Raw genomic sequence first — 48,842 nt, forward strand, 5'->3', positions numbered from 1 at the left:
CCTCGAATCTTTGCAAATCCGATGGAATCACACCCCACTGAGATCACTCACCCATTTTTCAGTCAGGCTCTGAGGAGCCGCGAAGCGGCGTCTCGAAGGATGCACGGCCACCAGCCGGGGGCCGTCGACCCTTCGAGACGCGCGCGATGCGCGCTCCTCAGGGTGACGGTGATGGAGTGACGGTGGGAGACTGAATCTAAACCTTCTCCAGCTTCTGCAGGCACCGCGTCACGCGCACCGCGGCCGGCATCTCGGTGTCCGGAAAGCTGGTCTTCCAGTCGGTGACGCCGACTTCGCCGACATAGATGTCGCCGCGGGAATCCAGCGCGATGCCGTGCGGCGCCAGGAATTTGCCGGTCTCGACGCCGGGGCCTTGCTCGCCGCCGAGGCGCGCGATGCGCTTGCCGGTGTGATCCACGATCGACAGTCTCGGGCCGAGATTGGGCACCTTGCGATTCACCGCCATGCCAGGGCCGAGTTCGCCGATCACGAAGTTCGGCTGCTTGCCACCGCCGCAGCAGCACAGCGCGCAGGGCCGGTGCAGGTTGTTCCACTGCGTCTCGTATTTACCGTTGCCGTCGAACACCTGGACGCGGTGGTTCTCGCGGTCGGCGACATAGACCCAGCCATCGGCGTCGGTCGCGATGTTGTGCACGATGTTGAACTGGCCGGGGTCGGTGCCGGGCTCGCCCCAGGTTTTGATCAGCTTGCCATCCGGCGTGTATTTGTGGACGCAGGCATTGCCGTAGCCATCGGAGACATAGATCTCGCCCTTCGGCGACAGCGCGGTATGGGTGCAGCGGTGGAACGGCTCGCCGCTCATGAACGGCGCCGGCTTGTTCGGGATGCCGATCGTCAGCAGCACCTTGCCGTCGGTCGAGCATTTGCGCACGGTGTGGTCGCCGTCATCGGTGCAATAGAGATTGTCGTCGGCGTCGATATGCAGGCCGTGGGCACGCGAGAACACGCCTTCGCCCCAGCTCTTGATGAAATTCCCTGCGCGGTCGAGCACCACCATCGGATGGTCGCCGCGGTTGAAGACATAGACGCGGTCCTTGCTGTCGACTGCGACGGACGCGACATCGGTCAGGCTCCGGCCGTCGGGCAGTTTTGCGAAGTTCTCCACCACGCGATAGCGGTGTTCGCCGGTGCCGAGGGTGATTGGCATAAGATGTCTCCCCAAGATCGTCATTCCGGGGCGATGCGCAGCATCGAACCCGGAACCTCGAGGTTCCGGGTTCGCTTCGCGCCCCGGAACGACGGCAGGTTTCTACGAAAGCTTCGCCACCGGCCCGACGTCGCGCGGCAACAGGCCTTCCTCGATCGCCTTGATCTGCAATGCGAGATAGCGCGAGTTGATGCGGCATTGCGCGAGGCTGCCGGCGATGAACCACAGGCCGGGCTGCGGCGTGCGGGTGTACATGTTGCGCAGTTCCTGGCCGTCGCCAAAGCCCCAGATCGGGCCGACGCGCGCGGCCATCGCCTCGCCGAACAGTTTCTTGACCAGCTCTTCCTGCGGCCGGTAGCCGGTCGCGAGCACGATCAGGTCGGCGGCAACGATCTCGCCGTTCTTCAGCCGCGCGCCCTCGCTCACGAAGGTGTCGATGTCGGCGAATTGCCGCAGCGCGACCGCACCGCTCGCGACCAGATCGGAGCAGCCGACGTTGAAGTAGTAGCCGCCGCCGCGGGTCAGGTATTTGAACTGCCAGCCGGTGCCGCCATCGCCGAAATCGAGCTTGAAGCCCTTGCGCGCGAGGCCGTCGAGCAGCGGCTTGTCGAGCTCTTTCGACTGCTCGGTCATCAGCACATGGCTGCGTTTGGCGAGCACAAGCGGCATCGAGGTCGCGATCAAATCGTTGTCCTCGAGCGTACCTTCATTGTAGGCGGCATAGGCCAGCTGCGCCGACGGCTCGATATTGGTGATCAGCGTCGAGGAGCGCTGTACCAGCGTGACCTCGGCGCCCGAGGAATGCAGGTCCTGCGCGATGTCGTGGCCGCTGTTGCCGGTGCCGATCACGAGCGCGCGCTTGCCGGTCCAGTTCTCGCCGTCCTCGTAGCGGCTGGAATGCATCACCTTGCCGCCAAAATCTTTCAAGCCGGGGATGTCGGGCAGATTGGGAATGCCGCTGACGCCGGTCGCCATCACGACATGGCGCGGCTGCATTGTCCGTGTCGTGCCGTCGGCGCGGCGCAGCTCGACGGTCCAACGCCCATCCGCATCGTCATAGCTGCCGCCGACAAATTCGGTGCCGGTCCAGAAGTTCAGCTCCATGGCGTCGACATAGGATTCGAACCAGTTGGCGAGCTTGTCCTTCGGGATGTAGGTCGGCCAGTTCGGCGGGAATGGCATGTAGGGCAAATGATTGACCTGTACCTGGTTGTGCAGGGTCAGCGCGTGATAGCGCTTGCGCCAATTGTCGCCGACGCGCGCCTCGCGGTCGACGATCAGCGCGTCGATCTTGAGCTGCTGCAGCCGCGCGGCGATCGCAAGCCCGGCCTGTCCGCCGCCGACCACCAGCACATCAGGGTTGCGGTCGGCATATTCGGCGGATGCCTTGCGCAGGTCGAGCCAGTTGGGGCCGCGGAAGTCGCGCGAATAGGACTGCCCGCGCGGCCTGGTGTGGCCCTGCTGCTCCTCAAAACCCTTCAGCTCCTCGAGCGCCGTCAGCAAGGTCCAGGCCTTCAGGCGATCGTCGTCGGCGGCATCGGGGATCAGCCGCACGATGCCGTGGCCGCGGCCAACCGCCGTCTCGAATTTGAAGATCGCCTCGATCGCATGGGTACCAGCGCGCGTCACCCGTCGGGGCGGGGCGCGATCGGCATCGATGCGGAAGTCATGCGGCGCGCTGTGACGCGCATGCGCCGGCAGCTCCTCGATGATTGCGAAGGCCCGGTTGACGGTCTGGATGTTCCAGCTCAGCGCCAGCACGTCGCGCCAGTAGCTGTCGGGATGGAACAGTGGCTTCAGCAGCACATCGTCCGGGCTCGCCAGCGCATCTTCGAACTGCACAAGCCAATTGTCGGCGGCGACCGAAATATCGTCCGTCTTGTCGAGCATTGAGCGTTTCTCGCCATCGGCCGCCTTGCTGATATTTTCTTGGCGGCGTTCCCTTTCCGCGAAGCCTATACCCATTCGAAGGCGTGCAGAAAGGGCGCGACGAGATAGAGCCTATTCGGCCAGCGACAGGATCAGGCCTTGATCCGGTGGAACTCGGCCTTGCAGGGTATCGAGATAGGCCTCGCGCACCGCGGCCGGGCCGCGCCGCTCGACCACGTCAAGCCAATTCGGCAGATGCGGCACGAGCTCCGCCCATGCGGCGCCAAAACGCTGGTCGATGCCGCCGGGACCCCATTCCTTGGCGCGCTTGCGGATCTGGTCCGGGGCGAAGAACCAGACCGGCTTGGCGCCTGGCAGCGTCGGCTCCTCCGGCTCGCTCGCACGGTGCGTCAGCCCGACCCGGCCGGAATAGACCATCTGCGCGCCGAAGTGCCGGTGCAGACTTTCGCGCAGCGCACTGTTGCCGGCCATGTCGACATAGGCTGTCGGCTCGGCCGCCGGGATCGCGGCGACCTGGTCATAGGTGACGACCTCGTCATAGCAACCGAGCGAGCTGACGAAATCGACATTGTCCTTGGAGGTCAGCCCGATCACGGGGATACCCCGCTTGTGCACGAGATGGGCGAGGCCGAACGCGGTCTTGCTCGAGGCCGACGACAGGATGACGCGGCGTGCGCCGTAGAACGCATTCTCGGCGAGGGCGTCGTCGACCAGGAACGACAGCATGAACAAGGGCAGCAGCAGTGCGCGGAAATCGCCCTGCTGACCGGCATAGGTCGGATCGCCGGAGACGCGGGCATAGGCGTTGTAGACTGGCGAGACCTCCTGCCGGTGTGCCGCGCCATCGCGCAGGCCGCGCTTGTTGACGTCGGCCGCCTCGATCACCAGATGGGCCGCCATCGGGAGATAGCCGAACAGCGTTTCGCCGATAGCCCTCGGGCGCCGGGAACAGATGCCAGTATTTCAGCTGCTCGCCGATCACGGCGTAGGTGATGTTGTTGGCGGTGAAGGCGAAGCGGGTCACCTTCACCAGCAGCGCATCGGCCGGCAGCGCCGCGGCATCGGGCAACTGCGTCTCGATCACCTTGCACTGTTGCAGGTCGTTGCGGATGACGATGAAGTCGGTCGAGTTCATGGCGATGATCCCAGCTTCCGATGCGCCGGCATCGTTGCGTCGATTGCCGGCCTTTTGCAACAGCAACTAAGTTTCAAACGCCGTTCGCTTCGCCGTCACATCGTTCAGCGAAGCTGTCCTTCGCGGTAGAGGTCGCGCAGCTTGCGCTTGAAGATCTTGCCGGTGGCTTCCCGCGGCAGCGCGTCCATGAAGCGGATATCCTTGGGCACCTTAAAGTTGGCGAGCTTGCCGCGGAGAAAATCCTGGATCGCGCTGATCGACAGGGTCGCGCCGGCTTCCGGCTCGACGCAGGCGAACAGCCGCTCGCCGTATTCGTCGTCGGGAACGCCGAACACCGCGCAGTCGCGGACGCCTGCCATGCCGATAAGGGCATTCTCGATCTCGGCGGGATAGATGTTGACGCCGCCCGAGATCACCATGTCGCGCTTGCGGTCGCACAGGAACAGATAGCCGTCCGCGTCGAGATAGCCGACATCGCCGACGCTGATCAGGCCGTCGTGATCGGCCTCGGCGCGCGCCTTGGCATTGCCGTGATAGTCGAAGTCCGAGATCAACGTCTGACGCATGAAGATCTCGCCGGGCTCGCCGAGGTCGCATTGCGTCCCGTCGGGCCGGAAGATCTTGACGATGCCGCCCTCGATCGCGCGGCCGACGGTGCCGGGCTTGGCCAGCGCTTCGGCTGACGAATGCCAGACCGGGATGCCGGTCTCGGTCGAGCCGAGATATTCGTTGATGACCGGTCCCCACCACTCGATCATCGCGCGCTTGACGTCGACAGGGCAGGGCGCCGCGCCATGGACGATGAAGCGCAGCGACGACAGGTCGTAGCGGCGCCGCGTCTCCTCGGGCAGGCGCAGCAGCCGCACGAACATGGTCGGCACCATATGCATGTGGGTGACATGGTGGCGCTCGATCAGTTGCAGCAGATCCTCCGGATCGAAGCGCGGCTCGAGCACGATCACGCAGCCGTTGCGGAACGCGAGCATCCCGTAGGAGTGCGGCGCCGAATGATACATCGGGCCGTTCATCAGGATCACCTGATCCTCGTTCGGCTTGACGCCGTAGGTGATGGCGCCGACCCGCGCGGCTGCCGCCTGCTGCTCGGGCCGCATCGGCTTGCGCTTAACGCCCTTCGGCAGTCCAGTGGTGCCCGAGGTGTAGAACATCGGCGCCGCGCCGATCGGTGCGTCGGTCAGTGGTTGATGCGTCTCCCGCCAGACGTCCCAGTCGGTCATGCCGTCGGGCACACGGGTGATCGCCGGCGCCACGCCGTAGGCCGCGGCAATCTCCGGCGGCGTCGTCACCACGAGCAGCTTGATTGCCGGCGGTAGCCCGTCGCGGATCTGCGGCAGCAGATCGGCGTGGCAGACCAGCGTGTCGGCGCCGCTGTCGGACAGGATGTAGGCGACCTCGTCGGCCTTCAGATGCCAGTTGATCGGCACCACCGGGCTGCCGAGCGCGGCCGAGGCCGCGACCACCTCGAACAGCGCGAAATCGTTGCGCAGCATCATGCCGACCGGCTTGCCGCCCTCCACACCAAGCGTCCGGAAGCCACTGGCCGCCCGCGCGATGCGGGCGTGAATGTCGCCGTAGCTGATCTGTCTGTCGCCGCTGATGATCATGTCGCGCCTCGTCTCCTAGCGATCGTCCAGGATCTCGCCGAAGCTGATCCAGCTCTTGCCGTTGAACCGGCGCAGCCGCAACTGCTGGAACGGCAGATAGTCGTCCGGCCCGGTCGACACCGTCATGCCCGGCAACAATAGCGGCAGCGGAACGTCGCGCAATGACGCCGCCTGGCGCATGATGTTTTCGCGGCTGAAATCGTTCTTGCAGGCCTTCAGCACGGCCATCAGCAATGTCGCATAATGATAGCCCGCCGAGTAGTTCGAGTTGCTGAGGTCCGCATTGGGCAGGTACTGCTTCATGAAGGCAAGATAGTCCTTCACGGCGGGATCATCGGCCCATTGCGCATCCATCGTGTCCTTCTGGTTGCTGGACGAGATCAGGCCGACCGCGTTCTCGAGCCCGGCGGGCTCCAGGAACGAGATCGACGACGCGGAGGTCGGCACGAAGAAAAGGTCCGGCTTCCAGCCGATCTCGGCCACGCCCTTGATCATCTGCGGCGTGAACTTGCCGAGCACGACACCGAACAGCACATCGGCACCGGACGCCTTCAGGGTCGCGAGCTGCGAGCTGATGGTGGGCGCTGAGGTCTCGTAGCTCGCTTCCGCGACGATCATGCTCGCGGCCTTGCCGCCGAGCGCACGCTTGAAGCCGGCGACATAGTCGCGGCCGAAATCGTCGTTCTGCGCAAGGATCGCGATCTTTGCGTCGGGCTTGGCCTGCAGCACATATTTGGCATAGACCACGCCCTCAGATTCGTAGGACGCCATGCCTGGCATGGTCCACGGATAGGTCTTCGGGTCGGCCCATTTGGTCGCGCCGCTCAGCACGAACAATTGCGGGATCTTCTTGCTGTTGAGATAGCGGTGCACGGCGTTGTTGGTGGCGGTTCCGAGCGAGCCGAACATCATCAGCACCTCCTCCTGCTCCACCAGCTTGCGGGTCTGCTCGACGGTCTTCGGCGGCGAATAGGCGTCGTCCAACGTGATGAATTTCACCTGCCGGCCGTTGATGCCGCCCTCCGCGTTGACCTTCGCGAAAAACGCTTCCTGGGCGCGGCCGATGGTGCCGAAGCCGGAGACCGGTCCGCTATAGGGCAGCGTCTGGCCGATTCGGATCGCTTCGTTGCCGTTGTCGGCGGCGGCCGTGCCGGCGATCGCGCAGACCGCAAGCGCGGCTGCCAGCGCGTGTTGCGCTCGTTTCATGGTTCACTCCCGGACTTTGTGAAACAGCGTCAGGCGCTGGTGCGCAGAAAGTCGCTGCGCGCCGCGGCGAACTCGGACTTGAGCCGCGCCACCAGTTCGGCGACCGGCGGGGCGTCGGTGATCTGGCCGATGCCCTGGCCCGAGCCCCAGATGTCGCGCCAAGCCTTGGCCTTCATGTTGCCGCCGGAGCCGAAGTTCATGCTGGATTTGTCGGCGACCGGCAGGTTGCCCGGATCGAGGCCTGCCGCCGCGATCGACGGTCCGAGATAGTTGCCGTGCACGCCGGTGAACAGGTTCGAATAGACGATGTCGTGCGCGGCGTATTCAGTCAGCGCCCGCTTGTACCTGATATCGGCGTTGGCTTCCTCGGTCGCGATGAAGCGGGTGCCGATATAGGCGAGGTCGGCGCCGAGCGCGAGCGCGGATGCGCTGCTCCAGCCGTCGGAGATCGCGCCCGACAGCAGGATCGTGCCGTTGAACCATTGCTTGACCTCGCGCACCAGCGCGAACGGCGACAGCGTGCCGGCATGGCCGCCGGCGCCGGCGCAGACCAGGATCAGGCCGTCGACGCCCTGCTCGGCGGCCTTGCGCGCGTGCTTCACGTTGATGACGTCGTGGAACACCACGCCGCCATAGGAGTGCGCGGCCTCGACGATCTCGGACGGCGGGCGCAGCGAGGTGATGATCACGGGTACCTTGTGCTTCACGCAGGTTTCCATGTCGCGCATCAGCCGGTCGTTGGAGGCGTGGCAGATCTGGTTGACGGCGTAGGGTGCGACCTTCTTTTCCGGATGCAGCGCCTGGTACTCGCCGAGCTCGTTCTCGATCTGGGTCAGCCATTCGTCGAGCTTTTCGGCCGGGCGGGCGTTCAGCGCCGGGAACGAGCCGACGATGCCGGCCTTGCACTGCGCGATCACGAGCTCGGGCCCCGAGACGATGAACAGCGGGGAGCCGACGACTGGCAGTTCAAGCCTGTTGGCGAGCGAAACGGGCAGCGTCATTTTCGGATCCTCCATGCGCGTCGCCCGGCCGGCAGCCGGGGCGGATCGCGATTTATTGTGATGGCTGGAGCGGTGGCGCTCTTGGCGCGGCAATATAAGGCTGGACGGCTCGGTCATGACGTTCAATATTGAACATCGGATCGACCAGAAATGAACGATGTCGCAAGAAGGGGAGCGGCATGGACTGGGAGCTTTGCAAGACATTCGTCGCGGTGGCGGAGACACGCAGCCTTGCCGGGGCGGCACGGCGGCTGCGCATCAGCCATCCCACCGTCGGCCGCAACGTCGCGGCGCTCGAGCAGCAACTCGGCACCCGCCTGTTCGCGCGTTCCAATGACGGCCTGTCGCTGACGTCGCATGGCCGCAAATTCCGCGAGCACGCCGAAGCGATGGCCGCGGCGGCCTTGCGCGCGGAGGCGGCCGCGTCCGCCACCGGTGGGCAGGCGCGCGGTGTCGTGAAGCTGTCGATCGGCGCGACGCTGGCCGCGCATTGGCTGATGCCGCGCCTCGGCCCGTTCCTGCGCGATCACGCCAACATCCAGCTCGAGATCATCACCCATCCGTTCCCGGCCAGCGTGCGCCGCCGCGAGGCCGACGTTGTGCTACGGCCGGTCGATGCGGGCGAGGAGAACCTGATCGGGCGCAAGATCGGGCGGCTCGGCACCGGCTTCTACGCTTCCCGCGACTATGCGGCAGGCCGCAAGCTGCCGGAGCGGCGGGACGAGTGGCGGGGCCACCATGTGATCGGCTTTGCCGACCAGGCCTCGAACGCGCATCTGGCGCGCTGGAGCGACGTCATCACCCGACAGGGCACGCTGGTGATGCGCTGTTCCTCGCAGGGCGACATGCTGGCAGCGGCGCGGGCTGGGCTCGGGATTTGCGCGCTGTCCTGCCTGGTCGGGGCCGACTACCCCGATCTGGTGCGGGTCGCGCCGCAAAAGCTCTCGAGCCTCTCCGATCTCTGGCTGCTCGCCCATCCCGATCTGGTCGAGCTTCCCGCGGTGCGCGCCGTCATCGGCTTCGTCACCGACTGCGCGCGCGAGGACCGCGTCAGGCTGCGCGGCTAGAGCGCGTTGTCAGGCACGCGCCCGCAACAGCGTCACTGCGAGCAGAAGGAAGGCCGCGCAGGTCCACAGCGACTGCCAGTTCTCCGCCCCTTCGTTGAATCCTGTGTAGATCGCCGTTGCAATGAAAATGCCGGCAAAGATCGACTCCGCCAGTGGTCGGATTCCCTTCGTGGGAGGATTGAGCAGCGTCACGGCAGCAAAGGGCACCGCCGCCATGGTGAGAGGCGCGAAGGGAAAGTCAATGAAGCGCGGGTCGAACACGAGACCGATTGCGGTCGCCGTGCCGATCACGACGGTGATCATCAAGGCCAGTCCGTGCAGGGTCGCCAGCACCGATTCAGTGTGATGGCCCTTCGGACCCAACACTTCGAAAAAGCTGGGCGGTGCGCGGCCCGACATCAGGGCGTTGGCGCTCAACACGGGCGAAGCCGTGGCCGCCACCAGCAGCGAGCCCCAGACAAGCCAGCCTCCCGTTCCGTAGCTTTCATAGACCAATCTCTGCTCGGCGACGCCAAACAGGATGCCAGCCGTGGTCGCCGATAGCGCGACTGCAAGCCACGACGCGAATGCGGGCTTTCTCGGCTTGCGGCGTAAGGTCAGCCATGCCGCGCCGAAGACGAGGATCGCCAGGCCCATTCCGCTGACCATTTGCAGCTTCCAGAGCGGAAAATTGCTGACCGGTTGGCCCGGCGGATATTTCGGCATGCGCTGCTCGGAATCGAACAGGCCCCAGGAGCCGCCGACCGTGCCCTCGATCTCCCGCTTCCAGCCTTCATCATAGGCCTCGAACAGGTTGACGCGGAAATGCTGGCGCCGGGCAAGGTCGAGGACCTCCGAAACCACTCGCGCCTGATTGATGCGGGACGGCAGCGCGGACTCGCGCATGCGCCCCTCGCTGGGCCAGCCGATTTCTCCGATAAAGATTTCCTTGCCTGGAAAAGCCGCGGCGATCTGCCGGCGCATCTCGTCGGCGTGAGCGGCGGCATCTTCCGCCCGGATTGGAACATTTTCCCAATAGGGCAGGATGTGAACCGTGACGAAGTCGACGGCGTCGGAAAGCTCGCGATTGCTCAGCCAGAATTCCCAGACGTCGGCATAGGTGACGGGCACGGAGACCTGCGCCTTGATCGAGCGGATCGTGGCGGCAAGGTCGGAAGCCGACATTTCCTTGCGTAGCAAGACTTCGTTGCCGACCACGAGCGCGATGATGGTTTCCGGATATTCCTGGGCGAGGCGGATCGCGGTGGCGACCTGCGTTGCATTCTTCTTGCGGTCTCGATCGAGGAAGATGCCCTGGATGACCTTCAGCCCCGCCTTGGCCGCGAGTGCGGGAATCTGATCGAGACCAAGATCGGTCGCATAGGTGCGGATGCAGTCGGATATCTTCGCGAGTTGCGCGAGGTCTTCCGCGATCTGTTCCGGCGAGACCTGCGTCGCCGGCGAAAGCGATGTCTGATTGTTACGGAACGGCGCGTACGAGATGCATTGCACCTTGTCGTTCGGATCGATCGGCGCGCGCGGCAGGTCGACCGGGATGCCGAGCCACCACCACGCCGCGGCGATCGCGCCCAGGGATAACGAGAGAAGCGTCAGCGGGATACGGAAAGAAATCAGGTCCGTCTCCTTGCAATAAGGACGTGCTGCGCGTGCAAAATGGGCGAGGCCGGCAAATTGAAAAACTATATGTCTGCTGATTCTATATCACGCGATCACGCAGTTGGTGTGTTTTTCTCCACGACTACTTTGCACCGGCGATCACGCCCTCGCGATTTCTGAGCACGCGATAATATGCCCACCACAGATGCGCTGCGGCGCCGCGCAGCGGACGCCACGGCTCCGCAAGCGGCGCCATCTGCTTCGGCGTCGGCCGATCCTTCAAGCCGAGCCCGACCTTGACCGCTTCCTGCACGGCGAGGTCGCCCGCGGGCCAGGCATCGCCATGGCCGAGGCAGAACAGCAGATAGACATCGGCGGTCCACGGGCCGATCCCGGGCAGCGCCGTCAGCGTGTTGTGCGCCGCATCGGCCTCCTCATTGGCAAGGACGTCGAGATTCAGCCGCTCCTCGGCGAGCTCGCGCGCGATGTGCTTCAGCGTCTTGATCTTGGCCGCCGACAGCCCGAGCCGGCCGAGCCGGTCGGCCCGCGCCTTGCGGATCGCGTCATGGTGGAACGGGTCGAACGCCGTGCTGACGCGCCCCCAGATCGCCGCCGCACTCGCGGTCGAGAGCTGCTGGCCGCAGATGATCGCGGCAAGCCCGGCAAATCCGGGCTCGCGCTGCCGGATCGCCGGCATGCCGGTCAGCTCCAGGATCGGGCGCAGGCGGCGGTCCTGGTCGACCAGTTTGAGGATCGCGTCGTCGAGGTCGGCCTGGGTTTCGAGGTGAATCAGCATTTGCGGGGTCTGCACCGGCTTGTCAGGCGCAGGCTTGACCCGCGCATCGATCTCCTATCGTAACAGAGTCTTGTCCGGGCGCATGAACCAGAGACGCCGGGCAAGCCCGGCAATGATGCGTGACCGATGACCATGCCACCCGTTTTCCGCTTCGCGCCGAGTCCGAACGGCTACCTGCATCTCGGCCACGCCTATTCGGCGCTGCTCAACCACGACCTCGCGCGGCAGTCGGGCGGACGCTTGCTGCTGCGGATCGAGGACATCGACGCGACGCGCTGCCGGCCGGAATTCGAGCAGGCGATTTATGAGGATCTGGCCTGGCTCGGCATCGCCTGGGAGACCCCGGTGCGGCGGCAGTCCGAGCATTTCGGCGCCTATGGCGCGGCGCTCGACCGCCTGTCGGCCCAGCGGCTGGTCTACCCGAGCTTCGAAAGCCGGGCCGAGATCGCGCGGCTGGTCGCGGAGCGCGAGGCCGGCGGCGCGTGGCCGCGCGATCCGGACGGCGTGCCGCTTTATCCGGGGCTGGCCAAATCGCTGTCGGCCGCGGCGCGCGACCGGCTGATCGGGCAGGGTGTGCCGTTCGCGTTGCGGCTCGACATGGCCTCAGCCCGCGCGCGCGCCGGCGACCTGCGTTGGCTGGAAGCGGGCGAGGGGCCGGCTGGCGAGAGCGGAGACGTCGTGGCCCGGCCTGAGGCCTGGGGCGACGTGATCCTGGCGCGCAAGGAGACCCCAACCAGCTACCATCTCTCGGTCGTGATCGATGACGCCCTGCAGGGCGTTACCGATGTCGTCAGGGGCGTTGACCTGTTCTGGTCGACCAGCGTGCATCGGCTGTTGCAGGAACTGCTCGGCCTGCCCGCGCCAAACTACCGGCACCACCGGCTGATCCGAGACGCGGCCGGCCAAAAGCTGTCGAAATCGACCCAGGCGACCGGACTGCGCGAATTGCGAAGTCGGATCGTAGCCATGTCGTTCTGTGAGCCAAGGAGTTGAGTGTTATAGTTGTCTTCCTAAGACCGCTTGGCCTCCGACTTAAACGTCGCCGTGACTCCGGCCCGCCTGGCATGCCATGTTGTTGACCGGGGCGGGGATCACGGAGACCATGGCGTCAAAATCGCGCGCACGGCGCAGCAAGCGGCCATCCAAAAGGACGCCGCCGAAGGCGCGCGCCGCCAAACCGCGTGCTGCCAAGACACGAACTGCCAAAACACGAACTGCCAAGACACGAACGGCCAAGGCCCGCGCCGCCAAGGTGGCCGCCAGGCCGCGCCGCAAGCGGGCCGTGCCCAAGCCGGCCCCGAAGGCCGGTCCCGGCATGGTCGATGCCGCGCTTGCCGCCTTTGCCCATGAGGTGCGGACGCCGCTCACCGGAATCCTTGCGATCAGCAATCTGCTCGCGACATCCGATCTCGGCGAGCGCGAGCGGCGCTGGGTCGACACCATCAAGGCCGGCGCCGAACATCTGGCGAGCCTTGCGACCCTGTTCGTCGACGCCGCCCGGAGCGAGGGGCCGGGGCTCGAGATCCGGCAGGATTTCTTCGACTTGCGCACGCTGGCGCGTCACGCAGCGGATTCGTTGGCCGGCCGCGCGGCGGCCAAGGGGCTGCAGGCTTCCGTCGAGGTCTCCGACCAGTTGCCTGCCTTCGCGGTCGGCGATCCCGTCCGCCTGCGCGCGGCGCTGGAAAATCTGATCGACAACGCGGTGAAGTTCACCGAGCAGGGCAGCATTGAGCTGCGTATCGTGCCGGTGGGCGCGGTGAAGGGAAGGTCCGGCGACAAGATCGGCGTCGCGTTCGCGATCTCCGACAGCGGGATTGGCCTGACGCTATCGGAGGTCAAGCGCCTGTTCCGGCCGTTCTCGCAGGCCAACGTCTCGATCGCCGCGCGGTTCGGCGGTGCCGGGCTCGGCCTGTCGTCCGTCAGGCAGCTCGCGCGCGCCATGGGCGGCGACATCGTCGCGGACCGGCGCGCCGGCGGGGGCACCACCTTCACGCTCAAGGTGGAACTGGCGCCCGCCGAAGGGCCAGCCGGCACCGCCTCCGGCGAGAGCGCGGCGGCGCTGCTATCGCAAGGGCTGCGGCTGCTCAGTGTCGAGGACAATCCGTTCGGCCGCGTCGTGCTCAACACGATCCTGACCGAGCTCGGCCACCACGCCGAATTCGTCGGTCAGGGCGAGGCCGCGCCCGACCGGCTCGTGCAGGGCGCCTTCGACGCCGTGCTGATGGACATGGTGCTGCCCGGCATCGGCGGCATCGAGGCGATCAAGCGCATCCGCGCGCTGCCGCCACCGCACGGTCGCATCATGATTGTCGGGATTTCCGGCCGGGCCGAGGACGAAGCCGCGGCGCGCGCTGCAGGTGCAGACGGCTTCCTGGTCAAGCCTGTGTCCCCGCGGGCGCTCGCGACTGCGCTGCATGAAGCGACACGCCGTGCGGCAACCGCGACTTGATGATCGCCGCATTCAACTCGCCGCCGAACACGAAAATCGCGGCGATGAAATACAGGAACACCAGTGCGATCACCACCGAGGCCAGCCCCGCATACATCGTGACGTAGTTGTTGGCGAAGCGTGCCAGGTACATGCCGAAGCCGATGCCCGAGAGCAGCGAGGCCACCATGGTGAAGATGATGCCGGGCAGGATCTGCGTGAAGCTGCGACGGCCCGCCGGCAGCCAGGCGTGCAGGATGAAGAGCGCGACGACCAGCGCCAGGATCGTGACGCCGTAGCGGGCGGTGTTGAGCAGGCTCTCGTTTGATTCGACGAAGAACGGGATATAGCGCCGCGCCGCCTCGATGATCAGCGGTCCGAGCACGATCAGGAAAGCCATCGCGAGCGAGGTGAACGCCGCGACCAGCGTGTAGCCGATCGACTCCAGCCGCAGCCAGTACCAGCGCCGCGGCTCGATCACGGCATAGGCGCGGTTCAGCGCCACCCGCAGCGCCTCGACGCCGTTGGAGGCGAAGTAGACCGCGAGCACCGCGCCGATGGTCAGGATATCGCCGCGGGTGTTGGTCAGCACGTCGTGGATCTGGCCGGACAGCGCCTCGGCGACCTGCTGCGGCCAGACCTGCAGCATCAGCCCGACCGCCTGGTCGGCGAGTTGCTTGGAGCCGAAGAAGCCGGCCACCGAGGTCAGCACGATCAGGAACGGAAACAGCGCCATCAGCGTCGACAGCGCGATGTGGCTCGCGATCGCCCAGCCGTCGTCGGCGAGGAACGTGTAAAAGGCATCCATCACGACGTGGGTGACGTAACGAAGCTGCTTCACATTCCACCCGGCATTGTCGAAAACCGCTCGGCCCGAGAACCGACCCAGCATCTGATATTACGCGCTGAAAAGCCAGTTGGTTGCATGGCCGGGCTGTGTGGAAGTCCGCGTCCTGCAGTGTTATGTACCGCAAATGACATCTCTCCTCAGCACGATCATTCTTCCCATCGCCGTCGGCGCCGTCGCGCTGGTGCTCCTGCTCGGCCTCATCAATATGATGAAGGGCGGCTCGCCGAACACGTCGCAGAAGCTGATGCGGCTGCGCGTGCTGCTGCAGTTCGTCGCCATCGTCATCGCAATGCTCGCGGTCTGGGCGATGGGGCGTTAGGTGAGGTAGATTTGTCGGGCTATTCTCCACCTCTCCCGATCGGAGTGGTGGACTCGAACATCGAACACCGGAGCCTGCCATGGTTGTTCTCAATCGGATCTACACGCGCACCGGCGATGACGGCACCACCGCGCTCGGCTCCGGCGAGCGGCGGCCGAAATACGATCTGCGCATTGCCGCCTATGGCACGGTCGACGAGACCAATGCCGCGATCGGCGTGGTGCGGCTGCATCTTGCCGGCAGCCCCGCGGTCGATGCGATGCTCGGCCGGATCCAGAACGATCTGTTCGATCTCGGCGCCGACCTCGCGGTGCCCGAACGCGAGGGCAAGGCCGAACGTCTGCGGATGCTGGCAAGCCAGGTCGAGCGGCTCGAGCGCGATATCGACAGCCTGAACGACCAGCTCGCGCCGCTGACCTCGTTCGTGCTGCCCGGCGGCACGCCTGCCTCTGCCTATCTGCATCTCGCCCGGACGATATGTCGCCGCGCGGAACGGATGATGGTGGAACTCGCCGCCCAACCCGACGAGCCGGTCAATCAGGCTGGCATCCAGTATATGAACCGGCTGTCGGATTTCCTGTTCGTTGCCAGCCGCTTCCAGAACAATAAGGGAGCGGGAGACGTGTTGTGGGTGCCGGGCCAGAACCGCTAAACTGGTTCAAAACCGGGGGACGGTTTTTTGGCTTTGGCGCGTTGACCGGGAGAAACGGGACCTTTAGGTTCCGCGCCAGCCAACCGAAACCCATAAAATCAAAGCGAAAGAGGATCGATGAAGGTTCTTGTGCCGGTAAAGCGGGTCGTCGACTACAACGTCAAGGTCCGCGTCAAGAGTGACGGGACGGGCGTGGAGCTCGCCAACGTCAAGATGTCGATGAACCCGTTCGACGAAATCGCCGTCGAGGAAGCGCTGCGGCTGAAAGAAGCCGGCAAGGCGACCGAAGTGGTGGTGGTGTCGATCGGACCCGCGCAGGCCTCCGAGACCATTCGCACCGGACTTGCGATGGGTGCCGACCGCGGCATCCTGGTCAAGGCCGAAGGCAATGTCGAACCGCTCGCGGTTGCCAAGATCCTGAAGGCGGTGGTCGAGGCGGAGCAGCCCGGCCTCGTCATTCTCGGCAAGCAGGCGATCGACGACGACTCGAACCAGACCGGCCAGATGCTGGCCGCGCTGCTCGGCTGGTCGCAGGCGACCTTCGCCTCCAAGCTCGAGGTCGAAGGATCCGACTTCAAGGTCACCCGCGAAGTCGACGGCGGCCTGCAGACCATCAAGCTCAAGGGCCCGGCGATCGTCACCACCGACCTGCGCCTGAACGAGCCGCGCTATGCGTCGCTGCCCAACATCATGAAGGCGAAGAAGAAGCCGATCGACGACAAGAGCGTCGCTGACTACGGCGTCGATGTGACGCCGCGTCTGGAAGTGCTGAAGACCGCGGAACCGGCAGGCCGCAAGGCGGGCGTCAAGGTCAAGGACGTCGCCGAACTCGTGAACAAGCTCAAGACCGAAGCCGGGGTTCTCTGATGACGACGCTGTTGATTGCTGAACACGACCACGAGACGCTGAAGGACGCGACCAACAAGGCGCTGACCGCGGCGAGCCAGCTCGGCGGCGATGTCCATGTGCTGGTTGCCGGTGGCGGCCAGGGCACCAAGGCGGCGGCGGAAGCAGCCGCCAAGCTTGCCGGCGTCACCAAGGTGCTGGTGGCCGAAGGCCCGGCCTATGAACACGACCTTGCCGAGCCGCTGGCCGCGCTGATCGTCGCGCTGGCTCCTGGCTATGACGCGTTCGTCGCGCCCGCGACCTCGCGCTTCAAGAATGTGATGCCGCGCGTCGCGGCCTTGCTCGACGTCATGCAGGTCTCCGAGATCATCAAGGTCGTCGCCCCCGACACCTTCGAGCGGCCGATCTATGCCGGCAACGCGATCCAGACCGTGAAGTCGAAGGACGCCAAGAAGGTGATTACGGTGCGCACCTCGACCTTCGCCGCCGCCGGCGAAGGCGGCAGCGCTGCGATCGATAACGCCGCTGCGGCCGCCGATCCCGGCCTGTCGACGTTCGTCGGCGAGGAAGTCGCCAAGAGCGACCGTCCCGAGCTGACCTCGGCCAAGATCATCGTCTCGGGCGGCCGCGCCATGCAGAGCCGCGAGAACTTCGCCAAGTACATCGAGCCGCTCGCCGACAAGCTCGGCGCCGGCGTCGGCGCCTCGCGCGCCGCGGTCGATGCCGGCTATGCGCCGAACGACTGGCAGGTCGGCCAGACCGGCAAGGTGGTGGCTCCGGAACTTTATGTCGCGGTCGGCATCTCCGGCGCGATCCAGCATCTGGCCGGCATGAAGGACTCCAAGGTGATCGTCGCCATCAACAAGGATGAGGACGCGCCGATCTTCCAGGTCGCCGATTACGGCCTGGTCGCCGACCTCTACCAGGCGGTTCCGGAGCTCACCGAAGCGCTCGGCAAGCTCGGAAAGTAAGCGACAAGACACCGGCCGGGTGGGTAAGCTCCGGCCGGTGTTATTATTTTCGAGGCAATGATCCGGAAACGTTTTTCCGAAAGGATCGTGCTCGACGGGGGAAAATGGGACCCGGGTATGATGACCTGTCATCACATCATGGTCCCGGAAAACGTTTTCCGGCGGATTGGGCAACCCGGAAGGCTTTACTTCGGGTATCGTTGGAATTGGGCAGGCGCGATGTGCGCGCCGTTCCGGTGGATGACAAGATGACGGTGGCAATCAAAAAGGTCGGCGTGATCGGTTCGGGCCAGATGGGCAATGGCATTGCCCATGTGGCGGCGCTGGCCGGCTTCGACGTGGTGCTCAATGACGTGTCCGGCGACCGGCTGAAGTCGGCGCTGGCGACCATCAACGGCAATCTGACCCGGCAGGTCGCGAAGAAGGCGATCAGCGAGAGCGACCGCAAGCAGGCGCTCGACCGCATCGCCTCCGCCGAGTCGCTCGACGCGCTCGCCGATTGCGATCTCGTGATCGAGACCGCGATCGAGAAGGAAGAGACCAAGCGCAAGATCTTCCACGAGGTCTGTGCGGTACTGAAGCCGGAGGCGATCGTCGCGACCAACTCGTCGTCGATCTCGATCACAAGGCTCGCCGCCTCGACCGACCGCCCGGAGAAGTTCATCGGCATTCATTTCATGAATCCGGTGCCGGCGATGGAACTGGTCGAGTTGATCCGCGGCATCGCCACCGACGACATGACCTTCGACACCGCCAAGGCGTTCGTCGCCAAGCTCGGCAAACAGGTCGCGGTGTCGGAAGATTTCCCCGCCTTCATCGTCAACCGCATCCTGTTGCCGATGATCAACGAGGCGATCTACACGCTGTATGAAGGCGTCGGTAACGTCGAGGCGATCGATGCCGCGATGAAGCTCGGCGCGCACCATCCGATGGGCCCGCTCGAGCTCGCCGATTTCATCGGCCTCGACACCTGTCTGTCGATCATGCAGGTGCTGCACGAGGGGCTGGCCGACTCCAAGTACCGGCCGTGTCCGCTGCTGGTGAAGTATGTCGAGGCCGGTTGGCTCGGACGCAAGAGCCAGCGCGGCTTCTACGACTATCGCGGCGACAAGCCGATCCCGACGCGGTAATCGTCGCGTCTTCAGATCAGTGCCCGCAGCAGCGCAAGCGTCGCGGGCACCAGACCGACAATCATCGTCACACCCGTTCCAAGTCCGAGCAGATGTGCTGTCAGCGCGAGGCGCGGGGTCCGTCCGTGAGGCGTCATTGCAGTGCCGCGCAGGCGCGCTTCAGCCGCCTTGCGGCCTCCTCGATGGTCGATGACGGATTGGCGAAGCTGAGGCGGATATAGGGCGACAGCCCGAGATCCTCGCCGGGAAACACTGCCACGTCGGCCGCCTCGAGCAGATAGGCCGAGAAATCGCGGTCGGTCCGGATCACTCTGCCGTCGGGCGCGCGCTTGCCGATTATGCCGGCGCAGGCGACCAGCAGATAGAACGTGCCTTCCGGCGGTGTGCAGGACAGCCCGGCGCATTCGTTCACGAGTTCGGCAAAGCGGTCACGCTTGGCGCGCAGGATGGCGGCACGCGCAAGCAGCACATCCTGCGCGCCGTCGAGCGCGGCAATTGCCGCGGCCTGGCTGATCGACGACGCGCCGGACGTGGTCTGCGACTGGATCGTGATCATCGCGCGGATCAGCGCCGCGGGTCCGGCGGCATAGCCGATGCGCCATCCCATCATGGCGTAGCTCTTGGCGAGGCCACTGACGGTCAGCGTCCGCGGCTTCAGGCGCGGCTCGATTTCCGCAAGCGTCGGCGCCGGAGATCCGTTGAACACGATGTGCTCGTAGAGCCCGTCGGCCAGCACCCAGATGTCCGGATGCCGTAGCAGGACCGTGGCGATCTCGGACAGATCATCACGCGAATACAGCGCGCCGGATGGGTTGACCGGATTGTTGACGATGATCCAGCGGGTTCGCGCCGAGATCGCCGCCTGCAGATCCTCCGCGCGCAGCTTGAAGCCGTCGTTCTGCGCACACGGCACCACCACCGGCGCCGCGCCGGCCAGCCGCACCTGATCGAGATAGGGCGCCCAATACGGCGCGGGGATGATCACCTCGTCGTCGGTCGCCAGGGTCGCCAGCAGCGCGTTGAACAGCGCCTGCGTCGAGCCGTTGGTGATGACGATCTCGTCCGGGCCGTAGTCGAGATGATGGTCGCGCATCAGCGCGGCCTGCACCGCCCGCTTCAGTTCCGGCGTGCCGTCGACATCGGTGTAACGGGTTTCGCCGCGCAATGCGGCTGCATGCGCCGCCGTGATCACATGCTCCGGTGTCGGGAAGTCCAGATTGCCCGACGACAGCTCGATGATGTCGCGCCCGGCGGCGCGCAGTTCGCGGGCGCGGCGGCGCAGCACCGATGCGGGCGATGCCGTGATGCCGCTCATGCGCGGTGAGAGAAGCGGTGCAGCGGTCATCGGACGTATTGCGCCTCACCGTTGCCGAACGACCAGTTCTCGGGGAGCACCTCGACAAGGTTGATGAAGATGTCCTCGGCGCGCAGGCCGGGGCTTTCGGTCAGCCGTTCCGCGATCCGTCGATAGAGCTTCTGCTTCTGCGCCACCGGGCGGGTATTGCTGACAGTAATCTGGATGATGATCAGATCATCGCTGCGCCTGATGCCGAGATAGTCGGCACCATAGAGGAAATCATCGTCATCGTGCTCGGAGATTGTCATGAAGCGATCGCCTTCCGGCACGTCGAAGGTCTCGCGCATGGCGCGATAAAGGCTTTCGAGAACGGCCTTGCGGTAGACAGCGGGCTTGCCCCGTCGCAATGAAACGCGGGTCAGCGGCATGATGGTGGCTCTCCTGGTGGCGTGACGTGCCGCCGATCTTAGAGGCTCTTGTTCATTGAAAAACGGTATGATAAAGCATTTCAATGATTTCATATTTAAATGAATGACCATGAAGGCGCTCGACCTCGAGGCGGTCCAGGCGTTCGTCTTGGTGGCCGATCTCAGCAGCTTCACGCGCGCGGCGCAGGCGATGGAGACCACGCAGTCCGCGGTCAGCCTGAAGATCAGGCGTCTGGAAGACGGCCTCGGCCGGCGGCTGCTGGAGCGAACGCCGCGGCTGGTTCGGCTGTCAGCTGAAGGTGCCGCCTTCCTCGGCGCCGCGCGCAATCTGGTGGCCGCGCATCAATCGGCGATCAGCTCGTTTGCCGTCGAGCATCGGCGGCTGGTCGTCGGCATCAGCCACCACATCGTCGGCTCGGAACTCGCCTCGCTGCTGAAGCGGATGAACAGCACCGATCCCGGGCTGGTGATCCAGCTGCACGTCGACACGTCGCGTTCGGTGCTTAGCGCATTCGACGACGGCAGGCTCGATGCTGCGATCGTGCTCCGCCACGACGCCAAGCGCCGCGATGGCGACGTGCTGTTCGAAGAGCCGTTCGGCTGGATGGCCGCACCCGATTTTCACCATCGACCGGGCGAGCCGTTGCGCCTCGCGACGCAAGCCGAGCCGTGCAGCGTGCGTGCCATGGCGGTCGAAGCGCTCGACGCCGCCGGCATCGCCTGGACCGAGGCATTCGTCGGCGGCGGGTTGTCGACGATCGGAGCTGCGATCTCCGCAGGCCTTGCGGTCGCGGCGCTGGCGCGCCGGGTGGCGCCGGCGGACACCGTCGATCTCGGGCCGCGGCTTGGCCTGCCGCCATTGCCGTCCCGCGACGTCATGCTTCACTCAAAACTGTCCGATGCGCGGACACGGCAGGCGCTGCGCACCCTCGGCGCCGCCTTCGCGGCGAACGCGGCCTGAGACGCGGATCATCGCGCTAGCGGGAATTTCGAGGACGATGCGTCAGCCTGACGCGGCCATCGATTACCCAAGCATTAACTTTCGCGCGTTACCTCAAACCCCAGTTTTGGGAGTGCCGCGTATGGACATGATGAGCATGGTCACCAGCATCCTGTCGATGCAGCAGGGTAGTCTGCAGGGTGAGATCGCAACCCGCGTGACCAAGCAGAACCTCGACGCCGAGAAGTTCGCGGTTCAGACCCTGCTCGGCACGCCTTCCACCGCGAACTTGTCGCCCGGCATGGGCGACAACCTCGACACCGTCGCCTGATCAGAACCCGGCTGCGGCTGGCTGCAGCGCGGCCTTCACCAGCTTGATCGCGTCGTCGCTCGCCCATTCGGCGGGACCGGCGATATTGGCGATTTCGCAGCCCTTGCCGTCGACCAGCACCGAGGTCGGCATGCCCAGCGCCTTGCCTATGTTCTTAAGATCCTGAAAAACCTTGGCTTTCTGATCCGAAAAATAGCCGAGACTCGTCAGATTGGCCTCTTTCAGGAAGTTTTTCGGCTTGTCCGGGTCGCGGGTGTCGATGTTGATCGCGACCACCTCGAAATCCTTGCCGCCGAGCTTGGTCTGCAGGCTGTCGAGCGCCGGCATTTCCTTGCGGCAGGGCACGCACCAGGTCGCCCACAAATTGACCAGCACGGTCTTGCCGCGCCAGTCCGAGAGCTTCTTCGGCTGGCCGTTGGCGTCCTCGAAGGTCAGGTCGGGCAGCATCAAGGGAGTGGTTGCCATGGTCAGCGCCGCGACCTCGCCATGGGCGAGCGGGGAGATCTTCTTCGCCAGGGCCACTGCGGTGTTGCAGGCGATATCGCCGCCCGCGGGATGCTTGAGGCTGGAGACCCCCGCATAGCCGATCACAGCCCCGGCCAGCACTGCGCCGATCACCAGCGGGATGCGCCACTTGGCGGTCGGCCTGGCGGTCGGGTTGGGTTGGGTCGTCTCGGGCATATCGTTTGTCATCCTGGGTCGATGTGGCTAAGCAGTGCCGGGAATACGACCGGAACTGCGGTGCTGTTTCGCCGCCTCCGGCCATGAAACCGCAAGGCTGAAATGCGAATTCGTGAGCGAGATGTCATGAGCAACAAGATGTGGGGCGGCCGCTTCTCGGAACGTCCCGACGCGATCATGGAGGAAATCAACGTCTCCATCGACGTCGATCGTCACCTTTATGCCCAGGACATTGCCGCGTCCAAGGCCCACGCCGCGATGCTCGCCGCGCAGGGCATCATCACGTCCGCTGATGCGAAAAATATCGGCAAAGGTCTAGACACGATTTTGTCAGAGATCGGCAAGGGCGATTTCGATTTCAAGCGCGCGCTCGAGGACATTCATATGAATGTCGAGTCGCGGTTGTCCGAATTGATCGGGCCCGCGGCGGGCCGGCTGCACACCGCGCGCTCCCGCAACGACCAGGTCGCGACCGATTTCCGGCTTTATGTCCGCGACACCATCGATGAGACCAATGCGGCGCTGGCCGCGTTCCAGCAGGCGCTGGTCGCCCGCGCGCTGGAGCATGCCGGCACGGTGATGCCGGGCTTCACCCATCTGCAGACCGCGCAGCCCGTGACCTTCGGTCATCATCTCCTAGCCTATGTCGAGATGGCCAGCCGCGACCGCGGCCGCTTCGCCGACGCGCGCAAGCGGTTGAACGAATCGCCGCTGGGCGCGGCCGCGCTCGCCGGGACCTCGTTTCCGATCGACCGCGCCACGACCGCAAAGGCGCTCGGCTTCGACCGTCCGATGGCCAATTCGCTCGACGCGGTATCCGACCGCGATTTCGTGCTGGAGACGCTGTCGGCGGCCGCGATCTGCGCAGTGCATATGTCGCGCTTCGCCGAGGAGATCGTGATCTGGACCTCGCCCTTGGTCGGCCTCGTCAAGCTCAGCGACAAGTTCACCACCGGCTCGTCGATCATGCCGCAGAAGCGCAATCCGGACGCGGCCGAGCTGGTGCGTGCCAAGACCGGCCGCGTGATCGGCGCGCTCACCGCGCTGCTGATCGTGATGAAGGGCCTGCCGCTCGCCTATCAAAAGGACATGCAGGAGGACAAGCAGGGCGCGATGGAGGCTTTCGAGGCGCTGTCACTGGCAATTCGCGCCATGACAGGCATGGTCGAGGACCTGGTGCCGGACGAGGCCAGGATGAAGGCCGCCGCCGGCGAGGGCTATGCCACCGCGACCGACCTCGCCGACTGGCTGGTCCGCACCCTGAAAATGCCGTTCCGTGACGCCCACCACGTTACCGGGCGCATCGTCGGCCTGGCATCGAAGCAGGGTGTGGCGCTGCACGAGCTGCCGCTCAAGGCCATGCAGGAGGTTGAGCCGAAGATCACGGCCGACGCGCTGAGGGTGCTCAGCGTCGAATCCTCTGTGCAGAGCCGGACCTCGTTTGGCGGCACGGCGCCGAAGAATGTGATGGCGCAGGCCAAGGCCTGGGCCAAGCGGCTGGAAAAAGAGCGAAAATTGGGCTGAACCGGAAAATTTGGCCGTGATTTCATGGCGCTCCGCCTCTCGCCAGAGCACGCCAATGTTTGTATGGTGCCGCCCGAATTGGGGAATTCGTCGTGATTAGCAAGAACCGCCTGACCCCCTCGGGATGGGCCATCATTGTGCTGGGCGTATCCGCGCTGGCGCTCGGCGGTTGCGGCCGCAAGGGACCGCTCGACCTGCCGCCGACCGCGAACGTCGCGCCGGGCGCGGCACCGAGCGACACCGAGAGCGAGCGGGCGGCGCAGCCCAGCGTGTTCAATCCGACCTATGGCTCGGAGGCCGCGCCGGCCGCGCCGCGAGGCAATAAACGGCCCTTCCTCCTCGATCCGCTGCTCGGCAATTAGTATTTAAAAGCGTGTCATGAACCATTTCGACTATCGCAACGGCGTGCTGCATGCCGAGGCGGTCAATCTCATTGAGCTGGCGGAGGCCGTCGGCACGCCGTTCTATTGCTATTCGACCGCGACGCTGGAGCGTCACTACCGCGTCTTCACCGAAGCCTTCGCCGGCGAGAAGGCGCTGGTCTGCTACGCCATGAAGGCGAACTCCAATCAGTCGGTGCTGCGCACGCTGGCCAAGCTCGGCGCCGGCGCTGACGTGGTATCCGGCGGCGAGTTGAAGCGGGCTCTGGCGGCCGGCATTCCGCCCTCGAAGATCGTGTTCTCCGGGGTCGGCAAGACCGAAGGCGAGCTGCGCGCCGCGCTCGCAACTGACATCCTCTGCATCAATATCGAGTCCGAGCCGGAGCTCGAGATGCTGTCGCGTCTCGCGGTCGAGATGAAGAAGACGGCCCGCATCTCGGTGCGGGTCAATCCCGATGTCGATGCCGGCACCCATGCCAAGATCTCGACCGGCAAGTCCGAGAACAAGTTCGGCATTCCGATCGCCCGCGCCCGCGAGGTCTATGCCCGCGCGGCAAAGCTGCCGGGCATCAAGGTCACCGGTACCGATGTGCATATCGGCAGCCAGATCACCGATCTCGGCCCGCTGGAGGTCGCTTTCCGGCTGCTCGCCGAATTCGTGCAGACGCTGCGCGCCGACGGCCACGACATCTCGCATATCGATTTCGGCGGCGGCCTCGGCATCCCCTACTACATGGATCGCGCCGCGCCGCCGGCGCCGGACGCCTATGCGGCGATGGTCAAGCGCGTCACGCACAATCTCGGCTGCACGCTGATGTTCGAGCCGGGACGCATGATCGTCGGCAATGCCGGCATCCTCGTCACCCGCGTGATCCATGTGAAGCCGGGCGATGCCAAGAACTTCGTCATCATCGACGCGGCGATGAACGACCTGATCCGGCCGACGCTGTACGAAGCGCATCACGACATTCTGCCGGTGCGCCAGCCCGCGCCCGGCACCCCGACCATGGTCGCGGATGTAGTCGGCCCGGTCTGCGAGACCGGCGACTATCTCGCGCTCGACCGCTCGCTGCCGCAGCCGAAGGCCGGCGATCTGCTGGCGATCATGACCGCCGGCGCCTACGGCGCGGTGCAGTCCGGCACCTACAACACGCGGCCTCTGGTGCCCGAAGTGCTGGTCAAAGACGACCAGTACGCCGTGGTCCGCCCGCGCATCGACGTCGACGCCCTGATCGCGATGGACAAGCCGGCGCCGTGGCTGTGATGGCCGGTGTCGCGCTTCACTAACGGTGTCGTCCCTGCCTAGTGCGCAATTGCGCACGGGAGCAGGGACCCATAACCACCGCTCCTGATTGTTGTCCTGAGCCGGGGCCGCAGCTCAGCTAAACCACGAAGTCCTGTGGTGATGGGTCCCGGGTCGCGCGGAGCCTGTCATCGGGCGGCGCTTCGCGCCGACCCGTTGGCTTGTCCGGGACGACAGCGTTTATTTCGGCGAGAGCGTTACTTCGCGGCGTGCGCGCCGCCTTTACCGCCGCCGACGATCACGCCCGCGGCCTTCTCGATCGGCTTGATCGCCGCGGTGAAGTCCGACTCCGGTCCCTCGTCGCGGATGATGACTTCCCAGAGCCGGCCGACCGCCTCGGCGACTTCCATCGACAGCCCGAGCGCGCGCATTTCCTCGACCGCAAGCCGCACGTCCTTCACCATCAAGCCGGTGGCGAAGCCGAAGTCGAAGCTGCGCGGCAAGACCGAGCGCGGAAACTTGTCGCGGCTCGCGGTGTTCAGCCCGGAGCCGGCATTGATGACGTCGATCATCACGGCCGGATCGAGCCCGGACTTGACACCCATCACAACAGCCTCCGAGGTCGCCACCATCGCGGTCGCCGACAGGAAGTTGTTGGCGAGCTTCATGGTCTGGCCGGAGCCCGGCTTGGTGCCGATGAAGAACACCTTGCCGATGACGTCGAGCGCGCCCTTCACCAGTTCGAAATCGGCGCGCGGGCCCGACACCATCACTGCCAGCGTGCCCTTCTCGGCGCCGGCGACGCCGCCGGAGACCGGGCTGTCGATCTGCACGATGTTCTTCTTGGCCAACAGCTCGTGGATCTTCACCGCCATCCGCGAGCCGACGGTGGAGAGGTCGATGAAGCGTTTGACGCGCGTGCCCTCGATCACGCCGCCCGCGCCGGTCGCCACCTCGAGTGAGGCCTGCAGCGAGGGCAGGCTCGCCATCACGGTCTCGACGCGGTCGGCGATGTCCTTGGGCGAGGTTGCGGCCACCGCGCCGAGTGCGACCAGCCTGTCGAGCGCGTCCTTGCTGGTGTCGAACACGGTGAGCTTGTGGCCGGCCTCGATCAGCCGGCGCGCCATCGGGAAGCCCATCTTCCCGAGGCCGATGAATCCGATTTCCATGAGTGGTTTCCTCTATGTCGTCGTTATGTGCGATGCGCGCCTCCCACACGATGTCGTCTCTGCGAAAGCAGGGACCCATAACCCCAGGACTAAGTTGTTTGGTGCAGTCGGGGCCACAGCCGTCGTAACCACGACGAGCTGTGGTTATGGGTCCCGGCTCGCGCTTCGCTTGGCCGGGACGACAACGAGTGGAGCTCGCTCACGCCTTGTTGTCGAGTTCGGCGAACACCTCGCGCGCGATGCGGAAGCTGTCGACGCCGGCGGGGATGCCGGCATAGATCGAGACCTGCATGAAGATCTCGCGGATTTCGTCGCGGGATACGCCGTTGGTCAGCGCGCCCTTGATGTGGGCCTTCAATTCGTGCGGCCGGTTCAGGATCGAGATCATGGCGAGGTTGAGCATGCTGCGGGTCTTGCGCGGCAGTTCCTCGCGGCCCCAGACCGCGCCCCAACAATATTCGGTGACGAGTTCCTGGAATGGCTTGTTGAAGCTGTCCGAATTCTTCAGCGCATTGTTGACATAGGCTTCGCCCAGCACCGCCTTGCGGATTTCGAGCCCCTTGTCGTGCGTTTTTTGGTCCATATCGCGTTCCTCATGCGTTAATGCGATGGTTCGGCCGGGACGTTACGGGGTCGAACCGCCGCAGTCACGCCTTCGTGTTATGCGTATTTCCCGGTGTGGGTTACTGCCTGGAACGGGTGCCTCAAAGCCGCCGCCGTGCTAGGCTGACCTGCCGGCTACCCCGGAGATTTTATTGAGCGGAGCCAACATCGACCCCTCTGACCCGTCGCGCGCCGTCCGCGACAGCGATGCGATCGCGCGGCTGAAACTGACAGAGGCTCTGCAGCGGGCAAGGTTCGCGATTGGGTGGGAACGGGCCTGGCCGCATCTGGCCCGGTTCCTGACGGTCGCAGGATTGTTCCTGGTCGCGTCCTGGGCCGGGTTGTGGCTGGTGCTGCCGTTTGTCGCACGCGTGGCCGGTGCCGGCCTGTTCGCGATTGCCGCGCTCGCGGCGCTGTCGCCGCTGGTGCGCTTCCGCTGGCCGAGCCGCGAGGAGGGCCTGAGCCGGCTCGACCGCGGCGCCGGCATTCGCCATCGTCCGGCGACCACGCTCTCCGACACGCTCACCAACAAGGACCCGTTTGCGCTGGCGCTGTGGCAGGCGCAGCGCGAGCGCACGCTGGCCTCGATCAAGCGCATCCGCGCCGGGCTGCCGCGGCCGCGCGTGTCGCTGCACGACCCCTGGGCGCTGCGCGCGCTGGTCATCGTGATGCTGGTCGCGAGCTATGTCGCCGCCGGCGACGAGCGCGGCCTGCGGGTCGCCTCCGCATTCGACTGGAACGGCATCATGGCGCCGGCCAATGTCCGGGTCGATGCCTGGGTGACGCCGCCCAACTACACCGGCAAGCCGCCGATCATTCTGTCCAACGCCAACAAGGACGCCAACGCGGCGGACACCACCCCGCTCGCGGTTCCGGCCGGCAGCACGCTCCTGGTGCGCTCCAGCGGCGGCAGCATCGACGTCGTCGTCGGTGGCGGTGTTACCGAGGTCGCGCCGGACGGGCAGGCGCCCAAGGGCACCAACGAGCGGCATTTCAAGATCACCGGCGACGGCACCGCGCATGTCCGTGCGCCGGCCGGCCAGCCGCAGTGGAAATTCACCGCGACGCCGGACCGCCCGCCGTCGATTGCGCTCGCCAAGGATCCGGAGCGGCAGGCGCGCGGCGCGCTGCAGATGTCCTACCGGCTCGAGGACGATTACGGCGTCAGCGAAGCGCGCGCGCAATTCGCGGTGCGGCCGACCGATGCGCCGAAGGAGGCTGACGGCAAGAAGGAGGCCGACGGCAAGGCGGCGCAACCACGGCCGTTGTTCGAGCCGCCGCAATTCGCGCTGGTGCTGCCGAATGCGCGCACCCGCAACGGCGTCGGCCAGACCGTGAAGGACCTCAGTGAGGATCCCTATGCCGGCGCCGACGTGACCTTGACGCTGACGGCCAAGGACGAGGCCGGCAATGAGGGCAAGAGCGAGCCGTTCAACATGCGGCTGCCGGAGCGCCTGTTCACCAAGCCGCTGGCGCGCGCGCTGATCGAGCAGCGCCGTATCCTGGCGCTCGACGCCAACCAGAACGGCCAGGTGTTCGCCGCGCTCGAGGCGCTGATGATCGCGCCCGAAATGTTCATGCCGGAGACCGGCTATTACCTTGGCCTGCACACCGTGAGCCGGCAGCTCGAGGCGGCGCGCACCGACGACCAATTGCGCGAGGTGGTCGCCAGCCTGTGGTCGCTCGCCGTCACCATCGAGGACGGCAATATCTCGGACGTCGACAAGGCGCTGCGCGCGGCGCAGGACGCGCTCAAGCAGGCGCTCGAGCGCGGCGCGACCGACGAGGAGATCAAGAAGCTCACCGACAATCTGCGCGCCGCGCTGGACAATTTCCTCCGCCAGATGGTCGAGCAGTTCCGCAACAATCCGCAGCAGCTCGCCCGGCCGCTCGATCCCAATGCCAAGGTGCTGAGCCAGCAGGATCTCAAGAACATGCTCGATCGCATGGAGCGGCTGTCACGCTCCGGCGACAAGGATGCGGCGCGGCAGCTGCTCGAGCAGATGCAGCAGATACTGGAAAACCTGCAAATGGCGCAGCCCAATCAGGGCGACGACGACATGCAGCAGTCGCTCAACGAGCTCGGCGACATGATCCGCAAGCAGCAGCAATTGCGCGACAAGACCTTCAAGCAGGGCCAGGATTCCCGCCGCGACCGCATGCGCGGCAAGCAGGGCGAGCAGTCGATGGGCGACCTGCAGCAGGACCAGCAGGCGCTGCGCGACCGCTTGAAGAAGCTGCAGGAAGAACTCGCCAAGCGCGGCATGGGACCGGACCAGCGCGGCCAGAAGGGCCAGAAAGGCCAGGGTCAGAAGGGCGACCAGGCGCAGCCGGGCGATCAAGGCGGCGACCAGGGCGATGACGGCGATGACGGGCTCGACCAGGCCGATTCCGCGATGGGCGATGCCTCCGGGCGGCTCGGCGAGGGCAATGCCGACGGCGCGGTGGATTCGCAGGGCCGTGCGCTGGATGCGCTGCGCAAGGGCGCCCAGAGCCTCGCCGACGCGATGCAGCAGGGCGATGGCGACCAGCCGGGCGACAGCCCCGGCAACCGCGCCGGCCGCCAGCAGAGCGGCGGCAACCAGACCGATCCGCTCGGCCGCCCGTTGCATGGCCGGGAATTCGGCGACGACTACACGGTGAAGATCCCCGGCGAGATCGACGTGCAGCGCGTCCGCCGCATCCTCGAAGAGCTGCGCCGCCGCCTCGCCGATCCGTCGCGGCCGCAGATCGAGCTCGACTACATCGAGCGGCTGCTGAAGGATTATTGAGCGCCTCGTCCTTCGACTGTCGTCATCCGTGAAAGCTCGTGCCTACTCACGAGACATCGGCGCTTTGAATCGAACGGCCACGGCGACCTGTATGCCGCGCTTCCACTGGAATGACGCGGAATCTGCACGACGGTCGTAAGCCTGCGGACGTCAGCTTCTGCGGGCTACGCGCCCCGTATTCCAATCGGTGCGATCGGGACCGGGTGTCGTCCGCCCGTTGCGCACAATTTTCCTAAAATTGTCGGGTTCCCGTTGGTGCGCATTTAAGTCGCTTGCGTCACCTTACTTCGGAAAATTGGCAAGCGTCTCAGGAGAGCACATGAGGCACAGCCGTTTATTCATTGCATCGTCATACCGGCCATTGGGTATTACTCGCCGGCACCAACATCAGACCAGCTTGGTTCGACAATTCGTTCGAGACCAGTCGGGCAGCTATGTGATCATTTCAGCGCTGCTCATGCCGGTCCTGGTCGGCACGGCAGGGCTGGGTACCGAAGTGGGATGGTGGTACTACAAACATAAGAACATGCAGAGTGCCGCCGACTCCGGCGCGGTGAGCGCCGCAACGGCGGCAAGTGCAGGCGCCGACCTTTTGTCCGAAGCCAATGCGGTCACGGCAAACTACGGTTACGCGAACGGGGCGAACAACGTCACGGTCAGGGTGAATCAACCGCCGAAGACCGGCAGTCAGACGTCGAACCTGCAGGCGGTCGAAGTCATCGTGAGCCAACCGCAACAGCGGTTGCTGTCAGCCTTGTTCGGCTCGGCCCCGGTGCCGGTCACCGCGCGCGCGGTCGCGCTGCCGAATTCCGGGACGGGCTGCGTGCTTGCGCTCAACGCCAGCGCCAGTCCCGCGGTCAACGTGAGCGGCGGCAACCAGCTCAACCTGATCAAGTGCAACCTTTACAGCAACTCGGGTGCAAGCCCATCACTCAACGTGGCCGGCAGCGCGACGGTCGCCGCCAATCAGGTCGGCGTCGTCGGCGACGTCTCCGGCACCAGCAACATCACGGCCACCAACGGCGTCAAGACGCATGTGAAGCCAATGGCTGACCCGTATGCGAACGTCTCTCCGCCGTCGAAGCCGAGCTGCACGAACGCCAAGATTACGGTCAATTCCAACGGAAAGACGAACTCCCTCAGCCCCGGCTGCTACTCGGGCAGCATTACGGTGAACGCCGGCGCAACGCTGAACCTCGATCCAGGCATCTATTACCTGGACGGCTCGAACTTGAGCGTCGCGGGCAACGCCACCATCACGGGCAGCGGCGTGACCCTGGTCTTTACGGGCTCGGGAAGCAAGTGGGGCACGGCTTCGATCGGCAGCAACGCGATCGTCGATCTGACGGCGCCGACCTCCGGCTCCACGAAGGGCATCGTCATGTATGGCGACCGCAACATGCCGGCCGGGACTACCTTTAATCTCACGGGTGGTGCGACCCAGAACTTCGGCGGCGCCATCTACCTGCCGAAGGCCGACCTCAGCTTCGGCGGTGGCAACGGCACAAGCACATCATGCACCAAGATCATCGCGGACACGCTGACGTTCAGCGGCACGTCGAACCTTCAGGTCAATTGTTCGGCGCTCGGCACCGCGACGATAGGCACGCAAACCGCGCAACTCATCGAGTGAGGTTGGCCCCGATGCAAATCCAGAGATCCTCATCCAACAGCCGTGGTCGATTGGTTTTCTCTCTGACGCGGCTTGTGCGCACCGCCGTTCACGACAGGGGCGGCGTCGCGGCCATCGAATTCGGCATCATGATCCCGTTGCTGTCCCTGATGGTCGTCTCGGTAACCGACATCGGACTCGCGCTCTATCGCAAGATGCAGGTCGAGAATGCCGCGCAGGCGGGAGCGCAATACGCCATCGTGCGCGGCTTTGACGAGACTGGCGTCACCAGCGCCGTAACAGCCGCCACGAATTCCACAGCCATCAATGCTTCGCCCAAGCCGTACCAGTTTTGCGGGTGCCCGACCAGTTCGGGGGTCAGCACCGTCAGTTGCGGTGCGGTCTGCCCCAGCGGCGCGCAGGCCGGAACATATGCCATGGTTTCGGCGCAAGGGACCTACTACACGCTGATCAATTATCAGATTGTGGCGGCCTCCTACACCTATAGCGCCCAGTCCACTGCGAGGCTGCAGTGAAACTCACACCGCTATGGCGGGACAATCGAGGGGCCTCCGCGCTGGAATTCGCCCTGACCGCTCCCGTGTTCTTCCTGTTCATATTTGGCATCATCGAATTCGGACTGCTGTTCTGGACTCAGCTCGGGCTGCAGCACGGCACCGAAATGGCGGCGCGTTGCGCGACCGTCAACAGCACGCTCTGTCCAAGCGGGAGCGCCATCACGAATTACGCCGCGCAGCAGGCGTTCGGCCTCACGCTCCCGGCGCAGACATTCACCTATTCCACGTCAGCCTGCGGCAACGTGGTCAGCGCGAGTTATGCATTTCAATTTGCGCAATTTCTCAATCTGTCCCCGGTGACGCTGACCGCCCGGGCATGCTTTCCGAGTTGAGCTCATAACCCTAGTGTCCCGAATCCGAAGTTCGCATCATTTGCCCCATCTTCGGAGCGAACTTCGGATTCGATAAGGACACTAGCAAACTGATGATTCTAGTGTGCTTTATGAATGCGAAGTTCGTGAAAGTGGCTGCCGCGAAATCGCACGAACTTCGCATTCAGCACACTAGCCGGCCTTCCGCGCCGCCAGCGCGTCCGCGACTGCGGTGCGGATATCGGCCACCGAGAACGGTTTCGTCACCACGTCATGCACGATCGCCTCGAGGCCGGAGGCGCGTTCGCGCTGATGGGCGAAGCCGGTCATCAGCAGGATCTTCAGCGCAGGGAAGTCGCGCGCCGCGGTCAGCGCCAGCGCGATGCCGTCCATCACGGGCATCTGGATGTCGGTGAGCAGAAGGTCGAACGCGCCTTCGTCGCGCGTCAGCACCTCCAGCGCCTCGGCGCCGTCCTGCGCGGTCACGGTTTCGTGGCCGTCCATGGCGATGGCGCGCGCCACCAGCGAGCGCATCGAGTCTTCGTCGTCGGCGATCAGAACACGCGTCATGGTGATTGGTCGGTTCCCGATAGAGTTGGCCGGCGGCTCACGCGCGGCCGCCGGTGAGATCACGCTTGTTGAAGAAGCGTACGTCGATATTACGGCCTTCGGGCGGCGGCGAGGCGAGGCGCGACTTGAAGAAGGCCCGCTCGCCGGGATTGAGCACCGGCTGCTCCAGCACGGCGTTCCAGGCATAGATTTCGGCGCCCTGGGCGTCGCGGACCGAGAAGCGCAGCCGCGGCAATTCGACCGGCTTCCTGGTCTGGCCGACGATCATGCCCTCGATCACCAGCACCGGCTTGCCGTCCACGGTCTCGTTGGTGATCTTGAGATCCTTGAAGGCGAGCCCGCGCAGATTCACGTCGAGCCCGGCCATCTTGTAGAACAGCGCGGTCTGCGGCAGCAGCCGCACCACGTCGTTGCGCCAGACGAACAGCGCGATGATCAGCGCGGCCATGGCGCCGCAGGTGGTCGGCAGGGCACCAATCACCGGCATGAACGGAATTCGGGGCAGGGCGGGCAGCCGGAACAGGCGGGGAAGCCGGGGCAGGCGGAAGCGGCCCCTGGTTCCCGCGTCCCCGGCGTCGGCATGGGCCGCGGCATCCGCCTCGGCCAGCGCCGGCCATTCCGTGTCGGCGTCGCTGCCCTCGGTGGGCAAATCGGCCGAAATCGAGGGGCTCTCGACCATCGGGGTCGCGTCAGCCTCCTCCCGGCCCATGGCCTCCCATTCGGCGGCGAGGTCGGATCCGGCGGACTGATAGGCCAGAGTGGGCGCGGTCGCCCCGACGGCGTCCTCCGGCCGGGCCAGCCAGACCTCCCGGCAGCGGGAACAACGGACGGTACGTCCGGCCTCGCCAAGGGTGGCCGGATTGATGGCGTAGGATGTTGTACAATGCGGGCAGACAATATGCATGGAGGCCGAATCTCCACCGTGTGGATGCCCGGATGCTACTTAGCGACCGTTAACGAATCGGAAACCATAACCGAAGCACAAGCTTTCTGTGCGGTTCGCGGGCGCTCGGCCGGGGTTCGGGCCGTCTTCGCCGTCGGTGTAGGGTATTGGGCCATCGGCCCTCTCGAACGGAGCTAGCGCATTGGTTCGGTTCGAAAATGTCGGTCTGCGCTACGGGCTCGGCCCGGAGATTTTGCGCGACCTCTCGTTCATGATCCCGGCGCACTCGTTCCAGTTCCTCACCGGGCCGTCGGGCGCGGGCAAGACCTCGCTGCTGCGGCTGTTGTTCCTGTCGTTGCGGCCGACCCGCGGGCTGGTCAATCTGTTCGGCAAGGACGTCTCGCTGCTGAGCAAGGATCAGGTCGCCGACCTGCGCAAGCGGATCGGCATCGTGCTGCAGGATTTTCGCCTGCTCGATCACATGACCACCTATGAGAACGTCGCGCTGCCGTTCCGCGTGATGGGCCGCGAGGAATCGAGCTATCGCCGCGAGGTGATCGATCTCTTGAAATGGGTTGGCCTCGGCGAGCGCATGGACGCGCTGCCGCCTATCCTGTCGGGCGGCGAGAAGCAGCGCGCCGCGATCGCGCGCGCGGTGATCTCGCGGCCGCAACTGCTGTTGGCGGACGAGCCGACCGGCAGCGTCGATCCGACGCTCGGGCGCCGCCTGCTGCGGCTGTTCATCGAGCTCAACAAATCCGGCACCGCGGTCATCATCGCGACCCACGACATCACGCTGATGGATCAATACGAAGCGAGGCGGCTGGTGCTGCATCAGGGACGGCTGCACATCTATGAATAGGAGCGGCGACGAGAAAGTGTCGTTGGTCGATCTCGGGCGCGAACGCCCGCAGGTCCCGGCCACTGCGCGCAACATGTCGCCGATCGTGCCGCGGGCGTCGATTTCGGGCCGTGCACTGGTCGCGGTCGTCGCGATCATGACCTTCCTCGCCTCGCTGACGACAGGCACCGTGCTGCTGGTCAGCGCGTCAGCCGCCGAATGGCAGTCGGAAGTATCGAGCGAGATCACCATCCAGGTGCGCCCCTCGCCGGGCCGCGACCTCGATCGCGACGCGCAGGCCGCGGTGGAGGCGATGCGGGCGCAGCCCGGCATTCTCGAGGTCCGTCCGTTCAGCAGGGAGGAATCCGCCAAGCTGCTGGAGCCGTGGCTCGGCAGCGGGCTCTCGATCGACGAACTGCCGGTGCCGCGCGTCATCGTGGCGCGGGTGCAGCCCGGCACCACGCTCGATCTCGCCGGCTTACGCGCGCGGGTGACGCAGGCGGCGCCGACCGCAAGCGTCGACGATCACCGCGCCTGGATCGAGCGCATGCGCTCGATGACCGGCGCCACGACGTTCGCCGGCGTCGGCATCCTCATCCTCGTGATCATCGCAACCATCATCTCGGTGTCGTTCGCGACCCGCGGCGCGATGGCCGCCAACCGCCCGATCGTCGAGGTGCTGCATTTTGTCGGCGCCGGCGACAGCTTCATCGCCAACCGCTTCCTGCGGCATTTCCTTCGGCTCGGCCTCGAAGGCGGGCTGATCGGTGGCGGTGCGGCGATGCTGGCGTTCGGCTTCTCCGAGTCGATCGCCAACTGGTTCTCCGGCACGCCGGTCGGCGACCAGTTCGCGGCCCTGCTCGGCACGTTCTCGCTGCGTCCGTCGGGCTATCTGGTGCTGGCGATGCAGGCGGTGCTGATCGCGGCGATCACCGCGTGGGCATCGCGGCGCACCCTGTTTGCCACGCTCGACGACATCGACTGACAGCGCTGCGAAACTCGAAATCATGGCGCCGCCTCGTGATCGCATTTCGTCGCCCAGGTGTGATTTCGCGCGCGTGCACGCGGCACTGGTCCCGGGGAAAACCGGTTTCCACTTTTCCGGATCATGCTTTAAAATCGCCCGGGGGGAAGGATAACCGCATCACATGAGTTTGCAGTCCGACGATACGTCGCCGAATGGCTTTGCCGCGCGCCCGCGCGGCTGGCTGCGCGCCGTCATCGTCGCGCCGCTGGCGCTTGCCTTCGTCGCCGCGGCGGTCGGCTTTGTCGGCTTCCTCTCGCAATTGCGCGGCGTCGAGACCGATCCGCCGCAAAATGCCGACGGCATCGTGGTGCTGACCGGCGGCTCGTCGCGGGTGTCCGACGCCATGGAACTGTTGGCTGCCGGCTACGGCAAGCGTTTGCTGATCTCGGGCGTACATCCGACCAACGACGCCAGCGACATTTCCCGCTCGGTGCCGGACAGCAAGGGGCTGATGAGCTGCTGCGTCGATCTCGACCGCTCGGCGCTCAACACCCGCAGCAACGCGGCGGAGACGCGGCGCTGGGCGCGCGAGCGCGGTTTCAAGTCGCTGATCGTGGTGACCTCGAACTACCACATGCCGCGGGCGATTGTGGAATTGTCACATGCAATGCCCGACGTGACGCTGATCCCGTTCGCCGTGGTCGGCGACAAATGGCGCGACGAGCCGTGGTGGACGAGTGGCGCGACGTTCCGTCTCTTGCTATCGGAATACGCCAAATATGTCGCCGCGGAGATGCGGGTGCGGCTGGCCGGTCTCGGCCTCGACCTGACCTCCGATCTCGCCGAGCCGGCTGCCGCGCCACGCCGCCCGGCGACGGCGCAGGCGAATTGATGTATCAGGCACCGTCATTCCGGGGCGATGCGCGGCATCGAACCCCAATTCGTAATTGCGAATTGTGGAATCTCGAGATTCCGGGTCTGGTGCTGACGCACCATCCCGGAATGACGGTGTAAAGGATAGTGTTGAGAGAATGACTTCAATCTTCCTGCGCTCGCTGATCTTCAACGTGCTGTTCTATCTCGTGCTGGTGGTGCTCTGCATCATCGCGCTGCCGGCGCTGCTGTTGCCGCGGGGGGCGTTGATGGCGCTCGAAGCCGCGTGGGCCAACATCAGCCTGTTTCTGATGCGCGTGATCTGCAACATCAGGATCGAGTTTCGCGGCATCGAGAAGATTCCGAGCGGGCCGCTGGTGGTCGCCTCGAAGCACCAGTCGTTCTGGGAGACGTTCGCGCTGGTGCGCTTCTTCCAGCATCCGTTGTTCATCCTGAAGCGCGAGCTGATGATGATCCCGGTGTTCGGCTGGTACCTCAAGAAAGTCGGCATGATCTCGGTCGAGCGCGGCGGCGGTCCGCGCTCGCTGATCAAGACGCTGAAGCGCGCCGCGGTCGAGGTGAAGCTCGGCCGGCAGCTTGTGATCTTCCCCGAGGGCACCCGCACCGCGCCCGGTGCGGCGCCGAACTACAAGGCCGGCGTCGCGCAGATCTATGCCGAGAGCGGCGTGCCGTGCCTGCCGATCGCGCTCAATTCCGGGCTGTTCTGGCCGCGCCGCACCTTCATGCGCTATCCGGGGACGCTGGTGGTCGAATTCCTCGATCCGCTGCCTCCGGGATTGCCGCGCGACGAGTTCATGGCTCGCCTGCGCGACCAGATCGAAACCGCCACCACCCGCATCGTCGAGGCCGGCCGCGCCGAGCAGGCGAAATTGTTCGGCGGTGTGCCGAACGCGGCGAAAGGGTAGGGCGCAGCACAAGCCCTGGTGCGGTTGCTGCCGGGAATTTCGTGCCCGCGGTTTCGTCGGTCCCTTCAGAAATCGTCATGCCCGGGCTTGTCCCGGGCATCCACGTTTTTGGTTCGGCCCGAAGCAAGACGGTGGATGGCCGGGCACAGGCAAGCCGAAGCGATGCCGTCCTTCGGGCGGCTGCCCGGCTCATGACGATGCGGAGAGTTACCGTATCGCGAATGGCGTCGCCACTACTGACCGGCCGCCGCGTCGGTGTTGAAGGTCTCGCCTTGCGGCACCCAACTCTTGCCGTCGAACGTTGCGATCTGCATCTGCGTGAACGGCGCATAGCGGTCCGGCCGCGTCGAGATGGCGATGCCGGGCAGCAGCAGCGGCGCGACGACCTTGTTGAGGTTGGTTGCCTGTTTCAGCAAATTCTCGCGCGTCAGATCATCGCCGCACATCTCGATGACCTTCACCGTCATATAGGCCGAGATGTAGCCGGTGACGTTGCTGCCGTCGGCGATGTCGCCTTGCGGGTACCACTTTGCCAGGAACTCCTTGAACTCCTTCACGTCGGCCGCGCTCTCCCAGGTGGGATCGGTCGGCGTCTTGAACGCGAGCGCGGTCAACAATCCCTTCGAAGCTTCGATGCCGGCCGGCTCCATGACGCCCTTGATCGATGAGGAGACGCTGACCACGTAGTTCAGCGGTTTCCATCCGAGCTCGTAGACCTTGCGTATCGCCTGCGCGCCGAACTTGGGCGTCGCCATCGTGAACAGCGTGTCGGCGCCGGAGGCTTTCAGGGAGACGATCTGCGAATCGACCGTCGGATCGGAAACCTCGTAGGTCACTTCCTTCACGATCATCGTCTTCGCCTTGTCGCCGAGGCCATCCTTCAGCCCCTTGACGTAATCCTTTCCGGCATCATCGTTCTGGGAGAACACGCCGAGCTTCGCGTCGGGCTTGTTCTTCAACAGATATTTGGCGAAGATCATGCCCTCCATCTGGTAGGGTGGATAAAGCTGGGTGGTCCACGGGAAGTTCTTCGGGTCGTCCCATTTTGCCGCGCCCGTCGAAATGAAGATCTGCGGGACCTTCTTCTGGTTCAGATACTTCTGGATCGCTGAATTGGTCGGTGTGCCGATGGTACCGATGATTGCCAGCACCTCGTCCTGTTCGACGAGGCGTCGCGTCTGCTCCACGGTCTTCGGCGGCGAATAGGCGTCGTCCAGTGAAATCAGCTTGATCTTTCGGCCGTTCACGCCGCCCTTCGCGTTGATCATCGCGTAGTAGGCCTCTTCGAGACGCCCCTGGGTGCCGTAGGCGGACGCCGGGCCGCTATAGGGCATGGTCTGGCCGATCTTCACCTCGGTATCGGTGACACCGGGGCCGTATTTCTTGTCGGCGAGGGCAGGTTGGGCGGTGGCGAGCATCAGCGCGCAGAACACTGCGCGTGAGTAACGAAACGTCATGGCGAATCTCCCCAAGTATCGGCCACGCTCTTCGGCGCGTGCCGTGGGGCTGATGATCGCTGTTCCACCCTGCACGTCAAGTGCGACAGCTCGGCGCGCGGGTGCCGTCGTACCGCTGTCCGTCCGGGAGCGGTGAAGCAAGCGATGTCAGTGCGGAAAACTCACCGCATCACGAACGGATTGGCCGGCACGTCCGTCGCGGTCGAGATCCAGACGCTCTTGGTCTCCTGATATTCGCGGACCGCGTCGATGCCGCTTTCGCGGCCGACGCCGGAGTGCTTCATGCCGCCGAACGGCATCATGTAGCTGATGGCCCGGTAGGTGTTCACCCACACAGTGCCCGCGCGCAGTTGCTTCGGCACGCGGATGGCGCGCGCGAGATCCTTGGTCCAGATGCCGGCGGCGAGGCCGTAGATCGTGTCGTTGGCGATCCGGATGGCGTCCTCCTCGGTGTCGAAAGAGATGATCGACAGCACCGGTCCGAACACCTCCTCGCGCGCGATCCGCATGGTGTTGTCGACGTCGGTGAAGATGGTCGGTTCGACGAACTGGCCGCCCTTGATGCCGTCGCCGGTGGCCGGCTTGCCGCCGAGCAGGCAGCGCGCGCCCTCGGCTTTCGCGATGTCGATATAGTCGAGCACCTTCTTGTACTGCGCCGGCGTCGTGATTGGGCCGACATTGGTGTCGGACTGCATGGGATCGCCGATCTTGGCGGACTTTGCCAGCTCCAGCACCCGCGCGACGAATTTCTCCTTGATCGAGCTCTGCACCAGAAGGCGCGATCCGGCGATGCAGGTCTGCCCTGTGGCGGCGAAGATGCCGGAGATCGCGCCGGCCGCGGCGGCGGTGAGGTCGGCGTCCTCGAACACGATGTTGGGCGACTTGCCGCCGAGCTCGAGCGAGACGCGCTTCAGGCTCTTGGCCGCGGTCTCGTAGACCTTTGCGCCGGTCGTATCGGATCCCGTGAAGGTGATCTTGGCGACGCCGGGATGGGCGATCAGCGCGGAGCCCGCCTCGGGACCGAAGCCGGTCACCACATTGAAGATGCCGTCGGGAATTCCGGCCTCCTTGGTCAGCGCGGCGAATTCCAGCGTGCTGGCCGAGGTGAATTCCGACGGCTTGACAACCACGGCACAACCGGCGGCGAGCGCGGCGGCGCATTTCCAGGCGACGAACAGCAGCGGCGAATTCCAGGCGGTCAGCGCCGCGACCACCCCGACCGGCTCATGGGTCGTGTAGGCAAAGGTCTCCGCCTTGTCGATCGGCACCAGGCCGCCCTCGAGCTTGTCGACGAGCCCGCCGAAATACCACCACCACTCCGGATGGTAGCGCAACTGGCCGAGCATCTCGGCCATCAGCTTGCCGTTGTCGCGCACCTCGATCTCGGCAAGGCGCTCGGCATTGGCCGCGACGAGGTCGCCGAGCTTGCGCATCACCTTGCCGCGTGCGGAGGCCGTCATCTTCGCCCAGGGGCCGCGCCACATCGCCTCATTGGCTGATTTCACCGCCTTGTCGGCGTCGGCGGCCGTGCCGCGCGGAATCTTCGCCCAGGCCTCGCCGCGATAGGGATCGATGCTGTCGAACCATTCGCCATCGGCGGGGTCGACATACTGGCCGTTGATGTAGAGCTGATAGGTTTTCATGACATCCTCCCGCAAGGCGATGGTTCTGGTTGGCGGAACGCTATCACGCATTGCGCGACGCCGTCATAACGCAGTCGCGTGAGCCGGGTTGCAGCCGAGGCGGGCCGCTATCGGCCATGCGGCGCGGCAAGCTCGGCCGCGATGATCGCGCCGAGCGCCATGTCGCTCTGTTGTCCGAAGCCATGATGCACGACGTTGCCGTCGCGGCCGATGAGGATGCTGGTCGGCGTTCCCTGCATGCCGTAGCGCTGCATGGTGACCGGGATCGGCGTGCCTTCGCCGGCCTCGTCGACGCCGATCGGGAAGGTCAGCCGGTACTCGTGGATGAAGGCTTCCAGCGACACCTCCGTCATCGCCGCGTGGTGCTCGAATACGGTGTGCAGCCCGATCACCTGCAGGTCCGAATGCTTGAACAGCTCGAACGCGCGCTGGGTCTGCGGCGTGCCGTGCGCGACGCAGCCGGGGCACAGCATCTGGAACGCGTGCAGCAGGACCGGCCGGCCGCGCAGCCCAGCCAGGGTCAGCGGCTCGTTGGTGTTGAACCAGCGCGACGCGGCGATATCAGGTGCGAGAGTCACAGATCGGTTCCTTGCGTCCGCTCACGGCGCAAGGTTGGCAAGATCGATACCGGTCTGTCAACGACCGGCGGCGCTTGATGCTGCTGCCCGGCGTGCGCGGCGCGCGGCGCGGCGGCGCTGGGTCCAGAGCCTGGCGCGGTCGAGATAGAGATAGACCACCGGCGTGGTGTAGAGCGTCAGGATCTGGCTCAGGATCAGCCCGCCGAAGATCGCGATGCCGAGCGGCTGACGCAGCTCGCTGCCTTCGCCGAGACCGATCATCAGCGGCACCGCGCCGAACAAGGCGGCGAGGGTCGTCATCATGATCGGGCGGAACCGCATCAGGCAGGCCTCGTAGATCGCATCGCGCGACGACAGCCCGCGCTGGCGCTCGGCATCGAGCGCGAAGTCGATCATCATGATGGCGTTCTTCTTCACGATGCCGACCAAGAGGATCACCCCGATCATGCCGATGATGTCGAAATCGGTGTGCGACAGCATCAAGGCCGCCACCGCGCCGACGCCTGCCGAGGGCAAAGTGGAGAGGATGGTCAGCGGGTGGATGTAGCTCTCGTAGAGCATGCCGAGCGAGATGTAGATCGTCGCCAGCGCGGCGAGGATCAGGAACAGCTCGTTCGCCAGCGCCTGCTGGAAGATTTTCGCGGAGCCCGCAAACCCGCCGGAAATGCCCGCCGGCATGCCGAGCGCGTGCATCGCGTTCTCGATCGTGGTGGTCGCCGTGCTCAGCGAGACGCCCGGCGGCAGGTTGAACGAGATGGTGCTGGAGACCAGGAGATCCTGATGATTGACGGAGAGCGGCGTCTCGCCGTGCTCGAAGCGCGCAACGCTCGACAGCGGGATCATGGTCTCCGCGCTGGTGGAGACCGCGGTACCGGTCGAGGCGACGCCCTTGCCGGTGGCACCGATCGAATTGGTGGCCTGGTTGCGCACCACATTGGCGGCGACCGCGCTGACCGAGCTTTTTTGCGAGGACGAGGCCACCGTGCCGGCCACCGCGTTGGTGCTCTGCGTGCCGCTCGCCGAGCCGCCCGAGGTCGAGATATAGACCTCCTTGAGGGTCTGCGGGTCCTGCGAGAAACGCGGCGCGACCTCCATGATGACATGATACTGGTTGCGCGCGACGAAAATGGTCGAGACTTGGCGCTGCCCGAACGCGTCATAGAGCGTGTTGTCGAGCTGGCTGACGGTGATCCCGAGCCGGGAGGCGGCGTCGCGATCGATGATCAGATTGGCTTGCAGCGCCTTGTTCTGCTGGTCGCTGTTGACGTCGGCGAGCGTCGACTCCTTCTGCAATGCCGCGACGAGCTTCGGCGTCCACTCGTTCAGCTCCTCGAAGGTCGAGCCCTTCAGCGTGTACTGATACGCCGCATTGCCCGAGCGTCCGCCGGCGCCGAGGTCGCCGATCGATTGCAGGAACAGCGTGGCGCCCGCGACGCTTGCCAATGGCTCGCGCAGCCGCTCGATCACCTTGTCGGCGCGCAGCCGGCGCTCGTCCATCGGCTTCAGCGAGGCGAACACGGTGCCGGTGTTGGTGCCGCCGGGACCCACGCCGCCGCCGCCGGTGAAGCCGACCGCGGTGTCGACCGCCGGATCTGATTTCACGATGTCGATGAACTGGGTCAGCTTCTGCTGCATCAGCTGGAACGAGGTGCTCTGGTCGGCCTGAATCGAGCCGACCAGCAATCCGGTGTCCTGCTGCGGCACGAAGCCCTTGGGCACCACCTTGTAGAGATGGAAGTTCAAATAGAGCGTCGAGCAGAGGATCAGCATCACCAGGAGCGGATGGCGCAGCGCGAGGCCGAGCGTCGCGCGGTAGCCGTTCAGCATCAGCTCGAAGATGCGTTCGCTGATCCGGTAGATCCGGCCGTGCGGCCGGCCCTCCTCCTTGCGCAGCAGTACCGCGCACATCATCGGCGTCGTGGTCAGCGAGACCACCAGCGAGATCACGATCGCGATCGTGATGGTCATGGCGAATTCGCGGAACAGGCGGCCAACCAGGCCGCCCATCAGCAGGATCGGCACGAACACCGCGATCAGCGACACGCTCATCGACAGCACCGTGAAGCCGACCTCGCGGGTGCCGACCAGCGTGGCCTCGAGCCGCGACAGCCCGGCGTCCATGTGCCGGGTGATGTTCTCCAGCACCACGATGGCGTCGTCGACCACGAAGCCGGTCGCCACCGTCAGCGCCATCAGCGAGAAGATGTCGAGCGTGTAGCCGAGTAGATACATCACGGCGAACGTCGCGATCAATGACACGCCGACCGCCACCACCGGGACCAGCGTGGCCCGGGCATTGCGCAGGAAGGCGAACACCACAAGGATCACCAGCGCCACCGCGATCAACAGCGTGATCTCGACGTCGTGCAGCGAGGCCCGGATTGTCTTCGAGCGGTCCATCGCGAGGGTGATGTCAACCGCAGGCGAGACCGAGGCCTTCAGCTGCGGCATCAGCCCTTTCACGGTGTCGACCATCTTGATGATGTTGGCGCCCGGCTGCCGGTACACGATCATCACGACGGCCGGCTTGCCGTTGGAAAGGCCGAGCGTGCGCACATTCTCGACGGAATCGATCACGTCGCCGACATCGGTCAGGCGCACCGCCGCGCCGTTGCGGTAGGCGACGACCAGCGGCCTGTAGTCGGCCGCCTTGCGGGCCTGGTCGTTGGCGTAGATCTGGTAGCGCTGGTTGCCGACGTCGATGCCGCCCTTCGGGCTGTGCGCATTGGCGCTCGAGAGCGCGGCGCGGACGTCCTCGAGCCCGATGCCGTATTTGTACAGCGCCGGCGGGATCAGCTCGACGCGCACCGCCGGCAGCGAGCCGCCGCCGACCGAGACTTCGCCGACGCCCTCGACCTGCGACAACTTCTGCGCCAGCACGGTCGAGGCGGCGTCATAGAGCTCGGCCGGCGTCAGCGTGTCCGAGGTCAAGGTGTAGATCAGGATCGGCGCCGAGGCCGGGTTGAACTTGCGGTAGGTCGGGTTGGCGCGCAGGTTGGTCGGCAGGTCCGCCCGCGCCGCGTTGATCGCCGCCTGCACGTCGCGCGCAGCGCCGTTGATGTCGCGGTCGATATCGAACTGCAGCGTGATGCGGGCAGAGCCGAGCGAGGACACCGACGTCATTTCGGTGACGCTGGCGATCTGGCCGAGGTGGCGCTCGAGCGGGCTTGCCACCGTGGAGGCGACGTCGGCCGGGCTGGCGCCGGGCAGGGTCGCCTGCACCATGATGGTCGGGATGTCGACGTCGGGCAGCGGCGACACCGGCAGCTTGAAGAACGCAATGATGCCCGCCACCACCAGTCCAAGCGACAGCAGCGTGGTGCCGACCGGCCGTCGGACAAAGGGGGCGGAGAGGTTCATCGAATTTGCGAGCGCTGTTTGCGGATCAGCTTCTATCCGTCCGCGCCGGGATGCAAAAGCCTAAATGTCACAGGGCGGCGCCATACCGCCGCCGCGATTTGCCGGATGCACCGCGCCGCGCGCCGAAAAACGAGGATCTGGCAAAACCCGTTTACAAAGGCTGATCGATGATGGTGGCGAAGCGCAGTCGCAAGCACTGCGCAAAGGCCAAATCAAGAAGCTCAAGGCATTCCGCAAGTCGCCGGATAGTCCGCTCGGCGAGGTCGTTAAACGACGGCTGGCCAAGCGAACTTAATAGAGCCTCGCGACGCAGCCTTACGCATCCCGGGCATCCTGCAGCGGGTGACGCGCCGCGTGGGCATCATGCAGCATCGTCGCTAGCTGGTGCAGCTGCGTGTCGCGAAAGCCCTGCTTCTCGATCGAGGCCACTGTCGAGAGCACATAGTCGCGGTTGTTGCCGGAGCGGCCATGGCCCTGCAGCACCAGGCGCTGCTGCTCGGCGAGCGACAGCCGCCCGGCATATTGCACATGACCGCGATCGACCACATAGGCCAGCGCGCTGACGCGCTCGCGCGCCGCATTCTCCAGCCACACCGAGCGCATCACCTCGCGATAGACGTTGGTGGTCTGCTCGCGTCCGCGCAAATAGGCGATGGTGTCGTGGCGCAGGCGGGCGGCGACGCGGAATGCGATGCCGCGGCAGGCGCCGCCGCGGTCGAGCCCGAGCACCAGGCCCGGCTTCTCCGGCGTGCCGCGGTGGTCGAACGAATAGACGCAGAGCGCGCGATGCTCGCCGATCAGCCGCGCCGGCACCTGTTCCAGGAACTCGAAGCCCGGCTTCCACATCAGTGAGCCATAGCCGAACACCCAGAGGTCGCCGTCGGTTTCGGAATGGGGAGGATTTGCTGACATGGCGCTGATGGGCTAGCAGAACGGGCCGTCGAAGCGAAGCGGATTCCGTGAAGTTTCCAAGGCTTGCTGAAGGCTCGCTCAAGGGTTGCTCGGGGCTTGTTCAAGGCCCGCGGCCGCTTAGATTTTGACAAATTCGCCCGCCAAAGGACCTGCATGTCGGATCAGACCTCCGCCCCCCGCCGCCGCTCGCGCTTCGGCCTTTATGCCGTCCCGGTCGCGGTCCTGATCGCCGCGGTGCTGTGGAGTGCCTTCTGGTTCTTCGCCGCCTCGCAGGTCGGCGTGCAGGCCGATGCCTGGCGCGCGCAGGAGGCGAAGGCCGGCCGGGTCTATGATTGCGGGGACCGTTCGGTGGCGGGCTACCCGTTCCGGTTCGAGGTCCGCTGCACCGATCCGAGCGTGATGCTGGTCTCGCAGACCGCCTCGCCGCAGATGGCGTTCGTGGCGCGGCTCGCCGAGATCCTGGTCGTGGCGCAGGTCTACGATCCCAAGCTCGTGATCGCCGAATTCAAGGGCCCGGCCACGATCGCCGAGCGCGGCGCGCAGCCGACGCTGTCGGTGAGCTGGAGCAAGGCACGCAGCAGCGTGGTCGGCCTGCCGGCGCCGCCGCAGCGCGCCTCGCTGGTGTTCGACGATCTCGCCATCGACCGCACCGGCGGCGCGGCGCCGGCGCCGCTGGCGCGGGTCAATCACATCGAGCTGCACGGCAGGCAGGTCGACGGCTCGGCGCCGGACTGTCCGGCGATCGAGGCCGTGCTGCAGATTGCCGGCGGCACCTTGCAGGAGGTGCATCCGCTGCTCGCCCAGCCGTTCAACGCCGACATCCATGCGCGGCTCAATGGCCTGAAGGATTTCTCGCCGAAACCCTGGCCCGATCGCTTCCGCGAGATCCAGGCCGCCGGCGGCAGCGTCGAGATCCAGCAGTCGCGGATCGAGCAGGGCGATGTGCTGTCGGTCGCGGCCGGCACGCTGCGCCTCAACGCGCAAGGGCGCATCGAGGGCGAATTGCAGATGACGGTCGCCGGCCTCGAGCGCGTCATCCCCGCGCTCGGCATCGACAAGATGCTGGAGGAGGGCGTGCCGCAGGCAACGCTTGATCGCGTCGCGCCCGGCGTGAAGAGCCAGGACCTCAGCAATCTCTTCGGCGCGCTGGATCGCGCCATCCCCGGCCTCGGCAAGGTGATCAAGCAGAACGCCAATGCCGGCATTTCCGCCGGCGTCAATTCGCTCGGCACCGAGGCTATCCTCGAAGGCAAGAAGGCGCGCAGCTTCCCGCTGCGCTTCGCCGACGGCGCGGTGTTCTTGGGGCCGCTGAAAGTCGCGCAGATTCCGCCGCTGTTCTGAGCGGATGGACGCTGCGGAAACATCCGTCATTGCGAGGAGCGATAGCGACGAAGCAATCCATGGCTCCGCATATGCCGCGCGATGGATTGCTTCGCTTCGCTCGCAATGAGCATACCGGTAAGGCCACTCACTATCTCCTCGCGCGCTATCGTCGATTACCGCGATCTATTCCCGCCGCCGCGATGAGAAAAACGTGACCGGAATAATGCGCCCCGGCGCGAATATCACTCCCCGAGTACCGCTCTCTTTCGCCTGAGGAAACAACCTCGTGTGGAGGAGAAGCGATGCGAATTCTCGGGGGAATTCTGCTCGGCAGCATGCTGCTGTCGGCAGGCTCGGCGTTGGCGGAGGACGATGCGTCCGAGCTGCGTGCGCTGAAGGCACGGCTCAAGCAGCTCGAGCAGAAAATGGAGACGCAGGCGCGCAAGGAGGAGGCGCTGGCCGCAAGACAGAACGCAATTCAGAACGCGCAGATGACGGCGAAGGCGCCGGTGCCGTTCGATCCCTGCGCATCGGGCAAGCTCTGCTACAAGGGCGTCACCTTCACCTTCGGCGGCTGGGTCGATCTCACCGGCATCTATCGCAGCCGCAACCTCGCCTCCGATTCGGGCTCGGTCTACAACTTCATCCCGTTCCCGCAGAGCAAGAACTACAACACCGGCGAGTCGCGCTTCACCGCGCGCCAGACCCGCTTCTCGGTGCTCGCCGAAGCCAACGCCACGGAGAACATCCACGTCGCCGGCTATGGCGAGCTCGATTTCGAGGGCGCGGCGCAGACCGCCAATTCGGTCGCGACCAATTCGTTCAATCCGCGGCTGCGGCAGGCCAGCATCGAGATCGACCGCAGCGATCTCGGCCTGCATGTCCTCGCCGGCCAATCATGGTCGCTGAACACGCCGAGCAAGGCCGGCATCGATCCGCGAGGCGCCGATACGCCGGGCGTGATCGATTTCGAACTGGTGCCGGGCTTTCTCGGCGCGCGCCAACCCGGCGTCCGGGTCTGGCAGGATATCGGGCCGGAGTTCAAGCTCGCGGTCTCGGCGGAGAATCCGCAGACATCCTTTTTCGGCGGCAACAACCCGCTGGTCGGCACGCCGGCGGTTGGCCCGCAGGGCGTGCTCAATCCGAATCTGCTGGTCAATCTCACCGGTCCGGGCGACAGCTTCTTCAACAGCCTGAACAATGTCAGCCTCAACCACGTTCCGGATTTCACCGTGAAGGGCGCGTGGGATCCGCGGCTCGGGACCTACAAGCTGCATGTCGAGGCGTGGGCGCTCTACCGCGACTTCTATGATCGCTTCAACTTCGCCAATCACGACGTCAACACGGTCAGCTTCGGCGGCCACCTCTCGGCCGAGATCGTGCCGAAGCTGCTCGAGGTGCAGGCCTCCGCCTCCTACGGTGCCCTGGGCCGCTTCACCGCAACGCCATTCCCGGATGCAACCGTGCGCCAGGACGGCTCGATCCAGCCGCTGCCGATCACGGCTTTCCTGGTCGGCTCGGTCTGGCACACGACGCCGTCGCTCGATCTCTACGCCTATGCCGGGCTCGAAAAGACCAAGGCGACCTTCTCCAATGTCGGCACGGTGCCGTTCGGCTACGGCAATCCGCTCTACAACAACCTCGGCTGCAACATCGAGAACTCGCCGGCCGCGACCTGCAACGGCAACACTTCGGAGGTGAGGCAGTACACCGCGGGCTTCTACGACACGATCTTCAAGGGCTCCTACGGCACCATCAAGGCCGGCGCGCAATATTCCTACACCCAGCGCTTCGCCTTCCAGGGTGTCGGCGGCGCGCCGAAGACCGACGACCACATCGTCATGACCCAGATCCGCTACTACCCGTTCTAGGTGGTGTGGACTCTAAGGATTGAACGAAGCCGCTTACGCGGCAATTGAGGAGGGATCGCAAGATCGGGCTCCTGTCTGAGAGGATTGCGGGTT

General features: G+C 65.3%; 44 protein-coding genes and 1 pseudogene. 24 read left to right on the top strand and 21 right to left on the bottom strand.

The genetic code is table 11. The features are described from left to right. Positions 1-196: 196 nt before the first annotated feature. The 6 genes and pseudogenes from Q2M23_RS36545 to Q2M23_RS36570 all read right to left on the bottom strand — a co-directional run bounded on the left by Q2M23_RS36545 (position 197) and on the right by Q2M23_RS36570 (position 8,022). Positions 197-1,168 carry a peptidyl-alpha-hydroxyglycine alpha-amidating lyase family protein gene (locus tag Q2M23_RS36545; RefSeq protein ID WP_316398630.1) on the bottom strand — a complete coding sequence of 324 codons (972 nt, stop codon included), beginning with the start codon at positions 1,166-1,168 and terminating at the stop codon, positions 197-199. 102 nt (positions 1,169-1,270) lie between these two features. Further along, on the bottom strand, positions 1,271-3,058 hold the full coding sequence (locus Q2M23_RS36550; RefSeq protein ID WP_316398631.1) for an NAD(P)/FAD-dependent oxidoreductase: 1,788 nt from the start codon (positions 3,056-3,058) through the stop codon (positions 1,271-1,273). A gap of 111 nt (positions 3,059-3,169) precedes the next feature. Next, positions 3,170-4,193, bottom strand: a pseudogene (locus tag Q2M23_RS36555) (DUF2855 family protein). Between the two features lie 104 nt (positions 4,194-4,297). Beyond that, positions 4,298-5,815 (bottom strand): acyl-CoA synthetase, encoded by a 1,518-nt coding sequence (locus tag Q2M23_RS36560; RefSeq protein WP_316398632.1) that lies wholly within the window; start codon positions 5,813-5,815, stop codon positions 4,298-4,300. A 15-nt stretch (positions 5,816-5,830) separates the two neighbouring features. Further along, positions 5,831-7,021, bottom strand: coding sequence for an ABC transporter substrate-binding protein (locus tag Q2M23_RS36565; RefSeq protein WP_229190368.1), 1,191 nt, complete (start codon positions 7,019-7,021; stop codon positions 5,831-5,833). A 29-nt stretch (positions 7,022-7,050) separates the two neighbouring features. Then, positions 7,051-8,022, bottom strand: a complete 972-nt coding sequence (locus tag Q2M23_RS36570) for a nitronate monooxygenase family protein (RefSeq protein ID WP_316398633.1) — start codon at positions 8,020-8,022, stop codon at positions 7,051-7,053. Between the two features lie 179 nt (positions 8,023-8,201). Between Q2M23_RS36570 and Q2M23_RS36575 the strand changes: the two genes are divergently transcribed. Further along, positions 8,202-9,089 carry a LysR family transcriptional regulator gene (locus Q2M23_RS36575; RefSeq protein ID WP_057017747.1) on the top strand — a complete coding sequence of 296 codons (888 nt, stop codon included), beginning with the start codon at positions 8,202-8,204 and terminating at the stop codon, positions 9,087-9,089. A 9-nt stretch (positions 9,090-9,098) separates the two neighbouring features. Here the strand turns inward: Q2M23_RS36575 and Q2M23_RS36580 are convergent, their stop codons facing one another. Together Q2M23_RS36580 and Q2M23_RS36585 are read right to left on the bottom strand one after the other, a co-directional pair. Continuing rightward, a complete protein-coding gene (locus tag Q2M23_RS36580) occupies positions 9,099-10,661 on the bottom strand; it encodes a glycosyl hydrolase family 17 protein (protein ID WP_316398649.1) in 1,563 nt (520 codons plus the stop codon). Between the two features lie 166 nt (positions 10,662-10,827). Continuing rightward, positions 10,828-11,481: a DNA-3-methyladenine glycosylase 2 family protein gene (locus Q2M23_RS36585; RefSeq protein WP_316398634.1), complete on the bottom strand. Its 654-nt coding sequence runs from the start codon at positions 11,479-11,481 to the stop codon at positions 10,828-10,830. Between the two features lie 132 nt (positions 11,482-11,613). Here Q2M23_RS36585 and gluQRS point away from each other — a divergent pair, with 132 nt between their 5' ends. Further along, positions 11,614-12,474, top strand: a complete 861-nt coding sequence (gene gluQRS, locus Q2M23_RS36590; protein WP_316398650.1) for a tRNA glutamyl-Q(34) synthetase GluQRS — start codon at positions 11,614-11,616, stop codon at positions 12,472-12,474. A 109-nt stretch (positions 12,475-12,583) separates the two neighbouring features. Then, positions 12,584-13,930 (top strand): ATP-binding protein, encoded by a 1,347-nt coding sequence (locus Q2M23_RS36595; RefSeq protein WP_316398635.1) that lies wholly within the window; start codon positions 12,584-12,586, stop codon positions 13,928-13,930. On the opposite strand, the gene Q2M23_RS36600 is transcribed toward Q2M23_RS36595, so the two are convergent. Next, the gene (locus Q2M23_RS36600; RefSeq protein WP_370143883.1) at positions 13,857-14,717 is read right to left on the bottom strand and encodes a YihY/virulence factor BrkB family protein; all 861 of its coding nucleotides are present in this window, start codon (positions 14,715-14,717) and stop codon (positions 13,857-13,859) included. The two genes, Q2M23_RS36595 and Q2M23_RS36600, sit on opposite strands and share 74 nt — an antisense overlap. 166 nt (positions 14,718-14,883) lie before the next feature. Here Q2M23_RS36600 and Q2M23_RS36605 point away from each other — a divergent pair, with 166 nt between their 5' ends. From Q2M23_RS36605 to Q2M23_RS36625, 5 genes are all read left to right on the top strand, one after another. Next, complete coding sequence (locus Q2M23_RS36605) at positions 14,884-15,078, top strand: twin transmembrane helix small protein (protein WP_028340366.1); 195 nt, start codon at positions 14,884-14,886, stop codon at positions 15,076-15,078. A 79-nt stretch (positions 15,079-15,157) separates the two neighbouring features. Further along, the gene (locus tag Q2M23_RS36610) at positions 15,158-15,730 is read left to right on the top strand and encodes a cob(I)yrinic acid a,c-diamide adenosyltransferase (RefSeq protein WP_092080510.1); all 573 of its coding nucleotides are present in this window, start codon (positions 15,158-15,160) and stop codon (positions 15,728-15,730) included. Positions 15,731-15,847: 117 nt separating this feature from the next. Next, complete coding sequence (locus Q2M23_RS36615) at positions 15,848-16,597, top strand: electron transfer flavoprotein subunit beta/FixA family protein (protein WP_016845285.1); 750 nt, start codon at positions 15,848-15,850, stop codon at positions 16,595-16,597. Further along, positions 16,597-17,547: an electron transfer flavoprotein subunit alpha/FixB family protein gene (locus Q2M23_RS36620; protein WP_057017750.1), complete on the top strand. Its 951-nt coding sequence runs from the start codon at positions 16,597-16,599 to the stop codon at positions 17,545-17,547. Before Q2M23_RS36615 ends, Q2M23_RS36620 begins: the two co-directional genes overlap by 1 nt. A gap of 248 nt (positions 17,548-17,795) precedes the next feature. Further along, positions 17,796-18,677 (top strand): 3-hydroxybutyryl-CoA dehydrogenase, encoded by an 882-nt coding sequence (locus Q2M23_RS36625; RefSeq protein ID WP_076827506.1) that lies wholly within the window; start codon positions 17,796-17,798, stop codon positions 18,675-18,677. A gap of 133 nt (positions 18,678-18,810) precedes the next feature. Here Q2M23_RS36625 and Q2M23_RS36630 read toward each other — a convergent pair whose 3' ends face one another. Further along, the gene (locus tag Q2M23_RS36630; protein ID WP_316398636.1) at positions 18,811-20,022 is read right to left on the bottom strand and encodes a pyridoxal phosphate-dependent aminotransferase; all 1,212 of its coding nucleotides are present in this window, start codon (positions 20,020-20,022) and stop codon (positions 18,811-18,813) included. Then, on the bottom strand, positions 20,019-20,513 hold the full coding sequence (locus tag Q2M23_RS36635) for a tautomerase family protein (RefSeq protein WP_410469812.1): 495 nt from the start codon (positions 20,511-20,513) through the stop codon (positions 20,019-20,021). Before Q2M23_RS36635 ends, Q2M23_RS36630 begins: the two co-directional genes overlap by 4 nt. Between Q2M23_RS36635 and Q2M23_RS36640 the strand changes: the two genes are divergently transcribed. Both Q2M23_RS36640 and Q2M23_RS36645 read left to right on the top strand, forming a co-directional pair. Further along, positions 20,512-21,363 (top strand): LysR substrate-binding domain-containing protein, encoded by an 852-nt coding sequence (locus Q2M23_RS36640; RefSeq protein WP_410469813.1) that lies wholly within the window; start codon positions 20,512-20,514, stop codon positions 21,361-21,363. The two genes, Q2M23_RS36635 and Q2M23_RS36640, sit on opposite strands and share 2 nt — an antisense overlap. Before the next feature lie 121 nt (positions 21,364-21,484). Next, on the top strand, positions 21,485-21,673 hold the full coding sequence (locus Q2M23_RS36645; RefSeq protein ID WP_316398638.1) for a putative motility protein: 189 nt from the start codon (positions 21,485-21,487) through the stop codon (positions 21,671-21,673). Here the strand turns inward: Q2M23_RS36645 and tlpA are convergent, their stop codons facing one another. Beyond that, on the bottom strand, positions 21,674-22,354 hold the full coding sequence (gene tlpA, locus Q2M23_RS36650) for a thiol:disulfide interchange protein TlpA (RefSeq protein ID WP_316398639.1): 681 nt from the start codon (positions 22,352-22,354) through the stop codon (positions 21,674-21,676). Positions 22,355-22,480: 126 nt separating this feature from the next. Between tlpA and argH the strand changes: the two genes are divergently transcribed. From argH to lysA, 3 genes are all read left to right on the top strand, one after another. Then, positions 22,481-23,878: an argininosuccinate lyase gene (argH, locus tag Q2M23_RS36655; protein ID WP_057017757.1), complete on the top strand. Its 1,398-nt coding sequence runs from the start codon at positions 22,481-22,483 to the stop codon at positions 23,876-23,878. A 92-nt stretch (positions 23,879-23,970) separates the two neighbouring features. Beyond that, positions 23,971-24,240 (top strand): LPS translocon maturation chaperone LptM, encoded by a 270-nt coding sequence (gene lptM, locus Q2M23_RS36660; protein ID WP_057017758.1) that lies wholly within the window; start codon positions 23,971-23,973, stop codon positions 24,238-24,240. A gap of 16 nt (positions 24,241-24,256) precedes the next feature. Next, the gene (gene lysA, locus Q2M23_RS36665; protein ID WP_168857834.1) at positions 24,257-25,522 is read left to right on the top strand and encodes a diaminopimelate decarboxylase; all 1,266 of its coding nucleotides are present in this window, start codon (positions 24,257-24,259) and stop codon (positions 25,520-25,522) included. Positions 25,523-25,758: 236 nt separating this feature from the next. On the opposite strand, the gene Q2M23_RS36670 is transcribed toward lysA, so the two are convergent. Together Q2M23_RS36670 and Q2M23_RS36675 are read right to left on the bottom strand one after the other, a co-directional pair. Then, positions 25,759-26,670, bottom strand: a complete 912-nt coding sequence (locus tag Q2M23_RS36670; RefSeq protein WP_253588807.1) for an NAD(P)-dependent oxidoreductase — start codon at positions 26,668-26,670, stop codon at positions 25,759-25,761. 199 nt (positions 26,671-26,869) lie between these two features. Then, positions 26,870-27,253, bottom strand: coding sequence for a carboxymuconolactone decarboxylase family protein (locus Q2M23_RS36675; RefSeq protein WP_018268955.1), 384 nt, complete (start codon positions 27,251-27,253; stop codon positions 26,870-26,872). Positions 27,254-27,425: 172 nt separating this feature from the next. Here Q2M23_RS36675 and Q2M23_RS36680 point away from each other — a divergent pair, with 172 nt between their 5' ends. The 4 genes from Q2M23_RS36680 (at position 27,426) to Q2M23_RS36695 (ending at position 32,566) form a co-directional block, all read left to right on the top strand. Further along, on the top strand, positions 27,426-30,044 hold the full coding sequence (locus Q2M23_RS36680; protein WP_316398640.1) for a TIGR02302 family protein: 2,619 nt from the start codon (positions 27,426-27,428) through the stop codon (positions 30,042-30,044). Positions 30,045-30,441: 397 nt separating this feature from the next. Beyond that, positions 30,442-31,677, top strand: a complete 1,236-nt coding sequence (locus Q2M23_RS36685; RefSeq protein WP_229191842.1) for a pilus assembly protein TadG-related protein — start codon at positions 30,442-30,444, stop codon at positions 31,675-31,677. Between the two features lie 74 nt (positions 31,678-31,751). Continuing rightward, a complete protein-coding gene (locus Q2M23_RS36690; RefSeq protein WP_168857846.1) occupies positions 31,752-32,192 on the top strand; it encodes a TadE/TadG family type IV pilus assembly protein in 441 nt (146 codons plus the stop codon). Then, the gene (locus Q2M23_RS36695; protein ID WP_225164603.1) at positions 32,189-32,566 is read left to right on the top strand and encodes a TadE/TadG family type IV pilus assembly protein; all 378 of its coding nucleotides are present in this window, start codon (positions 32,189-32,191) and stop codon (positions 32,564-32,566) included. The genes Q2M23_RS36690 and Q2M23_RS36695 overlap by 4 nt, the downstream gene beginning before the upstream one ends. A gap of 171 nt (positions 32,567-32,737) precedes the next feature. Here Q2M23_RS36695 and Q2M23_RS36700 read toward each other — a convergent pair whose 3' ends face one another. Next, positions 32,738-33,115, bottom strand: coding sequence for a response regulator (locus Q2M23_RS36700; protein ID WP_016845302.1), 378 nt, complete (start codon positions 33,113-33,115; stop codon positions 32,738-32,740). Between the two features lie 37 nt (positions 33,116-33,152). After that, positions 33,153-34,019 (bottom strand): MJ0042-type zinc finger domain-containing protein, encoded by an 867-nt coding sequence (locus Q2M23_RS36705; RefSeq protein WP_229189167.1) that lies wholly within the window; start codon positions 34,017-34,019, stop codon positions 33,153-33,155. Positions 34,020-34,200: 181 nt separating this feature from the next. On the opposite strand from Q2M23_RS36705, the gene ftsE reads away from it, so the two are divergent. The 4 genes from ftsE to Q2M23_RS36725 all read left to right on the top strand — a co-directional run bounded on the left by ftsE (position 34,201) and on the right by Q2M23_RS36725 (position 37,605). Then, positions 34,201-34,860: a cell division ATP-binding protein FtsE gene (gene ftsE / locus Q2M23_RS36710; protein WP_016845305.1), complete on the top strand. Its 660-nt coding sequence runs from the start codon at positions 34,201-34,203 to the stop codon at positions 34,858-34,860. Beyond that, positions 34,853-35,824 carry a cell division protein FtsX gene (locus Q2M23_RS36715; protein WP_229189168.1) on the top strand — a complete coding sequence of 324 codons (972 nt, stop codon included), beginning with the start codon at positions 34,853-34,855 and terminating at the stop codon, positions 35,822-35,824. The genes ftsE and Q2M23_RS36715 overlap by 8 nt, the downstream gene beginning before the upstream one ends. A 163-nt stretch (positions 35,825-35,987) precedes the next feature. Continuing rightward, positions 35,988-36,698 carry a YdcF family protein gene (locus Q2M23_RS36720; protein WP_076827440.1) on the top strand — a complete coding sequence of 237 codons (711 nt, stop codon included), beginning with the start codon at positions 35,988-35,990 and terminating at the stop codon, positions 36,696-36,698. Between the two features lie 139 nt (positions 36,699-36,837). Next, a complete protein-coding gene (locus tag Q2M23_RS36725; protein WP_316398641.1) occupies positions 36,838-37,605 on the top strand; it encodes a lysophospholipid acyltransferase family protein in 768 nt (255 codons plus the stop codon). A 233-nt stretch (positions 37,606-37,838) separates the two neighbouring features. Here Q2M23_RS36725 and Q2M23_RS36730 read toward each other — a convergent pair whose 3' ends face one another. From Q2M23_RS36730 to Q2M23_RS36745, 4 genes are all read right to left on the bottom strand, one after another. Beyond that, on the bottom strand, positions 37,839-39,062 hold the full coding sequence (locus Q2M23_RS36730) for an ABC transporter substrate-binding protein (protein WP_316398642.1): 1,224 nt from the start codon (positions 39,060-39,062) through the stop codon (positions 37,839-37,841). Between the two features lie 161 nt (positions 39,063-39,223). After that, positions 39,224-40,705: an aldehyde dehydrogenase gene (locus tag Q2M23_RS36735; protein ID WP_316398643.1), complete on the bottom strand. Its 1,482-nt coding sequence runs from the start codon at positions 40,703-40,705 to the stop codon at positions 39,224-39,226. A gap of 107 nt (positions 40,706-40,812) precedes the next feature. Then, positions 40,813-41,283, bottom strand: a complete 471-nt coding sequence (locus tag Q2M23_RS36740) for a peroxiredoxin family protein (protein ID WP_316398644.1) — start codon at positions 41,281-41,283, stop codon at positions 40,813-40,815. A 57-nt stretch (positions 41,284-41,340) separates the two neighbouring features. Beyond that, positions 41,341-44,643, bottom strand: a complete 3,303-nt coding sequence (locus Q2M23_RS36745) for an efflux RND transporter permease subunit (RefSeq protein ID WP_316398645.1) — start codon at positions 44,641-44,643, stop codon at positions 41,341-41,343. Between the two features lie 64 nt (positions 44,644-44,707). Here Q2M23_RS36745 and Q2M23_RS36750 point away from each other — a divergent pair, with 64 nt between their 5' ends. Further along, positions 44,708-44,938, top strand: a complete 231-nt coding sequence (locus Q2M23_RS36750; RefSeq protein ID WP_316398646.1) for a hypothetical protein — start codon at positions 44,708-44,710, stop codon at positions 44,936-44,938. A gap of 20 nt (positions 44,939-44,958) precedes the next feature. Here Q2M23_RS36750 and Q2M23_RS36755 read toward each other — a convergent pair whose 3' ends face one another. Next, positions 44,959-45,555 (bottom strand): gamma-glutamylcyclotransferase, encoded by a 597-nt coding sequence (locus Q2M23_RS36755; RefSeq protein ID WP_057017872.1) that lies wholly within the window; start codon positions 45,553-45,555, stop codon positions 44,959-44,961. A gap of 153 nt (positions 45,556-45,708) precedes the next feature. Here Q2M23_RS36755 and Q2M23_RS36760 point away from each other — a divergent pair, with 153 nt between their 5' ends. Then, positions 45,709-46,896: a DUF2125 domain-containing protein gene (locus Q2M23_RS36760; protein ID WP_316398647.1), complete on the top strand. Its 1,188-nt coding sequence runs from the start codon at positions 45,709-45,711 to the stop codon at positions 46,894-46,896. A gap of 284 nt (positions 46,897-47,180) precedes the next feature. Next, on the top strand, positions 47,181-48,749 hold the full coding sequence (locus Q2M23_RS36765) for a hypothetical protein (RefSeq protein ID WP_316398648.1): 1,569 nt from the start codon (positions 47,181-47,183) through the stop codon (positions 48,747-48,749). Positions 48,750-48,842: the final 93 nt, after the last annotated feature.

The organism is Bradyrhizobium sp. 33ap4 (genome assembly GCF_032654765.1).
Taxonomy (GTDB): domain Bacteria; phylum Pseudomonadota; class Alphaproteobacteria; order Rhizobiales; family Xanthobacteraceae; genus Bradyrhizobium; species Bradyrhizobium australafricanum.

Coding starts and splice junctions, on each gene's coding strand:
- Q2M23_RS36675 (WP_018268955.1), bottom strand. CDS start 27,253: ATGGACCAAAAAACGCACGACAAGGGGCTCGAAATCCGCAAGGCGGTG.
- Q2M23_RS36700 (WP_016845302.1), bottom strand. CDS start 33,115: ATGACGCGTGTTCTGATCGCCGACGACGAAGACTCGATGCGCTCGCTG.
- Q2M23_RS36630 (WP_316398636.1), bottom strand. CDS start 20,022: ATGACCGCTGCACCGCTTCTCTCACCGCGCATGAGCGGCATCACGGCA.
- Q2M23_RS36620 (WP_057017750.1), top strand. CDS start 16,597: ATGACGACGCTGTTGATTGCTGAACACGACCACGAGACGCTGAAGGAC.
- Q2M23_RS36715 (WP_229189168.1), top strand. CDS start 34,853: ATGAATAGGAGCGGCGACGAGAAAGTGTCGTTGGTCGATCTCGGGCGC.
- Q2M23_RS36545 (WP_316398630.1), bottom strand. CDS start 1,168: ATGCCAATCACCCTCGGCACCGGCGAACACCGCTATCGCGTGGTGGAG.
- Q2M23_RS36570 (WP_316398633.1), bottom strand. CDS start 8,022: ATGACGCTGCCCGTTTCGCTCGCCAACAGGCTTGAACTGCCAGTCGTC.
- Q2M23_RS36705 (WP_229189167.1), bottom strand. CDS start 34,019: ATGCATATTGTCTGCCCGCATTGTACAACATCCTACGCCATCAATCCG.
- Q2M23_RS36735 (WP_316398643.1), bottom strand. CDS start 40,705: ATGAAAACCTATCAGCTCTACATCAACGGCCAGTATGTCGACCCCGCC.
- Q2M23_RS36575 (WP_057017747.1), top strand. CDS start 8,202: ATGGACTGGGAGCTTTGCAAGACATTCGTCGCGGTGGCGGAGACACGC.
- Q2M23_RS36635 (WP_410469812.1), bottom strand. CDS start 20,513: ATGGTCATTCATTTAAATATGAAATCATTGAAATGCTTTATCATACCG.
- argH (WP_057017757.1), top strand. CDS start 22,481: ATGAGCAACAAGATGTGGGGCGGCCGCTTCTCGGAACGTCCCGACGCG.
- Q2M23_RS36720 (WP_076827440.1), top strand. CDS start 35,988: ATGAGTTTGCAGTCCGACGATACGTCGCCGAATGGCTTTGCCGCGCGC.
- Q2M23_RS36670 (WP_253588807.1), bottom strand. CDS start 26,670: ATGGAAATCGGATTCATCGGCCTCGGGAAGATGGGCTTCCCGATGGCG.
- lysA (WP_168857834.1), top strand. CDS start 24,257: ATGAACCATTTCGACTATCGCAACGGCGTGCTGCATGCCGAGGCGGTC.
- Q2M23_RS36565 (WP_229190368.1), bottom strand. CDS start 7,021: ATGAAACGAGCGCAACACGCGCTGGCAGCCGCGCTTGCGGTCTGCGCG.
- Q2M23_RS36755 (WP_057017872.1), bottom strand. CDS start 45,555: ATGTCAGCAAATCCTCCCCATTCCGAAACCGACGGCGACCTCTGGGTG.
- Q2M23_RS36730 (WP_316398642.1), bottom strand. CDS start 39,062: ATGACGTTTCGTTACTCACGCGCAGTGTTCTGCGCGCTGATGCTCGCC.
- Q2M23_RS36625 (WP_076827506.1), top strand. CDS start 17,796: ATGACGGTGGCAATCAAAAAGGTCGGCGTGATCGGTTCGGGCCAGATG.
- Q2M23_RS36640 (WP_410469813.1), top strand. CDS start 20,512: ATGAAGGCGCTCGACCTCGAGGCGGTCCAGGCGTTCGTCTTGGTGGCC.
- Q2M23_RS36765 (WP_316398648.1), top strand. CDS start 47,181: ATGCGAATTCTCGGGGGAATTCTGCTCGGCAGCATGCTGCTGTCGGCA.
- Q2M23_RS36745 (WP_316398645.1), bottom strand. CDS start 44,643: ATGAACCTCTCCGCCCCCTTTGTCCGACGGCCGGTCGGCACCACGCTG.
- Q2M23_RS36560 (WP_316398632.1), bottom strand. CDS start 5,815: ATGATCATCAGCGGCGACAGACAGATCAGCTACGGCGACATTCACGCC.
- Q2M23_RS36595 (WP_316398635.1), top strand. CDS start 12,584: ATGGCGTCAAAATCGCGCGCACGGCGCAGCAAGCGGCCATCCAAAAGG.
- gluQRS (WP_316398650.1), top strand. CDS start 11,614: ATGCCACCCGTTTTCCGCTTCGCGCCGAGTCCGAACGGCTACCTGCAT.
- Q2M23_RS36605 (WP_028340366.1), top strand. CDS start 14,884: ATGACATCTCTCCTCAGCACGATCATTCTTCCCATCGCCGTCGGCGCC.
- Q2M23_RS36645 (WP_316398638.1), top strand. CDS start 21,485: ATGGACATGATGAGCATGGTCACCAGCATCCTGTCGATGCAGCAGGGT.
- Q2M23_RS36585 (WP_316398634.1), bottom strand. CDS start 11,481: ATGCTGATTCACCTCGAAACCCAGGCCGACCTCGACGACGCGATCCTC.
- tlpA (WP_316398639.1), bottom strand. CDS start 22,354: ATGCCCGAGACGACCCAACCCAACCCGACCGCCAGGCCGACCGCCAAG.
- Q2M23_RS36725 (WP_316398641.1), top strand. CDS start 36,838: ATGACTTCAATCTTCCTGCGCTCGCTGATCTTCAACGTGCTGTTCTAT.
- Q2M23_RS36615 (WP_016845285.1), top strand. CDS start 15,848: ATGAAGGTTCTTGTGCCGGTAAAGCGGGTCGTCGACTACAACGTCAAG.
- Q2M23_RS36760 (WP_316398647.1), top strand. CDS start 45,709: ATGTCGGATCAGACCTCCGCCCCCCGCCGCCGCTCGCGCTTCGGCCTT.
- Q2M23_RS36610 (WP_092080510.1), top strand. CDS start 15,158: ATGGTTGTTCTCAATCGGATCTACACGCGCACCGGCGATGACGGCACC.
- Q2M23_RS36750 (WP_316398646.1), top strand. CDS start 44,708: ATGTCACAGGGCGGCGCCATACCGCCGCCGCGATTTGCCGGATGCACC.
- Q2M23_RS36600 (WP_370143883.1), bottom strand. CDS start 14,717: ATGGATGCCTTTTACACGTTCCTCGCCGACGACGGCTGGGCGATCGCG.
- Q2M23_RS36550 (WP_316398631.1), bottom strand. CDS start 3,058: ATGCTCGACAAGACGGACGATATTTCGGTCGCCGCCGACAATTGGCTT.